The organism is Variovorax sp. P1_H2 (genome assembly GCF_056405295.1).
Window position 1 is genome coordinate 1 of the sequence record NZ_JBFUCJ010000057.1, and the last position, 40,653, is coordinate 40,653.

At 65.8% G+C, this 40,653-nt stretch carries 32 protein-coding genes, 5 pseudogenes and 1 other annotated feature; of the genes and pseudogenes, 20 read left to right on the plus strand and 17 right to left on the minus strand.

The features are described from left to right. The first annotated feature begins 389 nt into the window (after window positions 1-389). Window positions 390-1,412, plus strand: a complete 1,023-nt coding sequence (locus AC1D2E_RS19475; RefSeq protein WP_478198917.1) for a serine hydrolase domain-containing protein — start codon at window positions 390-392, stop codon at window positions 1,410-1,412. Between the two features lie 348 nt (window positions 1,413-1,760). Here the strand turns inward: AC1D2E_RS19475 and AC1D2E_RS19480 are convergent, their stop codons facing one another. The 3 genes from AC1D2E_RS19480 to AC1D2E_RS19490 form a co-directional block, all read right to left on the minus strand. Further along, on the minus strand, window positions 1,761-2,936 hold the full coding sequence (locus AC1D2E_RS19480) for an IS91 family transposase (protein ID WP_478198918.1): 1,176 nt from the start codon (window positions 2,934-2,936) through the stop codon (window positions 1,761-1,763). Between the two features lie 12 nt (window positions 2,937-2,948). Beyond that, complete coding sequence (locus tag AC1D2E_RS19485) at window positions 2,949-3,860, minus strand: tyrosine-type recombinase/integrase (RefSeq protein WP_478198919.1); 912 nt, start codon at window positions 3,858-3,860, stop codon at window positions 2,949-2,951. A 1,054-nt stretch (window positions 3,861-4,914) separates the two neighbouring features. After that, window positions 4,915-5,910: an ABC transporter substrate-binding protein gene (locus AC1D2E_RS19490; RefSeq protein ID WP_478198920.1), complete on the minus strand. Its 996-nt coding sequence runs from the start codon at window positions 5,908-5,910 to the stop codon at window positions 4,915-4,917. A gap of 861 nt (window positions 5,911-6,771) precedes the next feature. Here AC1D2E_RS19490 and AC1D2E_RS19495 point away from each other — a divergent pair. Then, window positions 6,772-7,707: pseudogene (locus tag AC1D2E_RS19495) on the plus strand (ESPR domain-containing protein); the annotation flags it as partial. Window positions 7,708-7,761: 54 nt separating this feature from the next. Next, complete coding sequence (locus AC1D2E_RS19500; protein ID WP_478198948.1) at window positions 7,762-10,995, plus strand: autotransporter outer membrane beta-barrel domain-containing protein; 3,234 nt, start codon at window positions 7,762-7,764, stop codon at window positions 10,993-10,995. Here the strand turns inward: AC1D2E_RS19500 and AC1D2E_RS19505 are convergent. Next, window positions 10,985-11,155: a hypothetical protein gene (locus AC1D2E_RS19505; RefSeq protein ID WP_478198921.1), complete on the minus strand. Its 171-nt coding sequence runs from the start codon at window positions 11,153-11,155 to the stop codon at window positions 10,985-10,987. The genes AC1D2E_RS19500 and AC1D2E_RS19505 overlap by 11 nt on opposite strands. A gap of 169 nt (window positions 11,156-11,324) precedes the next feature. Continuing rightward, window positions 11,325-11,654, minus strand: coding sequence for a hypothetical protein (locus tag AC1D2E_RS19510; protein ID WP_478198922.1), 330 nt, complete (start codon window positions 11,652-11,654; stop codon window positions 11,325-11,327). A 222-nt stretch (window positions 11,655-11,876) separates the two neighbouring features. Between AC1D2E_RS19510 and AC1D2E_RS19515 the strand changes: the two genes are divergently transcribed. After that, window positions 11,877-12,287 (plus strand): hypothetical protein, encoded by a 411-nt coding sequence (locus AC1D2E_RS19515; RefSeq protein WP_478198923.1) that lies wholly within the window; start codon window positions 11,877-11,879, stop codon window positions 12,285-12,287. Here the strand turns inward: AC1D2E_RS19515 and AC1D2E_RS19520 are convergent. Then, window positions 12,262-12,414, minus strand: a pseudogene (locus tag AC1D2E_RS19520) (efflux RND transporter permease subunit); the annotation flags it as partial. The gene AC1D2E_RS19515 and the pseudogene AC1D2E_RS19520 overlap by 26 nt on opposite strands. Before the next feature lie 20 nt (window positions 12,415-12,434). Then, window positions 12,435-13,073: pseudogene (locus tag AC1D2E_RS19525) on the minus strand (efflux RND transporter periplasmic adaptor subunit); the annotation flags it as partial. Between the two features lie 359 nt (window positions 13,074-13,432). Here AC1D2E_RS19525 and AC1D2E_RS19530 point away from each other — a divergent pair. The 6 genes from AC1D2E_RS19530 (at window position 13,433) to oxdA (ending at window position 19,769) form a co-directional block, all read left to right on the plus strand. After that, window positions 13,433-14,368, plus strand: a complete 936-nt coding sequence (locus tag AC1D2E_RS19530; protein WP_478198924.1) for a helix-turn-helix domain-containing protein — start codon at window positions 13,433-13,435, stop codon at window positions 14,366-14,368. A gap of 245 nt (window positions 14,369-14,613) precedes the next feature. Then, complete coding sequence (locus AC1D2E_RS19535) at window positions 14,614-16,014, plus strand: amidase (protein WP_478198925.1); 1,401 nt, start codon at window positions 14,614-14,616, stop codon at window positions 16,012-16,014. Between the two features lie 68 nt (window positions 16,015-16,082). Continuing rightward, window positions 16,083-16,682, plus strand: a complete 600-nt coding sequence (gene nthA, locus AC1D2E_RS19540) for a nitrile hydratase subunit alpha (RefSeq protein WP_478198926.1) — start codon at window positions 16,083-16,085, stop codon at window positions 16,680-16,682. A gap of 48 nt (window positions 16,683-16,730) precedes the next feature. Further along, complete coding sequence (gene nthB, locus AC1D2E_RS19545) at window positions 16,731-17,387, plus strand: nitrile hydratase subunit beta (RefSeq protein WP_478198927.1); 657 nt, start codon at window positions 16,731-16,733, stop codon at window positions 17,385-17,387. Beyond that, entirely contained in the window at window positions 17,384-18,658 is a 1,275-nt protein-coding gene (locus AC1D2E_RS19550; RefSeq protein ID WP_478198928.1) for a GTP-binding protein, read from the plus strand. Before nthB ends, AC1D2E_RS19550 begins: the two co-directional genes overlap by 4 nt. A gap of 31 nt (window positions 18,659-18,689) precedes the next feature. After that, window positions 18,690-19,769: an aliphatic aldoxime dehydratase gene (gene oxdA, locus AC1D2E_RS19555; protein ID WP_478198929.1), complete on the plus strand. Its 1,080-nt coding sequence runs from the start codon at window positions 18,690-18,692 to the stop codon at window positions 19,767-19,769. A gap of 429 nt (window positions 19,770-20,198) precedes the next feature. On the opposite strand, the gene AC1D2E_RS19560 is transcribed toward oxdA, so the two are convergent. Next, on the minus strand, window positions 20,199-20,756 hold the full coding sequence (locus AC1D2E_RS19560) for a transporter (RefSeq protein ID WP_478198930.1): 558 nt from the start codon (window positions 20,754-20,756) through the stop codon (window positions 20,199-20,201). Between the two features lie 205 nt (window positions 20,757-20,961). Between AC1D2E_RS19560 and AC1D2E_RS19565 the strand changes: the two genes are divergently transcribed. From AC1D2E_RS19565 to AC1D2E_RS19600, 8 genes and pseudogenes are all read left to right on the plus strand, one after another. Then, window positions 20,962-22,257 carry an ABC transporter substrate-binding protein gene (locus tag AC1D2E_RS19565; protein WP_478198931.1) on the plus strand — a complete coding sequence of 432 codons (1,296 nt, stop codon included), beginning with the start codon at window positions 20,962-20,964 and terminating at the stop codon, window positions 22,255-22,257. Window positions 22,258-22,291: 34 nt separating this feature from the next. Further along, window positions 22,292-23,158, plus strand: coding sequence for a branched-chain amino acid ABC transporter permease (locus AC1D2E_RS19570; RefSeq protein ID WP_478198932.1), 867 nt, complete (start codon window positions 22,292-22,294; stop codon window positions 23,156-23,158). Next, window positions 23,158-24,228, plus strand: a complete 1,071-nt coding sequence (locus AC1D2E_RS19575; protein ID WP_478198933.1) for a branched-chain amino acid ABC transporter permease — start codon at window positions 23,158-23,160, stop codon at window positions 24,226-24,228. The genes AC1D2E_RS19570 and AC1D2E_RS19575 overlap by 1 nt, the downstream gene beginning before the upstream one ends. Window positions 24,229-24,247: 19 nt before the next feature. Beyond that, the gene (locus tag AC1D2E_RS19580) at window positions 24,248-24,955 is read left to right on the plus strand and encodes an ABC transporter ATP-binding protein (RefSeq protein ID WP_478198934.1); all 708 of its coding nucleotides are present in this window, start codon (window positions 24,248-24,250) and stop codon (window positions 24,953-24,955) included. 2 nt (window positions 24,956-24,957) lie between these two features. After that, window positions 24,958-25,719 carry an ABC transporter ATP-binding protein gene (locus tag AC1D2E_RS19585; protein WP_478198935.1) on the plus strand — a complete coding sequence of 254 codons (762 nt, stop codon included), beginning with the start codon at window positions 24,958-24,960 and terminating at the stop codon, window positions 25,717-25,719. A gap of 73 nt (window positions 25,720-25,792) precedes the next feature. After that, window positions 25,793-26,560: a 3-hydroxyacyl-CoA dehydrogenase gene (locus AC1D2E_RS19590; RefSeq protein ID WP_478198936.1), complete on the plus strand. Its 768-nt coding sequence runs from the start codon at window positions 25,793-25,795 to the stop codon at window positions 26,558-26,560. Window positions 26,561-26,585: 25 nt separating this feature from the next. After that, complete coding sequence (locus AC1D2E_RS19595; RefSeq protein WP_478198937.1) at window positions 26,586-27,698, plus strand: acyl-CoA dehydrogenase family protein; 1,113 nt, start codon at window positions 26,586-26,588, stop codon at window positions 27,696-27,698. A gap of 30 nt (window positions 27,699-27,728) precedes the next feature. Next, a pseudogene (locus AC1D2E_RS19600) lies at window positions 27,729-28,962 on the plus strand (IS3 family transposase). Continuing rightward, window positions 28,007-28,123, plus strand: a sequence feature (AL1L pseudoknot). (Overlaps the previous pseudogene by 117 nt.) Window positions 28,963-30,497: 1,535 nt before the next feature. Here AC1D2E_RS19600 and AC1D2E_RS19605 read toward each other — a convergent pair. From AC1D2E_RS19605 to AC1D2E_RS19615, 3 genes and pseudogenes are all read right to left on the minus strand, one after another. Continuing rightward, window positions 30,498-30,812: a hypothetical protein gene (locus tag AC1D2E_RS19605; protein WP_478198938.1), complete on the minus strand. Its 315-nt coding sequence runs from the start codon at window positions 30,810-30,812 to the stop codon at window positions 30,498-30,500. A gap of 221 nt (window positions 30,813-31,033) precedes the next feature. Next, complete coding sequence (locus AC1D2E_RS19610) at window positions 31,034-32,482, minus strand: IS1182 family transposase (RefSeq protein WP_478198939.1); 1,449 nt, start codon at window positions 32,480-32,482, stop codon at window positions 31,034-31,036. A gap of 618 nt (window positions 32,483-33,100) precedes the next feature. Beyond that, window positions 33,101-33,721 (minus strand): annotated as a pseudogene (locus AC1D2E_RS19615) (tyrosine-type recombinase/integrase). 188 nt (window positions 33,722-33,909) lie between these two features. On the opposite strand from AC1D2E_RS19615, the gene AC1D2E_RS19620 reads away from it, so the two are divergent. Further along, complete coding sequence (locus AC1D2E_RS19620; RefSeq protein ID WP_478198940.1) at window positions 33,910-34,164, plus strand: ParD-like family protein; 255 nt, start codon at window positions 33,910-33,912, stop codon at window positions 34,162-34,164. Then, window positions 34,164-34,955 (plus strand): type I methionyl aminopeptidase, encoded by a 792-nt coding sequence (map, locus tag AC1D2E_RS19625; protein ID WP_478198941.1) that lies wholly within the window; start codon window positions 34,164-34,166, stop codon window positions 34,953-34,955. Before AC1D2E_RS19620 ends, map begins: the two co-directional genes overlap by 1 nt. A 3-nt stretch (window positions 34,956-34,958) precedes the next feature. On the opposite strand, the gene AC1D2E_RS19630 is transcribed toward map, so the two are convergent. The 6 genes from AC1D2E_RS19630 to AC1D2E_RS19655 form a co-directional block, all read right to left on the minus strand. After that, entirely contained in the window at window positions 34,959-35,084 is a 126-nt protein-coding gene (locus AC1D2E_RS19630) for a hypothetical protein (protein ID WP_478198942.1), read from the minus strand. A 16-nt stretch (window positions 35,085-35,100) separates the two neighbouring features. Next, complete coding sequence (locus AC1D2E_RS19635; protein ID WP_478198943.1) at window positions 35,101-35,628, minus strand: hypothetical protein; 528 nt, start codon at window positions 35,626-35,628, stop codon at window positions 35,101-35,103. Between the two features lie 367 nt (window positions 35,629-35,995). Further along, window positions 35,996-36,700, minus strand: a complete 705-nt coding sequence (gene kdpE, locus AC1D2E_RS19640; protein ID WP_478198944.1) for a two-component system response regulator KdpE — start codon at window positions 36,698-36,700, stop codon at window positions 35,996-35,998. Window positions 36,701-36,705: 5 nt separating this feature from the next. Further along, a complete protein-coding gene (locus AC1D2E_RS19645) occupies window positions 36,706-39,462 on the minus strand; it encodes a DUF4118 domain-containing protein (RefSeq protein WP_478198945.1) in 2,757 nt (918 codons plus the stop codon). Between the two features lie 418 nt (window positions 39,463-39,880). After that, entirely contained in the window at window positions 39,881-40,459 is a 579-nt protein-coding gene (gene kdpC, locus AC1D2E_RS19650; protein ID WP_478198946.1) for a potassium-transporting ATPase subunit KdpC, read from the minus strand. A gap of 9 nt (window positions 40,460-40,468) precedes the next feature. After that, window positions 40,469-40,653: hypothetical protein (locus AC1D2E_RS19655; RefSeq protein WP_478198947.1), on the minus strand; the 185-nt coding region annotated here is incomplete at its 5' end.

Consider the following 40,653-nt stretch of genomic DNA (forward strand, 5'->3'; position numbering starts at 1 on the left):
GCACCTTGGCCGTCACCGACGCCGCTTGGCCGCCTTTGACCAGTCGCACCGCCTCCAGCTTGAATTCGAGCGTGTACCTGCCACGCGGTTGCCCGTCTTTTCTCTTGCTCATTTCTCTTCTCTCCAATCACTGAATTTGACCATCAGCTATGGAGTACGTTTTTCGGGGGCAAGATCAACAAGCTTGGCGCAGCCACCTTCACCGCAAAATACGGACGAGCGAGGTAGAAGTCGCKACCTGCGCCAGAATCTGGCTCATTGGTGCTCGCGCTGTCGCGAGAGGCGTTTGTCGATTCGCTCAATCGACGTCCTAGGTAGCTTGGAATTCGATGATGAGTTCTCGACGGAGCTTCGTTCTCGGCGGTACGGCTTCACTTTTGGTGGCGGGGATGGCCGGCAAAATCGCCCGTGCAGCATCGCCCGCAGACCTTCTTGAGTGGCAAACGGCCAACCCGGAGAGCCAAGGAATCTCTGCCTCGGCATTTGAAGCGGCCCTGACTTCAGGCTCGACTGTCGGTGCCCTACGGAGTCTGTTGGTCGTACGAAACGGGGCGCTTATCGGGGAGCGCTACTACGGAGGCGCTACGGCGTCTGACCTGCATGCAGCCAACTCGGCAACGAAGAGCGTCTGCTCGATGCTGGTGGGTAAGGCGCTCCACCAAGGAAAGCTCAAAGGCCTCTCGCAAACGGTCGGCGAGTTGTTGCCCGACCTCGTTCAGAAGTCCCCCAATTCATCAGCGTCCAGCGTGACGTTGGGCCAAATTCTCACCGGCACCACGGGTATCGCCTACGAATTCACGACGCAGCTTCGCGCATTGGTGACCTCGCCCGACCCCGCGCAATACGTGTTGGGCCTACCGAGCGATGGAAGAGCTCCCAATTCCTGGTCGTACAACGACGCAGCCGTTTCGCTGCTCACGCCCATTCTGGAACACGCCCAGGGGATACCCCTTGAAGACCTCGCAAAGCGGGACCTGTTCGCTCCGCTGGGAATCGAGAGGTTCTCGTGGGGGCGAGACAAGGCCGGGCACGCGATGGCCTACATGGGTCTCAAGCTGCGGACGCGTGATTTGGTGAAGTTGGCCTGGTTGATGGCTGATGCGGGCAAATGGAATGGCTCGAGCGTGCTTCCAGGAGAATGGGTTGCGGATAGCTCGCGGGCGCACGTGTCCGGCGCCTGGCGAAATCCTCCCATCGTCGACACCGGCTATGGCTACCTCTGGTTTACAGGCACCCTGAGAGGCAAGTTCGTGGTGTGGGCATGGGGGTACGGTGGCCAGTTCGCCCTGTTCGTGCCTTCACTGAAGCTTGCCATCGCCACAGCAGCAACCGACCCACGCCCCCAGGACTTGCGCGCCCAGACCGCAGCAGTGATGGCGGTCGTCGCTCAGGTGGTGGAAGCTGTTGGCTAAGACTGAGAACGGAGAGCATTTATCTGACGCCGTGCCGACGCTGATSGAGCGCGCTGGTGTTGCGGCGGCAGATAAACGTCGATGGACTGAACCGCCGCTCSGCGRTGGCGWGCGGGGCTGTTGGGGAATGTAAGGWTCAGAYGCGGTGACGGTAGTACGTGCGGGGTGTGGAGGCGTGAGCGTGGGTGCTCAGGCGGCGATTGGGGACGGCCGTTGGGCGGTTGAGGCGCAAGCGATGGGTCGTTCGCGGCATACCGATGGTTCGGCCACACACGTCGGGACGATCCGYACCGCCGTCGCGATGTCGGTGACGGACAAGTTCTTGGACGGTGATGCGCCAGCCGGGTATCACGGCGGACCCCGGCATGCAACGGCTTGCGGTGCAGCGCAGCCGCGCTGTGGTGGCAACACCTGCACGGTACGCCAGTGCCCCAAGCGGCAGYGCGGGCAGCACGAGACTTCGATGCCCGTGACGCGCTGGAGGAACGTGGCGGCGTCCTCTCGAGCCTGGGGATTGGCCGCCGGCATCGACAGCGCCAAGCGGGCCTGCGCSAGCCGCTCGGCCTTGACGGCCGRGCTCAGCAACCCGTAGTGGCGGATGCGCTTGAACCCCGGCGGCAGCACATGCTGCAGGAAGCGAGCGATGAAGGTYGGYCCGTCGATGAGGACCGTTCGCTTGCCGCCATCGTCGGCGCGYACGCGCAGTCGCACCCCGTTGGCATCRWTGCCGACGATGCGCTCGTTGGAGACTGCSACGCGGTGCGTGTAGCGCGACAGGTAGTCCAACACCGTCTCGGGGCCAGTGAGCGGCGTCTTGGCATACACCACCCAGTYGTGACGCTTGAGCTCGGCCAGCCGTGCCTGGCGCATCGCCGGCGTGTTGGCSGGATCGCGGGGCAASTCGCCGSCCTGACTCGCGCGGCGCAGCGCGTCGACGAACTTGCCTCTGAACACGCGTGACAGCGCATGCACCGGGAAYAGGAACGTCGGGCTMCGCTTGGGTGCACACCACAGGCCATCGCCGTCCAACCCACCGCAGGCCATCAGCGCGTGCACATGGATGTGGCGGCGCAGGTCCTGCGTCCAGGTATGCAGCACCAGRGTGAAGGCAGCTGTTGCACCGAGCCAGCGCGGGTTCGCGGCGAACTCGCTGAGCGTGGCCGCTGCGCATTGCATCAGCGTGCSGTASRCCCAGCGCGCATGGAACTGCGCCAGGGCGTTGAGGGCGTGCGGCAGCGTGAAGACCAGGTGACAGTACGGCACCGCAAGCAACTCGGCCAGTCGGGCCTGGCGCCATGCGTTCCGGGCCTCGTTCTGGCACTGCGGACAATGCCGGTTGCGGCAGGAGTGGAACAGCCGCTGCTCCTGGCCGCACYGGTCGCAGCGCTGCAAATGGCCGCCTAGCGCCGGCGTGCGGCAGGCGACGACGGCACGCCAGGCGCGCGCCTGCGGCGTGCTCAGCGAGTGCTCGCGCAGATAGGCCGGCCCGAAGGTTCGCAGCACCTCGGCCAGGGTGGCGCTCATCGCGCAGCGGCTTCAGAGCAGCGGCGGTCGCGGTGGCGTCGGCGGTGACGACGGCGGTGACGACGGCGCCTTTGGCTCGACCTTGGGCAGATGGGCCAGCAGCGCCAGCGCGCTGTCGCCGGCGCTGTGGCCGGGGCGGGCCATTCGAAGGTAGCGGCTGGTGGTGCTGAGCTTGGCGTGGCCGAGCAACTGGCTGATGCTGTTGAGGTCCACGCCGGCTTCCAGCAGATGTGTGGCAAAGCAGTGGCGCAGCGTGTGGATGCCGCCGACCTTGGCGATGCCCGCAGCGTTGCGCGCGGCGTAGAAGTAGCGCCCGGCGCTACGGGTGTCCAGGTGCTSGGAGGGGTTCAGCCGCGCAGGGAACAACCAGTCCTCGGCCTGTGCAGTGCGTCTGCATTGCCGCCAGTACAGTCGCAACTGGTCGAGCAACTCCGGGCTGAGCAGGCTGTAGCGGTCGTGCCCTCCCTTGCCCGCGATGACGTGAATGCACATGCGGTCGGGCGAGGAGTCGATGTCGCAGCCGCGCAGTTGACACAGCTCGCTKACGCGCAGCYCGCTGGCGTAGGCCGTCATCAGAAGCGTGCGCGCCTTCATGGACATCGGCGCAGCCAGCACCGCTGCCACTTCGGCGCGAGACAACACGTYGGGCAGCCGCTGCGGGGTGTGACCCATGGGGATGCGCTGGCGTCKCTCGTTCTGGCCGAGCACCTCGCACACCAGAAACCGCACGGCGCTGGAAGCCTGATTGACRCTGCTTCGCGCCAGATGCCGCTCGCGCACCAGGTGCAGCAGATAGGCCTGGACCTCCTGGTCGGTGATCAGCTCCGGGGTTCGGCGGTAGTGACGGGCCATCTGCGCGACAACCCTCAGGTAGGACTCTTGCGTGCGTGGCCTGAAGCCGCGCAGCACCATCGCATCGATCATGCGTTGACGTAGTGGTGTCATCGTCGTCTCCGAGTTCCGGGGAACATTCCCCGCAACCAAGGTACAACTCAACTCCGCGCAACGCGATCTGCCCCCGTCGCACACATCCACCGCGTCAGCGGTTTAGTCCAACGGCCAACACCGGACATTCCGACATCCCTCCCAACTCACACAACATTGGAGCATCGCCATGGCAGGTCCCGGCATGAGCAAAGAGCGATACGAGGCCATGAAAGGCCCAGCGATGGGTGTACTGGATGCTCATCGTCGCGGTCGGCTGCTTCATCGGGTACATGTGGTTCCTACGCTAGCCCACGGGCAGAATGCGGGCCAGAAGCGGATGCTCGTCGCTACCTCGCAACGACGGCCTTGTGAGCGCGTGCGCACTGACCGAGGTGCGGTCAACAATTGCAATCGAGACCCATCGGAACAAGGAGCCGTCAATCGGTGACAGTACATCGCAACCCCGCCAGGGCTGCACCGGCAGTCACTCTGGCTAGCCTGTTGGCCGCAGCGGCTGGAGCTTGGGCATATGAGTTTCAGGCGACGCCGAGACCGGGTGACTTCGACACCACCTCCGCCCCTTCTGGCACGTTCATACTTGTCGTAGTCGTAGCTGCCGTTGTTGGCGGGCTGGTCTCGTGGCAGAGCTTAAGGAAATTCAGAAGCGAGCATCGGCTTGGACGATTTGGATGCTCCATCGCCTTGTCGCTCACGGGCGCGTCGATTGCATTCACGGTCGTTGCGGTCCCCGCGATATTGTGGGCAATCGTCAAAGCCGACCCAGCGCTGTGGGCCATTCCAATTTTTCTGTTGCTTGCATTCGGCTCGGCAATGTTGCAGACGCTCCTCCCGTCCTTGCCCTATGCGGTGGGCGCAGGGGTAGCCTTCGCCGCTCTGGCCGAGCTTCGAGGCTGGCTGACGGTCCCTCACTGATGTCAGCTCTGGGCCCCATAGCGCTGCTGGCAAATGTGGCTGGATTCGGCCAGGAGCCGACCTTCGCGACAGTCGGCTGCAGGCGAAGAGGCCGGCGGTCAAAGCGCCCCGCAGCCTCTCAACGTACGACCTCGTCGGCGCGCAACAAGAGGCTTCCGGGAACCGCGACGCCGAGCGCCTGGGCGGTCTTCAAGTTGATCAGCAGTTCGAACTTTTGCGGCTGCTGGACTGGGAGGTCGCCGGGCTTGGCGCCCTTGAAGATCCGGTCGACGTAGCCGGCGGCGCGGCGCGCCAGCGCGGCGATGTCCGCCCCGTACGTCAGCAAGGCGCCACCGGCGTGGTGGTAGCGCTCCGTGCCAATGCACGGCAGGCGCGCCTGCGTCGCTGCGGCCACCAGCTCGCCGCTCGAGTAGACATGCCAGCCCGCCGGGAGGATGAACAACGCGTCGGTGCCCGTGCGGGCTAGTGGCGGGATGACAGCCACGATGTCCTCGACACGGTTCAGCTCGACCCGCTGGACGCGGATGCCGAGCCGAGGCGCCACCGCCTCGATCTGCGTCAGCTCCGTCCGGTGCGTGGCCACCAAGGGCATCCAGAGCACCGCGACCTCGCGGGCCTGCGGCAGCAAATCGCGCAGCAACTCGAGCCGCTTGCCGTGCAACTCGTCGTCGACGGCCGACAGGCCGGTGAGGTTGCCCTCGGGGCGCGCCAACGACGAGACCAGGCCGCTCGTGACCGGATCGCTCACCCCCGAGAACACGATCGGAATCGTGCTCGTCGCGCGCTTCGCGGCCATCGCCGCGGCGGTGGTAACACACCAGAACAGGTCAACGCCGTCCGCCGCCAGCGCGACGGCATGCGCGTCGAAGCCCTCCGGCTTGCCCCCGGTGTGCCGCCAGTCCATCACATAGTCGCGGCCCTCCTCGTAACCCTGGTCGCGCATGCCGGCGAAAAAGGCATCGAAGATCGGCACGACGCCGGGGCTTGGCCGCGGAAAAAACGAGATGTAGCCGATGCGCCACGGGCGGTCGGCTGGCCAGACGCCAAGCGCGATGCCGGCTGCCGCACCGAGGACGATGAGCCGGCGTGCAAAGCCGTCCGGACGCGGATTCATGCGCCGAGACTACCTCCGAACCGCCCTCAACGCAAAGCGGGTGCGGGGCGACGGAGCGCTCAGCTGGTCGGGGTGGTCTTCGCAGATCCAGCCGCGGCCTTAGCACAAGGGGCAGCTCGAACGCTAGGCCGTCGTCTCGGAGATGGGTGCTGGCTATGGTGTCGGCTTGCGGGCTGCCGGCAGTTAGCCCATTCGCCGGGCCCTTCCGGCAGGTTGCGCATCTCAAGCGAGCTGACTGTCAGGCTCCGCGCCAGAGAAGCGCTGCTGCGCCTTCTCGCGTGACAGGCGCCTTATGGAATGGGAGCATAGGGCGCATGAAGGTCAAGGAATGCCCGCTACCTTCGCCAATGACGCGGCCCTGAGCTGCTAACTAATGCTTCGTTGGCCTGCGTCCGCTTTGCGGAGTCGAACTAAGGTCGGCGTACGTCTGCTCCGGGCCCGAAGCGGTCATAGATTCGCGCCGATAGCTGACTTTGCGTCCTCGGCGAAGGCGCCCTCCCTGAACGGCCGGCACGGCCTTTGCATTGCGCGGGATTCGATTGTGGTCGGCAGCGCCAGATCTTCCTGTGCTCCCAAAACTTGAGCGTCCTGACTTGCCCACCAGACGTGGTGCGCATGCCACACGCGACTTCTTTTCGCAACGCGCGACCGGTTGCCATCAGTGCTTCATCAATCCGCAACCTATAGTTATCTTGTGTAATTAGTTCGGCGTAGCCAAGGTCTGGTCAGCACCAACGCACGGCCGACGCAGGCGCGTCGAAGTACGCAAGAGGTCTGCGGTGACGCCTTGCCGAGCACACACCCAGCAAGAAGCCGGCGGGTGACATCGCGGGAGAAATGATCGGCTTACATGGGAGGAAGATGAACAAGGTCCACAGAACAGTCTGGAGTGCGAGCACCGGAACCTGGGTCGTCGCTTCCGAGCATGCCGTGGCACGGGGCAAACGCAGCGGCTCGATGGTCCAGCGGGCCGCTGCGGCCATGCTGCTGGCAGGTGCGGTCGGTTCAATGCTGACCCCGCCGGCCGCACGGGCCGCCTCCGTCTGGAACGTTTCCACTGGGGATTGGACGACCACGACCAATTGGTCGGGCGGGGTCCCGGCCGCCGGCGCCCTCACCATCATTGGCAACGGCACCGGCATCGCCACGCTCGGCACATCTTCTTCAGCCGCCGGTGCGACCGGCGCCTTGATCGTCGGACACACGGCGAACGGCCGGTTGATCGTGCTCAACGGGAGCACGCTCACGAGCAACAGCAACGTCCAGATCGGCAACGTGGCAGGCACGACCGGCACCTTCACGGTCGATGGCAGCGGATCCAGATTCGCCAGCAGCGGCACGATCACCGTGGGTGACTCGGGGACCGGAACGCTGTCGGTCACCGCAGGGGGCGCTGTGCGCGGCGCCACCTTCGTCATCGGCAACACCAGCACGGGCAGGGGCACGGTGACCGTGGACGGCTCCGGCTCGAGCTTGATGGGCACTGGCGTATTTGTTGTCGGCAGTGCCGGCACCGGCCTACTCTCCATTGCAAGCGGAGCCCATGTTGCGACCAGCAGCAGCATCGTGGTCGGCAATGTCGCCCGCTCCACCGGGACCGTCACCGTCAATGGCTCCGGTTCGACCTTGACTGGCACCAGCGGCCTCACCGTGGGGGCAGCGGGAACCGGCAGCCTCGCGATCAGCAATAGCGCCGCAATTGTCAGYGGCGGCACCACCACCTTCGGCAGCAGTTCCGGCTCGACGGGTACCGTCACGGTGGCCGGCAGCGGGTCGACGCTGACCAGCAGTGGTTGGATCCTGGTGGGCAATGTCGGGAGCAGCTCGCTCTCGATCACGGATGGCGGCGCAGTGAGCGGCAGCTCGGTGATTCTGGGGGCTTCCGGCAGCGGCAAGGGCACGGTCACCGTGGACGGCGCCGGGTCGAGCCTCAGCGGCACGGGCACCCTGGTGGTGGGCCTCTCTGGTACTGGCAATATCGCGGTRACCCATGGCGCGGAAGTGTCCTTCGGCACCGGTATGCAGATCAGCAACCTGGCCGGCTCGACCGGTGCCGTGACGGTGGACGGAAGCGGCTCGACCTTGGCCATGGGCACCGGGGGACTCTATGTCGGGCACGCGGGACTCGGCACGCTGACGCTCGGCAATGGCGCAGCGCTGACATCCAACGGGACTGACATCGCGTCCAGTTCGGCTTCTGGCGGCGCCAGTGTGGTCGTCCGGAGTGGCGCCACCTGGACCGACAAGGCGGGCATCGCGGTCGGGTCTGACTCGGCTGGTCATGTCGCGATCCTGACCGGCGGCCAAGCCAGCTCCACCAGCCTCACGGCGGGCATCAGGAGCGGCGGTGGCGGCAGCACCGTCACCGTCGACGGCTCGGGCTCCGCGTTGACCATTTCCGGCGGGATGATCATCGGAGCGGGCGGCAACGCCTCGTTGCTCGTGACGGATGGCGCAGCCGCGAAAGCATCCAGCCTTTCAATAGGCAGGGCCGCCACCGGCACGGCGACGGTGAGCGGCGCCAGCACGTTGAGCAGTGGCGACGCGGTGCTCGGCGAGACGAGCACCGGCGCCGGCACACTCACCGTGATGGGATCGGGTTCAAGCTGGAATGCCAACGGCACGATCACTGTCGGCGCGGCCGGCACCGGCAAGCTGACGATCAGCGATGGTGCCAAGGTGAGCAGCACCGGCGGCATCATCGCCAACGCGAGTGGTAGCACCGGCACCGTGCTGGTCACCGGCAGCGGCTCGAGCTGGACCGACAGCGGCACGCTGCTGGTGGGCAACGCCGGCACCGGCACCCTCACCGTCCGGGACAGCGCCACGCTGGCGAGCGGCGCAGCCGTGATCGCCAGCACCAGCACCAGCACCGGTGCGGTCGAGCTGAGCGGTTCGACCTGGACAGCCAACGGCACGATCACTGTCGGCGGGGCCGGCACCGGCAAGCTGACGATCAGCGATGGTGCGGAGGTGAGCAGTACGGGCGGCATCATCGCCAACGCGAGTGGCAGCACCGGCAACGTGCAGGTGACCGGCAGCGGCTCTAGCTGGACCGACAGCGGCACGCTGCTGGTGGGCAACGCCGGCGCCGGCGTTCTCACCATCGATGACGGCGCAAAGGTGATCGCCGCCGGCGGCACGGTGGTGGATGCGCCGACGGGCGTGGGCACGGTCAACATCGGCAACCAGGCGGTGCTGGAGACGCTGGCGCTGACCCGCGGCACCGGCACGGCGCAGGTCAACTTCGACGGCGGCACCCTGCGCGCGATGGGCAACAACGCGAGCTTCATCTCCGGCTTCAATGCCAGCGAGCTCAACATCGAGAGCGGCGGCGCCACCATCGACGACGCCGGCTACACCGTCGCCTCCGACAGTCCCTTCAGCGGCACCGGCGCACTCACCAAGGTCGGCATCGGCACCTTGATCCTGAATGCCGACAGCACCTACACCGGCGGCACCACGGTCACGGCCGGCACGCTGGTGGTGGGCGACGCCTCGCACCCCGGCGCCGCGCTGTCCGGTGGTGGCGCCACCACGGTCGCCGCGGGCGCCACCCTCGGCGGCTACGGCAGCGTCGCCGGCACGGTCACCAACAACGGAACCATCGCGGTGGCGGACGCGCTCGCTGCCGCAGGCACGGCCAAGGGCAACTTCGGCATTGGCACGCTGGTTAACAACAGMCTGGCGCAGGTCGCCGGCACGGGCATCGGCAACACGCTGACGGTGAACAGCTATGCAGGCAACGGCGGCAGCACCCTCGCGCTCAACACCTACCTGGGCGCCGACAGCTCGCCCTCGGACCGTCTGATCGTCAATGGCGGGACAGCCACCGGCAACTCCAGCCTGAAGGTCACCAACATCGGCGGCGGCGGTGCGCTCACCACCGGCAACGGCATCCTCGTCGTGGATGCAACCAACGGCGCCACCACGGCCGCCGGTGCCTTCACCCTGAGCGCCCCCGCCCTGGCAGGCGCCTACGAGTACACCCTCTACCGCGGCAGCGTCGATGGCAGCGATGCGCAGGACTGGTACCTGCGCTCGAGCCTGCCGCTCAGCGCCTCCGGGTCGAGCACGCCCAACTATCGCCAGGAGGTCTCGCTCTACACCGCCGTGCCCTCGATGGTCCAGATCTACGGGCGCATGCTGCTCGACTCGATGCACGAGCGGGTCGGAGAACAGGAGCAGCTGCGCGGCAACGACGCGCTGGATGCGAAGCGCACCCTGGTCAACGGTGCCTGGGGCCGCGTGCTCGGCACGAGCGGCCGGCAGGGCAACGGCTCGATCTACAGCAACGGCCCGCAGTTCGACTATGACATCGCCGCCGCGCAGGTCGGCCTGGAAGTCTTCCGCCAAGCGCGGGAAGACGGCCAGCGGGATCATGCGGGCGTCTACGGCGCGAGCGGCCATCTGTCGGGCGATGTGACGCATGCCAACGGCGCGCGCGCCGGCACCGACAGCTTCGACGCCCACACGCTGGGTGTCTACGGCACCCGCTTCGGTGCCTCGGGCTGGTACGTGGATGGGATCGCCCAGTTCACCTGGTACGAGGACGTGAAGGCGCAGTCCACGCGGGTGGCTGGCCTCGCGACCCCGATCTCACTGTCCACCGAGGGCCGCGGTTGGGCCACCTCGCTCGAAGGCGGCTATCCGATCCAGATCGGCGGCGGCTGGATCGCCGAGCCGCAGGCGCAGCTGACGTACCAGCGCAACAACCTGGACGACTCGGCCGATGTCGCGGCGCTGGTGCGCTTCCAGACCTCCGAGTCGCTGGCCGGGCGGGTGGGTGCGCGCTTCGCCAGGACCTGGGCGCTGGACGAGGGCGACAAGCCGCGGCTCATGACCACCTGGCTGCGCGCCAACCTGTGGCACGAGTTCATGGGCGACAACACGACGGAGTTCTCGTCGGCCACGGGCTTCCTGCCCTTCGGCTCGGACCTGGGTGGCACATGGGTGGAGCTGGCCGCGGGCTTCAGCGCGCAGCTCACGCGCCGCGCCGTGGCGTATGCGCAGGTCGGCTACATGCGCGGCACGAGCGACAGCCATGCTGTCAACGGCCGGCTTGGGATGCGGCTCAATTGGTAGAAGGCAACGAGCGACGATTGAGCAGGCGCTCGGCGGGATTCTTCTCGTCGTAGGCGGCTCCGCGTCGGCCTCGGATGTCGAGTTCCATCAGGCGTTGGGCCATGACATTGACGATCAGCTCAGCGGCTTGGACGTCCGGTTGTGGCCCGATTCTCGTCATGCACATCGAAGCTCAACGATGAGCTTCGACCCGCCTTCGCGTGCTTTGAGCTCTTGCTCAACATAGTCGACTTCAACGGCCGTACCGACGGTAAAGCGGATTGCTGCGATGCCCGCCGACACCATGCACCCATGTCGAGCGGGCGCCGTTCGCTTAGCTCAAACTCTTACTACCGTCTGGCAAACGCCAGCGTGCGCTGGGCGAAGTTGACGAGCGCCTGGTCATTGATGACCTGCGTCGCCCACGCCGGGTTGCTATCGTGGTGAAACAGGTTGGCGTAGTCCAGCAGTGCCCGAAGCTCCGCGATGTCGGCATGCCCCAAGATTTGCGCCGGCGTGTTAACCCGTTGCTCGCAGATGCCGATTAACGGGCCGAGCAGCCCACCTGGCTGAAATGTGGAGGGGTAGGCAACGCGAGCAAACGCCTCGAGGATCTGGCGCAAGGCAGGAGCTACCTGGCGTTCGACAGTCGGATCGGCAGCTTGCAGATAGCCGGTCACGAGCTCGTGACGCCGATCATGCTCTGTGATGCAGTCCTGACGGACATCCCAGGGGGCGAATGTCGAGTCGGCTGCCGCGCGAACAAGTCTGATCGCCGAGCGGTCGGCTGCCGGCGCCCATCGGACCCGAGCACTCCCAACCAGTTCCCACAAATCTGGCCGCTGGGCACGGTGACCCCGATCACGGATGACCCTGACTGGCTTCAACCGGCCCCTGCAGCGATGGAAAAGCTGCGCAGGCATCTTGAGGAAGGCAGCAAGGCAGTTCTCGACGGCTACGCCGTTCTCCGGCTGTGCGCAGAATCGCACGGCCGTCGCGAAATGCCTATGGAGGTGACCGCCTCTGACGTCACGACCAGCGAGCTTGTTCTCAAGCACGAGCCCGACGAAGACGACCCGCACAGCGGATACGAAGTCGCGCGCGGCGACGAATTGACGTGCTGGCATCAGCTCGAGCTTGCGATGCGCAACGATCGCACCGAAGAGAGAGCCGAACTGAAAATCACGGTGCCCGACGAAGGCGTTGGAGCGTGGATCGTTAACGGCATCCGTTACATATGGGTCTTGGAGACCCTCAAGCCCAGCGAATACGTTCCTGGCCGAATCGGCCGGGATAGGTCGCGTACACGGTGACCGCAGGCGGCGCCACCGACGGGTAGCGCGCGATGGGCAGTTGCGGAAGGGCGATCAGGCCCAGCAGGATGATGAATGCGGCCACCCCCCAGGCGAACACGGGCCGCCGGATAAAGAATTGAGGCATCGAAGAGTCTTGGTGGGTGTTCAGTGGACTGCGGCATCCGCCGCCGGCGCCTTCCAAGCCTGCGGCGCGACCTGCGCGCCCGGCTTGAGCCGTTCGGCGCCCTCGACAACCACGCGTTGATCGGGCCGCAGGCCGCCGGCGATGCGGTACTGGTGGCCAACTGCCTCACCCAATTGCACGGTGGTGAGCCGGGCCACATCGCCCTGCTCCACCGTCCATACCTGCGCCTTGCCGTACACGCGCTTCACCGCCTGCTGCGGCACCAGCAAGGCTTCGGCGTACTGGCCTCTCACGACCTTCGCGCGCACGAACATGCCCGGGAACAGCAGGCGCTCGGGGTTGTCCACCCGGATTCGTAGCAGCACGTCGCCCGTGCCCGGGTCCACGTTGATGGCGGAAAAAAGAACCTGGCCGCGCATGGGGCATGGCCTTCCATCGGACCGCAGCAGGGTGACGGGCAGGCTCGCGCCCTGCGCCCTCAGCGCCTCCAGCGCCGCAGCGGGCTGGCGCACGTCTACATAGACCTTGTCGATCTGTTGGATACGGGCCATCGGCGTGGGATCGCTCGCGCCCACCAGCGCGCCTTCGGTGACGAATGCCTGGTCGATACGCCCCGCAATCGGGGCATCGATCCGGGCGAACCGCACGTCCAAGCGTCGGCGCGCGAGGGCTTCCGCGTCCGCGCTTCAGCTCTCCTTCATCCGGCGCGAATTCTGCCGCCTCGCGGCGGTCTCCGGTCAACGCGCCGAGACATCCCGCGGTGCTGCGTCGCCCCCTACTTGCATCCCCTTCGATCAAAGTCAGAACGTGAAACCAGAGGCCTCTCGCGCCGTGGTCGATTGCCGGCGCTTGCCTGTACAGCATCGTACGACGCGCGCGGTCGACGCCGTCCCTCACCGCCAAGTCGCTCCCGGGTAACTTCCGATGCAGCGCAGGCACGTCTTGTGCTTAATTCGCGTCCAGGTTTTGTCGTTGTCGACCTTGGAAAGAGGCCTGCCGATCAGGGGCACGGAGTTGTATGGAACGCTTTCAATATTCAACCAGCGGCGTCGATGTCACTCGGCGATTCGACTACTGGAACGACGTCGTGTGCCGCCACTGCGTGCCCGCGGCCAGCCGCATGATGTCCCAAGGCCCCTTTGACGGCGAGCTGGCCGTGAACCCCATCGGTGCGGTGGATGTCAGCACCATGACGGCGCCCCTGCACCATTGGTCGCGCGACAGTCACCACCTCCGGCGGGGACCGCACGACGACCTGTGGATCGCCTACATGGCTCATGGCAATGGGGTGGTGACGCAGAGCGAGCACCAGATCGGGGTCGGCTCGGGCGACATGGTGCTTTACGACGCGGGGCGTCCCTTCACCTTCTTACTGGAGGCGCAGTGTGTCTACCTGTTGCGCCTGCCACGCCGGTCGTTGTTGCAGCGCTGTCCTGGGGCCGAGCAGTTCACCGCCCTGGGCATCAACGCTTCCAAGCCCGGTGCCAGTCCGTTGCGCTTGCTGATCGAACAGGGGGCAGCCATGGACTTCGACCGCATGCGTCCTGGAGCGGCTTCGCAGTTTGGCAGCACGCTCCTGGACTTGGTGGCCGTGACGCTGGAAGTGCAGATGTGCAGTGACGCACCGCCGCGCGAACACGACCTCTACGCGCGTGTCGTGTCGTACATCGAGCGCCGATTTGAAGACCCCAGCCTCAATTTGGACAGCTTGGCCCAAGCGCACAGCGTGTCGTCGCGCAGCATCACGCGTGCGTTCGCCCGACGCGACCAGACGCCCATGGCCCTGGTGTGGCAGCTTCGGTTGGAGGCAAGCCGCCGCGCGCTGGTCGAAGGGCGTTCGCGCAGCGTAACCGAAGCGGCGTTCGACCATGGTTTCTCCGATGTATCCCATTTCAGCCGCGCCTTTCGCAAGTCATTCGGCTGCACGCCGCACACGCTGTTGATGCGCCACTGACGGCGCGTCTGCGCCTTCCAGACGAGCCGCCTTGCGCCGGATCTTGCTTGGGCTTGGGCTTGTGCGACTGGTACTGATACTGGTACTGGTAGTAGCACTGGCCAGCGTGTGTCTCTCCCGGGCCAACGGTCCGTCCTTCCCAGTCCAGCCGTCAGAGGTCTCCGCCGGTAACTTAGGCTCCGGCTGACACGGCGCAGGCGCCGCGTCCGAGCCCCCTTCCACTGACGAGCAAAGGACTCCGCGACATGGCACACACAGACATCCACTACCTCGAACTTCTGGAGGTCGGCCGACGGATCCAGTCCCGCGCGCTGTCGTCCGAAGAGGTGACGGGCGCGCTGCTGGCACGCATCGGCAGCGTTGACGCCAGGTTGCAGAGCTATGCGACGCTCATGGCCGACCAGGCCATGGTGGATGCCCGCCGAGCCGACGACGAGATTGCAAGCGGCAAGGCCCGCGGACCACTGCACGGCGTGCCGCTCGCGGTCAAGGACTTGCTCTGGACGGCCGGTGTACCCAGCGCGCATGGCATGACCATCTACAAGCACCACAAGCCCGCCGAGGACGCCACGGCCGTGCGCCGGCTACGCGAGGCCGGCGCTGTGCTGCTGGGCAAGCTGCAGCAGACCGAGGGCGCCTTCGCCGATCACCATCCCGAAATCACGCCTCCGGTGAACCCCTGGGGCGATGCATTGTGGTGCGGGGCATCCTCCAGCGGTTCGGGCGTGGCCACGGCGGCCGGTCTATGCTTCGGCGCGCTAGGCACGGACACGGGTGGTTCGATCCGCTTTCCGAGCGCGGCCAACGGCATCACTGGCCTGAAACCGACCTGGGGTCGCGTCAGCCGGTACGGCGCGTTCGAGCTGGCCGCATCGCTGGACCACATCGGTCCTATGGCGCGCAGCGCCGCCGACGCGGGTGCGCTATTGCAGGTGATCGCCGGGCCCGACCCCAAGGACCCGACCGCCAGCCAAGAGCCCATTCCCGACTACCTCGCACAGATGACGCGTGGCCTGGCCGGCCTGCGGGTGGGCATCGATCCGGCTTGGACCCTGGACCGCGCCGATGCACCGACCAAGGCTGTGCTGCAGGCGGTGCTGGCGCAGATCGAGCCACTGGGCGGCAGCGTGCGCGAGGTGCATTTCCCCGACGCCGAGCAGGTGTTGCAGGACTGGGCACCGCTGTGTGCAGTGGAAACTGCCGTGGCACACGAGGCCACCTTCCCGGCACGCCGCGCTGAGTACGGTCCCGGCCTAGCCGGTGTGATCGACGTGGGACGCCAGATGAGCGCCATGGACTACCAGAAGCTCTGGCTGCGCCGCGCCGACTTTCGGGGTCGCGTCAACGCCGTGTTCAATGACGTGGACCTGATTCTTGCGCCCGCCACGGCCATTGCCGGCGCCACCATGGAGCTGATGTCCAAGTTCGGCGTGGATGCCGAACTCTTCGCCGCCATGCTGCGCTACACCTGCCCGTTCGACCTGAGCGGCCACCCGACCATCACGCTGCCCGGCGGTCGTACGCCTGGCGGCGCGCCCGTGGCCTTCCAGTTCATCGCACCACATTTCGGCGAGGCCTTGCTGGTGCGCGCCGGCTGGGCCTACCAGCGCGCGACCGATTGGCACCGACGCCATCCCGCGCTCTGACGAGAGCGTTTGCACTCCGGCCCCGCGCCGTCACCGTTTTCACCCACCCCAGCCCATAGGAGCACACGATGAGCACACCCGCAATCACCACTGGCCAGACGACCCCGGGCCAGAGGGCTTTCGCCCTCAAGGCCGTCCTGCAGAAGAAGGGACTGATCCCCGACGGCTTCATCGAAGGCCTGACGGACCTTTTCGCCAACAAGTTCGGCCCCGACAACGGCGCCCGGGTCGTGGCCCGTGCCTGGAYCGATCCGGACTACCGAGCGCTGCTGTTGCGCGACGGCACCGCCGCCTGCGAGGAATACGGCTACACCGGCGCACAGGGCGAGTACATCGTGGCAGTAGAAGACACGCCCACGATCAAGAACGTCATCGTGTGCAGCCTGTGCTCGTGCACGGCCTGGCCCGTGCTGGGCCTGCCACCCGAGTGGTACAAGGGCTTCGAATTCCGTGCACGCTTGGTGCGCGAGGGTCGCACGGTGCTGGGCGAGTTGGGCACCGAACTGGCCGACGACGTGACCGTGCGGGTGTGGGACACCTCGGCCGAAACGCGCTACATGGTGCTGCCAATGCGCCCACAGGGCAGCGAGAAGATGGACGAGGAAGCCCTGCGCAAGCTCGTCACTAAGGACGTGCTGATTGGCGTGGCCCTGCCGCGCGTGGCCTGAAGCGCGCAGTCCTCTATCACCCCCCACACACACTTCTGGAGAATCAACATGGACGGTTTTCACGACCTCGGCGGCTTTCAAGGCTTCGGCAAGATCCCGCACACCATCAACAGCCTGGACTACAAGAAGGTCTTCAAGGAAGACTGGGAGCACCTGGCCTACTCGCTGCTGTTCCTCGGCGTGGTCGAACTGAAGAAGTTCACGCTGGACGAAGCGCGGCATGCGGTCGAGCGCCTCGACGTGCGCCAGCACGTCGGCACCACCTACTACGAGCGCTACGTGATCGCCACCGCCTCGTTGCTGGTCGAGAAGGGCGTGCTTACGCAGCAGGAGCTGGACGAGGAACTGGGCGCGCACTACAAACTCTCTATCCCGCCCCAGAGCGCAGGCCGCGCCGCCATCACCGGCCGCGCGCCCTTCGAAGTCGGCGACCAGGTGGTCGTGCGCGACGAATACTTCAGTGGCCACATCCGCTGCCCGGCCTACGCGCGCGGCAAGAAGGGCGTGGTGCTGCACCGCACGAAGGTGCAGTGGCCGTTCCCCGACGGCGCCGGCCACGGCGATGACAGCGCTGCGTTGCAGCCGACCTATCACGTGCAGTTCAAGGTACGCGACCTTTGGAGCGATGCGGTCGACGACGGCCTGGTGGTGGTGGACTTGTTCGAGAGCTACCTCGACAAGGCACCGGCCGCGGTGGCGGCATGAGCCGAGGACTGTTGCGCGCCGGCGTCGGCGAGGTGCCCGTGCCCACCCGCCTGCCCGTGACAGTCCTCTCGGGCTTCCTCGGCGCCGGCAAGACCACGCTGCTGCACCATCTGCTGCACAACCGCAGCGGGCTGCGCGTTGCCGTGATTGTCAACGACATGAGCGATGTCAATATCGACGCCGACGACGTGGCCCGCAACGTGTCGCTGCACCGCGGCAGCGACGAGCTGGTGGAGATGAGCAACGGCTGCATCTGCTGCACGCTGCGCGCCGACCTGCTGGAGCAGGTGAGCGCGCTGGCGCGGCAGCAGCGGTTCGACTACCTGCTGATCGAATCCACCGGCATCTCCGAACCCATGCCGGTAGCCGAGACCTTCGCTTTCCTCGACCAGAGCGGCTTCAGCCTGAGCGAACTGGCCCGGTTGGACACCCTGGTCACCGTGGTGGACGGCAGCCGCTTTGCCGACCTGCTGGCCTCGCGCGACCGGCTTGCCGACGATGCGCAGGCGGCGCAGAACGGCACGCCGCGCAGCCTGTCGGACCTGGTGACCGAGCAGGTGGAGTACGCCAACGTGATCCTGGTCAGCCGCTTCGACGTGATCGGCGAGGCCGGCTTCGCAGAATTGAAGGCGGTGCTGGCGGCGCTGAATCCGCATGCACGCATCCTGCCCATGGCGCACGGCCAGGTCGACCTCGCCCAGGTGCTGGACACCGGTCTCTTCGACCTGCCGCAGTTGGTCCAGTCCTCGGGCTGGATGCGGCGCATGGACGAAGACGACACGCGCCCGCCCGAGTCCGAGAACTATGGCATCGCCTCATGGGTGTACCGCGAACGCGCGCCGTTCCATCCGCTGCGGCTGCTGAATTTCCTGCGCCAGCCCTGGTGCAACGGACGCCTGCTGCGCTGCAAGGGCTATTTTTGGACGGCCAACCGCTATGCCGACACCGGCATGCTTGTGCAGACCGGCGGCTCCTTCCGCTGGGGCTACCTCGGCCGCTGGTGGCGCTTCGTGCCGCAGTCCGACTGGCCGCAGGACAGCTACCGGCGCGACGCCATCCTGCGCAAGTGGGAAGAGCCGAGCGGCGATTGCCGTCAGGAAATCGTGTTCATCGGTCAAGGCATGGACCTGACGGCGCTGCGCCAGGCGCTCGATGCCTGCCTGCTGACACCGCTCGAGATTGAGGCCGGGCTGTCGGCCTGGACCGAACTGCCCGGCGCGCTGGCGCTGGACGAGAGCGCGGAGCTGCCACACGAAGCCGCCGCAGAGTAACCCTTTCACTTCACGCACTCCGGAGCCCCTCATGGAATCAGCCATCGACAAGCATCTTCAATGCCCACGCGCGCTGTCGCGCCGCGTGGCCGACGAGTACCAGCCCCCCTTCCCGATGTGGGTAGCACGCGCCACTCCCGCACTGAAGCAGGTCGTGATGGCCTACTTCGGCGTCCAGTACCGGGGTGAGGCGCACAAGCCGCGCGCGCTGGCCGTACTGCGCCAGTGGGTCGAGACCTTCGGTGCGCCCGATGGCCCGCAGCACCACGACCTCACGCACCACGTCGACGCCAGCGGCCACGACAACTTGATGGTCGTCGGCTACTGGCGTGACCCCGCCGCGCACCAACGCTGGATGGAGGCCCCGGCGCAGAGCGACTGGTGGAGCGCCGACGCGCGCCTGCACGAAGGCCTGGGCTACTTCCGCGAGGTGAGCGCGCCGCGCGCCGACCAGTTCGAGACACTCTACGCTTTCAAGGAGGCGCTGCCCGGCGTCGGCGCCGTGATGGACGGAATGAGCGCGGACATCCAGGAACACGGCTACTGGGGTTCCATGCGCGACCGCTTTCCGGCCTCGCAAGTGGACCGCATGCAGCCCGTCGGCAGCCTGCACGTGGTGCACGGTGATCCGGCTCGCGGTGGCCGCGTGGTCGTGCGCGGCCACGACAACATCGCGCTGATCCGCTCGGGGCAGGACTGGGCCGAAGCGTTGGCCGAGGAGCRCCGCCTGTACCTGCAGGACATTGAGCCCACGCTAAGTGCCGGCATGGACTTCCTGCGCGATCACGGCGCGCAGTTGGGCTGCTACAGCAACCGCTACGTGCGCTACATCGACCTGGACGGCAGGCTGCTGGACCAGAGCTACAACATCGGTCACTGGCGCTCGCTGGACCTGCTGGAGCGCTGGGCCGAATCGCACCCTACGCATCTGCGCATCTTCGTCACCTTCTTCCGCGTCGCGGCCAGCCTGTCCAAGCTGCGGCTGTATCACGAGGTGTCGGTCTCCCACGGCCAGGACCAGTACCACGAGTACATCAACTGCCATGCCGCGACGGGCATGATGCGCGATGCCGCGCTGCACGCGCAGCCGGCGCCGGCCTGCGACGCCTGATGACCACGCGAGCGCAACCATAAGCGAAGCGGCCAAGGGCCAGGGCGCGCCCTGCGCCCGGACACTTGTGCCGCCCTCAGACCGTGTTCAAAGTCTCTGCTAGATATGAGAAGAGCGCCATTTCAGATGCACTAAGCCTCCGATGGAATCGGCCATCCATCGATGTCCGTGCCTTGTGGCGAGGCGAACGGTCTGCCGATCGGTGCGATGCTCACCGCGAAGCACTATGAACTATGACGAATTCGCCATCTGCCGCGCGGCCAGTGCCTACAGTGCGCTGGAGCGTTCGTAGCCAAATCATCCCGCAGAACCGCTGACCAGAAGAAGGGGCCCGGCCCCAGCAAGCGTCCGGGCCCTTGTGCCGTCTTCAGAAGATCTGTAGCAGACGCAGGTTGATGCGGGCGTTCTCCCGCAGGCCGTTGTCCACCTTCAGGTCGCGTCCCAGGGACACCGGCAGCTGCGTGGTCGGTTCCATGAGGTGGCTCGCGCCCACGCTGAATAAGCCTGGGCCTGGTACAGCCGGTCCTGCCGCATGGATTGGCCGCCCGCGCCGAAGTCGTCGTTCTTCCCATGGAACATGGCATCGGCCGTCGGGTCCACATGCCAGCGCTCGGTCAGGCCCTCGGAGAAGCCGACCTGCAGGTTGAACTTCCAGCGGTTCTCGCCCAGGTTCAGAGGCCGGTTGCGGTCGTAGCTGCCCGTTGGCAGGATCAGGTACGGCGTGATGCCCAGGTAGATGCGCGACGGCGCATCGTTGATCCCGCCCACGGCGGTGTAGTGCACAAGGCGCAGGATTCCCACGTCCGAGTCCAGCCGCGGGTCCAGGCTTGCCCGCACGCCGCCGGCGTACAGCTGGTTGCGCGTGGCGTGCTGGGCATAGAGCAGGCCGACCGTCGTGCCGGGTGGGGCCGGCACGTAGTCGCCCGGATCCACGTCGATGACCCAGCCGGGCAGCGGCAGCATCAGCGACGCTGCAAGTGCGGCCACCGCAAGAGCGGGCCGCGTGCGATCGAATCGCTCCTTGGGAAATGGATACGGCCCTGGCGCATCGTTTGGCGCTGCCGGAATTGGCGGGCGCCGCTGGGGCCGGGCAAGACGATAGGAGCGGTACCGGTGCGCGACTGTGCTGGCATGGACACGTAGTTGTGTCTCACAGGACAGCTGGCCCATCTGTCTTTCAAGGCACAACGCCGTGTCCTTGCAAGGCCATCCGGATAAGCCGGCAGCCACTAACTTCTCCCCATCACCACCTCAGGAGAAGTCCATGCTTTCCCATCGCCGCAGATTCCTGCGCATCGGCTCGACGCTGCTGGCTACACCGGCCTTCACCCTGCCAGCCTTCGCTGCGCAGGACATCCGGCTCGGCAGCCTGCTCGATCTGTCCGGCAACTTCGACGCCTACGGCAAGCCCATGAACCAGGGCCTGGACCTGGCCATCGAGGAGATCAATCAGGCTGGCGGCCTGCTTGGCCGCAAGGTGGTAAAGATCGGCTACGACACCCAGTCGGATATGGCGCAGTACACCAAGTTCGCGCAGCAGCTGGTGCGCCAGGACAAGGTGGATGTGGTGATCGGCGGCATCCTGTCCGCGTCGCGCGAGGCGATTCGTCCGCTGCTGGGCCGCGCGCGGATGCCCTATTTCTACACGCCGCTGTACGAGGGCGGCGTGTGCGACCGCAATGCGTTCTTGACCGGCACGACGCCCGCTCAGCAGGCCGCTGTGCTTGTGCCGGAAGCCATGAAGGCGTTCAAGGGCAAGCGGGCCTACGTGCTGGCGGCCGATTACAACTACGGCCAGGCCATGGCCCACTCGTTCCAGAAGCTGTTAAAGGACAACGGCGGCGAAGCGGTGGCCGTGGAGTTCTTCCCGCTGGACGTTTCCGACTTCAACTCGACGATCAAGAAGATCCAGGACGCGCGTCCGGATTTCCTGATCTCGGCGCTGGTGGGCGGCGCCCACCTGTCGTTCTACCGGCAGTGGGCGGCCTCCGGCATGAAGGGGCGCATTCCGATCGCATCGACCACGCTGGGTGTCGGCAATGAGCATCTGGTGCTCACGCCAGCGGAAGGCGACGGCATCCTCGTGGCCTACAACTACTCGCGCGGGTTGTCTCTTCCGACGAACCAGGCCTTCGTCGCTGCCTGGGCACGCAAGTACGGCGATGCCAAGCAGATCACAGAGATGGCGGCCTCGCAGTACCAGACGCTCAAGCTCTGGGCTGCCGCGGTGAAGCAGGCGGGCAGCACACGGCGCGAGGCAATCACGAACGTGCTGGAGGGCGACTTCGCGATCGACGCGCCCAGCGGCAGGATCTCCGTGGACAAACGCACGCACCATGCCGTGGTGGATGTGCACGTGATGGAGATCCGCGACCAGCAACTCGTGGTGCGCAAGACCTTCGCGCAGCGCCAGCCGGTGGACACACAAGCGGTGTGCGACCTGCAGCGCAACCCGAACGACAACAAGCAGTATGACGCGCACCCATGAACCCACACGCACGCCACGCGGCAGGAGCGCTGCCGTGAGCCATTCCCTCGTCACCGCCATCGAATTTGCTTACGCGGTCGGCTTCCTGGTGCTGATCTCCCTGGGCCTAGCATTGGTCTTCGGACTGATGCGGGTGATCAACCTCGCGCATGGCGAGTTCCTGGTGCTGGGTGGCTATGCGGCCATCGTCGCGCACCAGGCCGGCCTGCCGATCTGGGTTGCCATCCCGGTGGTGCCGCCGGTACTGGTGGGCCTGTTCGGCATGCTGGTCGAACGGTTGGTGATCCGCCACCTCTACGGCCGCATGGTGGACACCATGCTGGCTACCTGGGGTCTATCGCTGCTGATCAGCGGCGCGCTGGTCACCGTCTTCGGCAACACCACCACGGGCCTGCCCAATCCGCTCGGACCGGTGACCATCGGCGACTACCAGGTCGGGGGCTACGGCCTGTTCATCATCGGCGCCGCGCTGGCGCTGCTGGTGGGCTTGTACCTGGTGCTGCGGCTCACGCGCGCAGGACTGGTGGTGCGCGGTGCCATGCAGTCGGCGCAGGTCGTCTCCGCCATGGGCTATGACCCGCAGCGCATCTACATGCTGACCTTTGGTGCGGGCGCGGCGCTGTCGGGCCTGGCGGGCGCCATCCTCGCGCCGGTGGCGGCGATCACGCCGCTGGCCGGTGGCCAGTTCATCGCCAAATCGTTCATCACCGTGGTCAGCGGCGGCGCCTCGGTGATCGCCGGCACCAGCGCGGCCAGCCTGCTGCTGGGCATCACCGGCAAGGCGGTGGAGGTGCTGCGCACGCCGGTGGCAGGCGAGATCGTGCTGCTGGTGGTCGCCGTCGTGCTGCTGCGCTTGCTGCCGCAGGGCATCACTGGCCGCTACTTCAAGGGAGCGCTGTGATGTCGACGCACGCCGTGTTGCAAGGCCGCACCTGGTGGGTCCAATGGAGCGCCGTGGCGCTGGGCCTGCTGGTGCTGCCGCAGTTTGCATCGGCCTACAACGCCACGCTGCTGCTGGTCTACGCCGTGCTGGCGTTGTCGCTGGGCTTGGTCTGGGGCGTGGGCGGCATCCTGTGCTTCGGGCAGGGCGCTTTCTTCGGTCTGGGAGCGTATGTCTACGCCATCGCAGCCATCAACTTCGAGGCACATGCCTGGGGCACGCCGGTCGCGCTGATGCTGGCCATGGCGGTGCCCGGACTCGTCGCCGCGCTGCTGGGCGCCATGATGTTCTATGGCCGCATCAGCGACGTGTACCTGGGTGTCATCACCCTGGTCTTCACATTGATCCTGTTCAAGTACCTGAACGCCGCCTCGGGGCCGGACGATCGGATGGGCCTCGCGCCGCTCGGCGGCTTCAACGGCATTCCAGGCTTTCCGCTGCCTTCGCTGGGTGACCCAGCCGCGCCATGGGTCGCGTTTTCAGGCGACGCGCTGTACTACCTGTGCGCCGCCGTGCTGCTCGCGGCTTGGCTGGGCGGGCGCTGGTTCATGGGCAGCGATGGAGGCAGGGTGTTGATCGGCATCCGCGAGAACGAACTGCGCGCCCAGATGCTGGGCTACGACGTGCGCGTCTACAAGACCGGTATCTTCGCGGCGGGCGGGGCGCTGGCGGGCCTGGCGGGCATGCTGTACGCGAGCTGGGCCGAGATCGTCACACCGGGCCTGTTCTCTCTCGGGCAATCGGCGGAAATCATTGTCTGGGTCATCGTCGGCGGGCTCGGCACGCTGGCCGGGCCGATCGTGGGCGCGGTGCTGCTGGGCAGCGCCAAGACCTTGCTGGCGAGCCAGATCCTGGTCAACAACCAGCTGGTGTTCGGCGTCATCCTGCTGGCTGCCGTGCTGGCGCTTCCGCGCGGCATGGTGCCGGCCTTCCAGCACGGCTGGGCACGGTGGCTGCAGAAGGCGCAACGCAGCGCACCGGAAGCCGCCATCGGCACGCCAGGGGAGGCACGGCATGGCGCCAGCAACTGAGCCAAACGCACGGGACACCGTGCTGCAGACCCAGGGCCTGTGCATGCGCTTCGGCGGCGTGGTGGCGGTCGACGGCGTCGACTTCACGCTGCGCCGCCGCGAGCTGCGCTGCCTGATCGGGCCCAACGGGGCCGGCAAGTCCACCTTCTTTCGCTGCATCTCCGGCCAGTACGCGCCCAGCGCGGGCGATGTGTGGCTGGACGGGCAACGCGTCACCGGGCAGCCGGTGCATGCCATCGCGCGGGCTGGCGTGGGCATCAAGACCCAGGTGCCTCAGCTGATGGGTGGCCTGACGGTGCATGAGAACCTGTGGCTGGCGGCGAAGTTCTTCCACCCGGCGGGCGTCGCCAGCGACAAGGCCGACGCCATGCTGCGCCAGCTGCAACTCGAAGGCATCGCCCGCCAGCCGACCGGCCTGCTCGCGCATGGCCAGCGACAGCTGGTGGAACTGGGCGTCGTGCTGGTCGCAGAGCCCTGGCTGGTGCTGCTGGACGAGCCGGCCGGCGGCCTGGCGCAACACGAGGTGGAACGCATGGCGCAGGCCGTGCGCATGGCCAACCGGTCGGCCACGGTGGTGGTGGTGGAGCACGACATGCGCTTCATCCGCAGCATTGCCGAATCGGTCACGGTGTTCCACCAGGGGCGGATCCTGGTGGAGGGCCAGGCCGATGCGGTGCTGGCCGACCAGCGCGTTCGCGACGTCTATCTCGGAAAGAAGCCGCAATGACCATGTCTTTACCTCTCTCGCCTCCAGCACCACATCTTCGGGCACCGCTTTTGCGCATCGAGGCGCTGCGGGCGGGCTACGGCGCCATCCCCGTGCTGCACGGCCTCGGCCTTGACGTGATGCCCGGCGAGATCGTCGGTGTGCTGGGCCACAACGGCATGGGAAAGAGCACGCTGCTGATGGCGGCGATGGGGCTGGTGATCCCCAACACCGGTGCCATCTGCTTCCAGGGGCGCGACTTCGCGCGCGCCGCGCCGCACACGCGGGCGCATGCCGGCATCGGCTATGTGCCGCAGGGCCGCGGCATCCTCGCCACGCTAAGCGCCGAGGAGAACCTGCGCCTGGCCTGCATCGGCCGTGGCGGACGCCGCAGAGAAGACGAGGCGCTGGCACGCGTCCTGGCACTTTTCCCGCGCCTGGAGCGCCTGCTGGGGCGCCAGGGCGGCACCTTGTCCGGTGGCGAGCAGCAACTGCTGGCGCTGGCGCGCGCCTTGGTGCCTGCGCCCCGCCTGCTGCTGCTGGACGAGCCGACAGAGGGCATCCAGCCCAACATCGTCCAGGAGATCGCCGCCACGCTGCGTCAACTCCGGCAGGAACACGGGCTGAGCGTGCTTGTGGCGGAACAGAACCTGGACTTCCTGCGCGACTGTGCGGGACGACTGCTGGTGCTGGAGCGCGGCCGCATCGTCGATCAGGCTGCCGGCGATGCACTGCGCGACGACGGGAAATTGGCGGCGTTCATCGAACTGGGTGCGGCGGTGTAAAAGCCGCCATGCGGGTGTGGCGCGACGGCGCAAGCCATTTTTAGTGCGAACTCTTGTTGAATGGAAACTTCTGATGGAGATCAATGACCGAGGCTTCATCGTGACCGGAGGCGGGTCGGGTCTCGGCGCCGCAACGGCGCGCCGACTCGTTGCACAAGGTGTGCATGTCCTGCTGGTGGACCTCCACCGCGAAGCGGTCGAAGCATTGGCTGCCGAGCTGGGCGCGCGGGCCCGCTTCTCTACCGCCGACGTGACGGACGTTGCCGGCGCCGAGGCTGCCTTCGCGGACTTTCGCGCAGACTTTGGCCCGTTGCATGGCCTCGTCAACTGCGCCGGGGTGGCGCCTTCGGAGAAGGTCGTCGGGCGCGAGGGGCCGCACCGTCTGGAGACATTCGCACGCACGGTGCAGATCAACCTGATCGGCAGCTTCAACATGCTGCGGCTGGCAGCCGCGGCCATCGTCGAATCGCCGCCCGACGCCGGCGGCGAGCGCGGCGTGATCGTCAACACGGCTTCCGTCGCGGCGTTCGACGGCCAGATCGGCCAGGCCGGCTATGCGGCATCCAAGGGCGGCGTGGTGGCGATGACGTTGCCCATCGCACGCGAGCTGGCACGCCACGGCATCCGTGTCGTGGCCATCGCGCCCGGCATCATGGAGACGCCCATGATCAAGGCGATGCCCACGGAGGTGCAGGACGCGCTCGGCCGCATGGTGCCGTTCCCGTCAAGGCTGGGCCAGCCGGACGAGTTCGCCCGCCTGGTGATGCACGTCATCGACAACAGCTACCTCAATGGCGAAGTCATCCGCCTCGACGGCGCGATCCGAATGGCCGCCAAGTGACCGACACCCAATACCGGAGATCTGCATGATTCTGACCCCCGAGCAGGAAATGATCCGCGACGCGATGCGCGACTTCGCACGCGAGCGGCTGGCACCGTTCGCCGCCGAATGGGCGCGCGAACACCGCTTCCCGAAAGAGGCGCTGAAAGAACTCGCCGGGCTTGGCGCCATGGGCATGGTCGTGCCCGAGAGCTGGGGCGGCGCCGGACTCGACTACGTCTCGCTGGTGCTGGCCCTCGAGGAGATCGCCGCCGGCGATGGCGCGACCTCAACGATCGTGAGCGTCCAGAACTCGCTCGCCTGCGGCATCACGATGGGCTACGGCAACGAGATGCAGAAGGACCGCTACTTGCGCCGGCTGGCCAGCGGGGAGTGGCCGGGCTGCTTCTGCCTCACCGAGCCGCATGTCGGCTCCGACGCTTCGGCACTGCGCTGCCGGGCCGAGCGCGACGGCGACCACTGGGTGCTCAACGGGGTGAAGCAGTTCATCACGTCGGGCAAGAACGCGCAACTGGCGATCGTGTTCGCGGTGACCGACAAGACGGCCGGCAAGAAGGGTATTTCGGCCTTCCTGGTGCCCACCGACACCCCTGGCTACATCGTGGCGCGCATCGAGGACAAAATGGGCCAGAGCGCTTCGGACACCGCCCAGATCCTGTTCGAAAACTGCCGCGTACCGGCCGACCATCTGCTCGGCCGGGAAGGCGAGGGCTACAAGATCGCGCTGTCGCGTCCCCGAGCCCTACCTCAGCAGCGATTTGCACGAGCCGCGCTAGCGGCTGCCCTTGAGGCTGGCAGCGCCAGGGATTGTCCGTGCTGGAGGGGCATGCAAACTCGCGCGGAGCTCTACGAGAGCATCGCGGCTACCACGCGTTCGAGGACAAACTCGACGGGCTGTTCAGCCGCAGATCCGCCAGTTCCTGACGTCCGTCCCTCCGGGCGGAGGGCGGATTATGAGCACCTGCAGGCCAAGTCCACAAGGAGCACTTCTTGGCTGACAGCACCGCGGCGATCCGGCTCTGGCCGAATTCTGCCCGACGGCAAGCGACGCCAGCGGCATAGATCGTCACCACGCGCCGGAGGCGGGCCGAGCAAGCTTGGTCTTCAAGAACGCGAAGTGAATCGCCCCGGATTTTGAGGAGGCTCAACACTCTGAGAGGATTGAGCCATGAAGAAGTCGAACAAGTTCTCACCCGAGGTCCGTGAGCGGGCGGTGAGGATGGTGCAGGAGCACCGTGGGGAGTACCCGTCGCTGTGGGCGGCAATCGAGTCCATCGCGCCGAAGATTGGCTGCGTGCCGCAGACGCTGCACGAGTGGGTCAAGCGCGTCGAGGTCGACACGGGCGTGCGCGAAGGCGTTACGACCAGCGAGGCCCAGCGGATGAAGGAGCTGGAGCGCGAGGTCAAGGAACTGCGCCGGGCCAACGAGATATTGAAGCTGGCGAGCGCGTTTTTCGCCCAGGCGGAGCTCGACCGCCGGCTCAAGTCCTGAAGGATTTCATCGACAAGCATCGCGATACCTTTGGGGTCGAGCCGGTCTGCAAGGTTTTGCAGGTCGCCCCGTCGGCGTATCGACGACATGCTGCGCTGCTGCGTGAGCCTCACAAACGCTGCGCCCGGGCTCAGCGCGATGATGTGCTGGTCCCGGAGATTCAGCGTGTCTGGCGGGCCAACATGCAGGTCTACGGCGCCGACAAGGTGTGGCGGCAACTGACTCGTGAAGGCGTGACCGTGGCCCGCTGCACGGTCGAGCGATTGATGCGCCGGCTGGGACTGCGAGGCGTGATGCGCGGCAAGGTTGTGCGCACAACCGTCGGTGATGCCAGGGCGCCATGCGCTCTGGACCTGGTCAACCGGCAGTTCCGTGCCGAGCGGCCGAACCAGCTGTGGGTCAGCGACTTCACCTACGTCTCGACCTGGCAGGGCTGGCTCTACGTGGCCTTCGTCGTTGACGTGTTTGCCAGGCGCATCGTGGGCTGGCGGGTGAGCAGTTCAATGCGAACCGACTTCGTGCTCGATGCGCTGGAGCAGGCCCTGTATGCCCGGCAGCCGGAGCGCGACGGAAGCCTGGTCTGTCACTCGGACCGCGGGTCGCCCAATACGTCAGCATTCGGTACACCGAACGGCTGGCAGAAGCCGGTATCGAGCCGTCTGTGGGCAGCAAGGGCGACAGCTATGACAACGCCCTGGCCGAGACCATCAACGGCCTCTACAAGGCCGAGCTCATTCACCGCCGAGCACCATGGAAAACCAAGGAATCCGTGGAACTGGCCACGCTGGAATGGGTGTCATGGTTCAACCACCACCGACTGCTCGAGCCCATCGGCTACATCCCGCCTGCAGAAGCTGAGGCAAACGACTACAGGCAACTCGCCAGTCAGRCCACCACGGTGGCGGCCTGACTTAAACCAACCGGCCTCCACGAAAACCGGGGCGATTCAGCAGGTAGAAATCCGGGGCCTCAAGGTTCTTCTCGCACACGTTCCAAGAAGGCGCCCAAACTTCGGTTCCAAGGAAATTCCATGTCTTTGCGTCGGCGCCGTTAGTAGGTGAACCGTGAGTCCAACTGGCGTGTGACTTTTGGTCCCACCCCATCCGTCCGAACGCCACCGACCGGTGCTGCTTTCCCAGACCCATCGTCTGGCTCGAACGGGCAAATGGCTTTCCCCGAGCAGAGCTCACAAAGGGGGACAGTAGCGGCTCAATCTCGCGCCACACCGACCAACGCCATGGCAACACGCCAGGCGCGCCGAGCACAACATAAACCTCGTATTGCTTGTCGTGGTACGAAATGGCGTGCTCCGAGTACTGCCCTGAATTCTTGCCGCCTTGTCGAATGGCTGGTCATGGCCGTCGGCGGACTTCGGGGCATCCTGGGTACTTGGCAGCTTACGTACGACGGCGGCTCCGACTTGTCGATAGCATCCAGACGGCCAATCCTGCGGCAATCCCCGCCACGGGTACCAGGAGCACGGTCACTGCCAACGCGGCGAATCTGCAAGCGAGGCCTGGCAATGAAAAGTCGCTGGGACACATGAGCTCAGGCAGCGCATGAAGGTGGGTGATGACCACGACAAGCGCGACATAGGTCGCCATCGCGGCCGCCAACATACTTGCCAACAACTTCATATGCCCTCTGCAGAGTTCATTGCATTTCCCGTACCGCGCCATAGGCACGAATCCAACCCGCTGACGAAGGTCGGCCTGTGGCCGACTGCCGAAGTTAGCAGTTCTGACAGCGTATGAATTCACCGGTTGGAAACCGTTCTCGTGCGGTCGTTCGACCCTCTACCTCCGAGTCGACGGCAAACCACCCGCCATCGCGACCGAGCCTGCCTACAGGCTTGTAGGAAGTGCCGTGAGGACGCGGAATGCGCTTGCAGTCGTTGGCGTGCAGAACTGAGGTTCTGTGCTTCTTGTCGATATTGAGCAGCACTGCGGCCTCCAAGTTTGATGACAGGTTCTGCCTGAACGCGGCCCTCAGAGCCACCGCGCCGCCGCGTCAGTCGCATCCATCTCGGAAGGGGCTCGTGATGCCGTCAGCGTAGCCGCGACGTAGAAACCGACGCCTGCCGTCAGAAGTTGAACCATCTGACCGCTGGCGGGGATGAGATGCCACGGCAAGTTGAACGCTACTAACGTCGCGAACGCGACGGACAGTCCACCATAGGAACCTTGGCGATAGAGAGTCAGGGTTTGGCCGAGGAACAACAGGGTGGCCCTGGGCTCGCCTCTAAGGCGTCTGAGCATTGACATCAATCTTTTCCCGGTCGAGCAAAGTCTCGTCGCATCCTGCCACAGCAGCTACCGTGAGCACCAAGGTCGGGCCGGGCCTCGCATTGCTGCGGCTGAAACCTCATCAAAATTGTGGAGGCGGCCGAATTCCGCTGCTGCGCTCAAGGTCGGCTCATTGCCGGTAGCCGCTTTGCGGTTATTTTTACGTTTCGGCCCGTGTTTTCACGGACTCGACAGCTGGCTTCGAATTGTCGATGACGCTGTCGGGCTTCGACGTTTGCGACGGCGTCAGCTGTTCAATGACTCGAATGCGGTGAACAACAAGCTCGTCAATCTCCAGCCGGCGGATTCGAGCGCGGCCCACAAAGAGCCGACCGATAGACAAGGCTCCGATGGCCAGGGCACCGAGGGCCGCGGCGCCCATCAGCATGGAGCCCAACGCGGACGTACCGATGGCGTACGCGCCCGTTGCGGCCGCCGGCAAGGCACGTGCGGACTTTGATGGCATCAAGTTCATCGAAACTCCTGGTGGAACAGTGAGCCTTTGGGGGCGGCAATCATGTGTCCGCTCCTGGCCGAGGCCGTGTGGAAATGCATTTGGCACATCAGTATGCCGAACACGAGGCCACAGGTCCCGTCATCGAGTCTGCTGATGCCATTCAGTGCTCATCGCCGCGCAAACGCGCATTCGTCTTGCTCGTGATGTTTCGGACCACCCTCAGCCGTCTCTGAGAGGGCTCACGCCCCCGCCAACTTCATCGCCTTCATCGTTCTGGTCATGCCCAGGATCGCGATCACCCGCTTCAGGTTGTAGGCCAGCACATGCAGGCTCATCTCGGTGCTGACGTGCTCCAGCGTCTTCGTCAGGAAGTGCGTCCAGCCCATCCAGTGCTTGAGCGTGCCGAACACGTGCTCCACCGTACTTCTTCGCAGCGTCATTGCATCGGGCTTTCGATCAAGCCGCTGCTGAACTCGCTCCAGGACTTCCTCATGCTCCCAGCGACGGATGCGTCGGTACTTGTCGGTCGTGCAATCACCTTTCATCGGGCACTTAGGGCAGGCACCGGTCCAGTAGACGCGCAGCTTGAGGCCGTTCTTCTCGAGTGTGCTGAATCTGTAGATCGCCCGCTCGCCTGCAGGGCAGTTGTATTCGTCGTCTCTCGCGATGTAGATGAAGTCGCTCTTGTCGAAGCGACCCTCGGCCTTGGCGTTCGAGGTCATCGGCTTGGGAACGAACGTCGTGATGCCCGCGTCTTCGCGGGCCTTGAGTTCGGCGCCACTGAAGTACCCGCGATCGGCGAACGCCCTCAGCTTGTCTTTGCCCATGGCCTCGCGCGCAGCCTGCGCCATCTTGCTCAGCTGGGCGCGGTCGTTGCCGACGTTCGTCACCTCGTGGGCAACGATCAGATGGTGCTTGGCATCGACCGCCGCCTGCACGTTGTAGCCCACCAGGCCCGAGCCCTTGGCCTGCGAGTTCATCGAGCGTGCATCGGGATCGGTGGTGGAGCGTTGGCCGTCGGGCTCGTGCTTCAGTTGCTCCTTGGTCTCGTCGAGCTGGCGCATCTGCTCGCGCAGCTTCTCGATCTTGTCCTGCAGCCGCTCGGTCTTGGCCTCGACCTCCGCGGGCTGCGTGCGGTCGGCGGTCTCCAGCGCGTCGAGGTAGCGCTGGATGCTCTGCTCGATCTGCCGCTGGCGCGCATCAATCTTGGCGGGCGTGACATTGCGGTCTCGGCTGTTGACCGCCTTGAACTTGCTGCCATCGATGGCCACGATGGCTTGCGTGAACAGCTTGAGTTCTCGGCACATTTCGACGAAGCGCTTGCAGACGTTGCGGATGCCCGCTCCATTGTCGTGACGGAAGTCTGCAATGGTCTTGAAGTCCGGGGCTAGCCGGCCGGTGAGCCACATCAACTCGACGTTGCGTTGGGCTTCGCGTTCCAGGCGCCGGCTGGACTGGATGCGGTTCAGGTACCCGTAGATGTAGAGCTTGAGCAGCACCGCCGGGTGATACGACGGTCGACCGGTGGAAGCCGGATCAATACCTTTGAAGCCCAGGGTTTGAAGGTCCAGTTCCTCGACAAAGGCGTCGACGACTCGCACCGGGTTGTCTTCGCCGATATAGTCATCTAGGCATTCCGGCAACAACGCGACCTGCTGTCGGTCTTCGCCTTCGATGAATCGCTTCATGCGCCACCTCGCTCTGACGGGTTGGCAGATTTTATTTGGAGTGAGGCGATCAACGAAGTGTTTTCACACAGCCTCGGCCGCATTCTGCCTGTCGGTCTCAAGCGAGACGGCGTCAATCGTCAACGTTTTGGTATTGCTCGATTTGGCACGCATAGGTACCCGGCTGAGTCGAGCAGACCGAATAGTCGTGAGGCGGGGTGCTTGCGCAACCGGCCAGGAACGACAGAAGAATCGCATTCGCCATCTTTTGCACGGACTCTCCTATCAGCGGTCTGACGGCCGGGTTGAGCATCCTGACGGACGATGCCTTACCGGTTGCTTCGAGCATAGCCAACTGGGGTGTCGTCGGGAAGGTTCGGTTGTGGCCGCCAGCCGTCACGGCGCTCTGCGGCGCCTGCGCCAGAGCGATTGGCGATGGAACAAAAGAAGGCCCGTACGAGACGGGCCTTTCACGAAATCCGGTTATTTGGAGGCGAGCCAAGTTGCAGCAAGCAAGGTCAGGCCCCGGTGGACCATCCGGGCTCTTCATTATTGCAACGTCAGGGCGGCTTGGACGACGGGGCTGACCGCGTTCTGCCGAAGCGCCGCCTGGTCCAGCAGGGCCGCGCGGCCGCCGGCTCAAGCGTCGGTTTGCTCTGCCAGCGCCAACGCATCTTCCACTTCGATACCGAGGTAGCGCACCGTGCTTTCAAGCTTGCTGTGGCCGAGAAGAAGCTGCACGGCGCGCAGGTTCTTCGTGCGCCGGTAAATCAACGACGCCTTCGTCCTGCGCATGGAATGGGTGCCGTATGTCGCGCTGTCGAGGCCGATTTCCTCGACCCAGCCATCCACGATGCGGGCGTATTGTCTGGTCCCGATGTGGGGCGATTCATGAACCCGGCTCGGAAACAAGAAATCTCCGGCCTTCAGCTGCGCCGCAGCAATCCACGCCTCAACGGCCTGACGCGTCGGCCCCGTCATCTCGAACTGAACAGGCTGCCCGGTCTTCTGCTGCATCACCTTGGCGCGGGCAGCCACGCGCTCGCCATTTGACACGTCGCAAACGCGAAGCTGTACGAGGTCGCACGCCCGGAGCTTGCTGTCGATACCCAGATTGAAAAGCGCGAGGTCCCGTATCCGACCTTGGAGCTGCAGCCGGACTCAGATGGCCCAGATGTCTTTCAGTCTGAAGGGGGTCTTCTGCCCAACGAGCTTGCCCTTGTTCCACGGTTCGCGGTGACACGTCGATGTTGCTTCCATGATGAGCTCCTGTATGAGGATAGGAGCTTCAGTCTGCGCCGGCGAAGCGCACGACGGGTTGCACTGCCCTCCTTCTGCGGGTGGGGGTCAGAAGCGGTTTTTGAGGCCTCGTCGAGGCCGTCTACTCGGACAACACTGGGCCATACGAAACATATATACTTCGTCTACGTTTCGTATAGAGGTCACTGATGGGAATCGTCAAAATTTCGGACCTGATGCACGAGAACCTGCGAGTGGCGGGGAATGCCCTCAGCAGGTCTATCAATGCACAGGCAGAGCATTGGATGCGAGTCGGCATGCTGACCGAGATGCACCCGGAGTTGGACCACCGAGAAATCTGCCGACTGCTGATACGGGCGGAACTCGCAGGGGGCCTGGACATCGCCGCTGCTGTCACAGCCCAACTTGGCAAGTCCCGCGCATCCTCCACTGGAAAACACTAGTGGCTCGCGGCGTTTCTATCAAGTCCGCCGAGGACATCGGGATGGCGCGGCGGGCCGGCGGGCTTGCAGCAGAGGTTCTCAGCATGGTCGCGCCATACGTCGTGCCGGGGGTGAGCACGGAGACGCTCGACCGAATCTGCCGCGACCACATCGTGAATGTCCAGGGCGCCATTCCAGCCAACGTGGGGTATCTCGGGTATCCGAAGACCATCCTCACCTCCGTTAACCAGGTTGTTTGTCACGGCATCCCCTCGTCCGACAAGATTCTGAAGACGGGCGACATCATCAACATCGATGTTGCCGTCATCAAGGATGGCTGGTTCGGCGACACCAGCCGCATGTACTTCGTCGGAGGCCCCAGCGTGTTGGCTCGGCGCCTGGTGGAGACGACCTACGAAGCCATGCTGGCGGGAATCCAGCAGGTCAAGCCGGGAGCGACTCTCGGCGACATTGGCCACGCCATCCAGTCGGTCGCTCACCGGGAACACTTCAGCGTGGTGCGCGAATACTGCGGGCACGGGATTGGTCAGGTCTACCACGAGGAACTGCAAGTGCTGCACTACGGGCGGCGCGGGGAAGGACTCAGGTTGGAACCGGGGATGGTTTTCACCATCGAACCGATGCTCAACGCAGGCAAACGCGAAACCAAGCAACTGGCCGACGGGTGGACGGTCGTGACGAAGGACAGGTCTCTGTCCGCCCAGTGGGAACACATGGTCGTTGTGACACCCGAGGGGTATGAAGTGCTTACGGCTTGGCCAGGAGGCACAGGAGCCTACGCGCCGGTTTGACGATCAGTCCGGCCGAGGCTTGGCCTTCGACAACGGCATCGATGCGGACAGGTAGTTGATGGTTTCAGGCCTTGCATTGGTGAAGCGGGCGCTATCGAAGGTCTGCTGCTGGCTGGCGCCTTTTGTCAACGCCGATTTCCAGCGGTCAGACGGAACCCGTCCCGATTTCTGGCGCAGTGATTACCCGTGCATGCGCAAGGATGAATTCGCCGATGCCGGCGCCCCATGAAGCTCCGAATTCCAGCGGCTCATTGAACGGCAGGCGTTCGACTGTAATCCCTGCAGCCTCCTCGACCGTGGTCGGGAAGAAGGCACCGCCCGGTTCCGCATGCAGGTAGAAGTCACCGGTGAAGGTGCCGCAGTCGCAATTGTTCACGAAGTAGCTTTCGCCTGCGGTATTGCTGGAGCGCCTGCCGAAGTTCGGATTGCGCTGGACCAGCTCGCCAAAAACTGCCTCGGGCATGTCGTCGACGCTGCTCAAGACAAACATGCCCGATGCATCCGCCGCGTTGCCGACCTGCTGACCATCTTCTTCAAGTGCATGCGCCGCTAGCGCAACGGCCTTCACGGACTTGCCACACTTCCAGCACCTGGTCTGAGCGCTCAGCAGGAGCAGCGGCGGCAGTACACGAAGGGTGGGTTCACCATCGTCGTCGTAGTCATCAGTGTTCATGCGCGAATTCTGGGCTATGGAGCCCAACATTGCCTAGCCGCGCATTCGTGCTGAACGACACGTTCTGGCCGCCTGTAGCCGGTTGCGGGGCAAGAGCGGCCCACCGGAGGACCATCCGCGGATGGTATGAACCAATCCCTTGAGCAGGGGGTCAAGCCAGGTAAGGAATCCGCTTCTATTGAAACAGTGGAATCAAGTTCTATTCAGAAAAGCCAGCCAGCCAGAGCCTGAGTTTGCAACGGACGATCAGGACGACATCGTGCGCGAACGACAGCTCCTGCAAGTCGCGAATAGGAGCTCCGGGCCCACTGCAGATAGTCTCTGGTTCCGCTGGGTTTCCCACGGCCTGCGCGATGAGTCCACGTCTTCAGATTGCCAGGCGGTAGCCGACACCCGTCTCCGTTAGCAGATGCCGTGGCTGCGCGGGATCGGCCTCGAGCTTCTGACGCAGGTGACCCATGTAGATGCGCAGATAGTGGCTCTGCTCATCGCACAAAGGACCCCATACCTCGCGCAGCAACTGGCGATGAGTGATCACTCTGCCGGCGTTGGCCACGAGTACGCCGAGCAGTCGGTATTCGGTGGGCGTGAGGTGCACTTCGACACCCCCGCGTCGCACGAGTCGGGCCGGACGATCGACCTCGATTTCGCCGAAGCGGAATGCCGGTTCAGCTGCGCCATCGCCCTGCGCGCCGCCTCCTGCTGCACGCGGGCGGCGCAGGGCGGCACGCACGCGTGCCAGCAGCTCGCCGGTGCCGAAGGGCTTGGTCAGGTAGTCGTCGGCGCCGGCGTCGAGCGCCGCGATCTTGTCGGCTTCCTCGGTGCGCGCCGAGAGCACGATGATCGGCACCCCCGACCATCCACGTACATCGCCAATCAACGAGATACCGTCGCCATCCGGCAAGCCGAGATCGAGCACCACCAGGTCGGGCTGGCGCGTGCCGACGGCTGCGAGCCCCTCGCGCAGCGTGCCGACCTCATGGACCTGCCAGCCTTCGGCCTCCAGCGCACCTCGCACGAAGCGGCGGATCTGCGGCTCGTCTTCGATCACGATGGCGACAGGGCTGGGCATGGCAGTCAGGACGAAGGATCGATAGCCGCGGGCGGGGTGCGCCTCGGCAGGGTCACGCTGAATTCGGCACCGCCGTCCGGCGCATTCGCCGCGATGATCTCGCCGCCATGGGCGCTGACCACCGCCCTGCAGATCGCCAGGCCCAGGCCGACACCGGGCGTGGCCGATTCCGCCTGGCCGCGCGTGAACTTGTCGAACAGCGTCTGTTCGCGCCCCTTGAGCGCGGCGGGCAGCCCCGGACCATGGTCGCGCACCGTCAACAAGAGCGCGTTGGGCGTCGCACACGCACCGACCTCAATGGGCGGTGCGCCGTACTTCGCAGCATTCTCGAGCAGGTTGACCAGCACGCGCTCGATCAATGCCGCATCGAACTCGACCAACGGCAGGTCTTCTGGCAGCGCCGTCTGCACGACCATGTCGCCGAGCGCGGGCCGCGCCGCGCGGATGGCCGAGCCCACCACCTCTTCCACCGACTGCCATTCGCGCCGAAGGTTGACTGCGCCGCCGGCGATGCCGCTTTCCAGCCGCGCCATGTCGAGCAGATTGTTGACCAGCGCATTCAGCGCCCGAGCCTGGGCGACGATGGCGCGCGCCGCCTCCGCGTGCGACTCCGGCGGCGCCGCCTGCAGTGACTCGGCCAGCGCGATCAGTGCCGTCAGTGGCGTGCGGACATCGTGCGAGATCGCGCCCAGCAGCGCATTGCGTAGGCGCTCGGACTCCATCTCGACCACCGCCTGCTGCGCCACCTCGACGTAGTGCACCCGCTCCAGCGCGATCGCGATCTGCCGCGCCAGCGTGTCGAGCTGTTGGGCCTGCTCCGGAATCAGCAGCCAGCGCAGGTGCAAGGGTTCGAGCGCGAGTACGCCGCGCACCCGCATCGGCGCCTTGAGGGGCACGTAGTGCCATGGTTGCGCCGCGAGCGTGGCCGTGGCCAAGCCAGCCGGCTGCCCATGGCGGAAGGCCCAGTCGGCGACGCTAGGGTCAAAGCCGGGCGGCGGCGCAGCGGGCATCAGCAGCCGGTCGTTGGCGTCCGTCACCAGCACCAGCGCATGGCCGCCGAAATGGCCTTGCACCGCGGCCGCACCGAGCTCGATCACCTGGGGGCTTTCAAGCGCGGCCGAGAGTTCGCGCGTGAGCTCGAACAGCGACTGGGCCCGTCGCTCGCGGCTGTTCGACACGCCGGCGGCGAAGCGTAGCCCTGCGGTGAGCTGCCCGACCAGCAGGCCGACGCAGAGCATGACCGCGAACGTCACCAGGTACTGCACGTCACTGACGGCAAATGAAAGGCGCGGCGGCACAAAGAAAAAGTCGAAGGCAGCGACGTTCATCACAGCCGCAACAGCCGCCGGACCGCGCCCGAAACGTAGCGCAACGCCGACCACGCCGAGCAGAAACAGCATGACGATGTTGACCAACTCCAGCACGCCGGCGAGCGGCATGGCCACCATCGTGACCGCAATGCTGATGGCGCCCGCCCAGGCGTAGGCGGGCCAACGCGCTTGCGAGTGCTCGTCCTCCTTCACCCCGGACTCGTCGCGCGGTCCACCCGGTCGGACCTGCGCGAGGCGGCGCGAACTGTCGGCCCGCGCCACCTCGAGGATGTCGAGCGCGGGTGCGCAGCGCGCCAGTTCGCGCGACAGGTCCGCCGGCGGCCACCAACGGCGCCAGCCTTGAGCGGGTTCGGACCGCCCTACCACCAGCGTGGCGCAGTTGAGCCGCTGCGCCAACGCGGTGAGTTCCTCAGCGATGCGGGCGCCCGTCAGCACGGCTGTGACGGCGCCCAGCTCCTCGGCCAGCTTGAGCACCGCGAGGATGCTGTCGCGCTGCTTGGCGTCGAGACGCTGCAGGCGCGGCGTCTCGACGTAGGCCGCATGCCAGCGCACGTTGAGCTGGCCGGCCAGTCGCGCCGCGGTGCGCACGGTCTGGCTCGCGCCTTCGTGGGGCCCGACGCAGGCGAGCAGCGCGCCCGAGGTGTTCCAGGGCTGCGGCCCGGCATCGCCCTGCGGCCCCGACTGCTCGACCCGCCAGCCGCGCACGTCGTCCTCCACGTGCTCGGCGGTGCGCCGCAGCGCGATCTCGCGCAGCGCGATCAGGTTGCCCTTGCGGAAGAAGTTCTGCGCCGCCCGCTCGGCCTGCTGAGGCAAATAGACCTTGCCGGCGGCGAGGCGGGTCGTGAGTTCGTCAGGCGTGACATCGACCAGCACCACCTCTTCGGCCTCGTCGAGCACGGTGTCGGGCACCGTCTCGTGCACGCGCACGCCGGTGATGGCGCCCACCGTGCCGTTGAGGCTTTCCAGGTGCTGGACGTTGAGTGCCGACCAGACCTCGATGCCTGCCGCCTGCAGCTCCTGCACGTCCTGCCAGCGCTTGGCGTGGCGCGAGCCCGGCGCATTCGTATGCGCGAGTTCGTCGACCAGCAGCACGGCGGGCTTGCGCGCGAGCGCCGCGTCGAGGTCGAACTCGGCCAGCGTGCGGCCGCGGTACGGCACCTCGCGCAAGGGCAGCATTTCGAGGCCGGCCAGCAGTGCCGCGGTCTCACTGCGGCCATGCGTTTCCACCACGCCGATCACTACGTCAAGACCAGCGGCGTGTTCGCGTTGCGCGGCGCTCAGCATCGCCCAGGTCTTGCCGACACCAGCATTGGCACCAAAGTAGATGCGCAGCTTGCCGCGCTGGGCGCGTTCCTCGTCCGCCCGCAACTGGGCGAGCAGCGCGTCGGGGTCGGGGCGGCCCTCTGTGGGTGAATGAGGAAGACTGGACATCGGGTAGCTTCGATTACACGCCCACGAGCCCGCTCCATACCCGTGTCCGACGGATCACTACAGCGTTGGTCGCGACGGCTACAAGCACCATGATCAATCGCCTGACGAGGAACGGGGGCCCTTGTGCGTATCGGACTGCACCCGGCGACGTGGGTGACCGGGCTTCGCGTGGCGCAACGGGTGTAGCTTCGCCGGGGCGCTGCGCCCGGGAGCGTCGCCATGCACATGGCGCCTGGTCGTCCAGCGCACAACCGCCCATGCAAGGCCCATCGGAATGAAAAGAGCCACCAACGCGCACAACGCGTACACGATGTCGGGAATCATCACTGTCTCCTTGGCGCTACGCGCTGCCTCTGTGCGAGGGAACGAGCCTGCTGCAGCGGTCAGGTGGTCGCGCATAGGCCCACGGGCCTCCGGATCAGGGAGAGGGTTGCGCGTCGAGCGCGAGATTGAGCGCCAACACGTTGATGCGCGACTCGCCCAGGAATCCCCACAGCGGCGCCTCGATATGGCGCTCCAGCAGGCCGGCCACCTGGTCCGGCGTCAGCCCGCGAGCGCGAGCCACGCGCGCGACCTGGTAGCGCGCCGCCGCGGGGCTGATGTGGGGATCGAGCCCGCTGGCCGAGGCCGTGACGAGGTCGACCGGCACCGGCTGCGTGTTGCCCGGATCGGCCGCGCGCAAGGCTTCGATGCGGCCCTTGACCGCATCGGCCAGCGCCGGATTCAGCGGCCCCTGGTTGGCGCCGCCCGAGGCGGCCGCGTTGTAGGCCATCGGTGCCGTGGCCGACGGACGGCCCCAGAAGTGCTTCGGGTCGCTGAAGTTCTGGCCGATCAATGCGGAGCCGATTTGCGCACCGTCGCGCGGCAACAGGCTGCCCGCGGCCTGGGCCGGAAACACGGCCTGGGCGACGCCCGTCACGGCGAGCGGATAGACGATGCCCGTGAGCGCGCTCAGCAGCACGAACAGCACGAGGGCGGGACGAAGAATGTCTTTCATGGGAAGTCCTTAAACAAGACGGACCGCGACCAGCAGCCAGTCGATGAGCTTGATGCCGATGAAGGGCACGACCAGGCCGCCGAGCCCGTAGATCGCCAGATTGCGCCGCAGCAGCGCGGCCGCCCCCACCGGCCGGTAGCGCACGCCCTTCAGCGCCAGCGGGATCAGGAACACGATCACCAGCGCATTGAAGA

Coding starts and splice junctions, on each gene's coding strand:
- AC1D2E_RS19475 (WP_478198917.1), top strand. CDS start 390: ATGGCCGGCAAAATCGCCCGTGCAGCATCGCCCGCAGACCTTCTTGAG.
- AC1D2E_RS19585 (WP_478198935.1), top strand. CDS start 24,958: ATGTCTTTACCTCTCTCGCCTCCAGCACCACATCTTCGGGCACCGCTT.
- AC1D2E_RS19605 (WP_478198938.1), bottom strand. CDS start 30,812: ATGAACTTGATGCCATCAAAGTCCGCACGTGCCTTGCCGGCGGCCGCA.
- AC1D2E_RS19635 (WP_478198943.1), bottom strand. CDS start 35,628: ATGAACACTGATGACTACGACGACGATGGTGAACCCACCCTTCGTGTA.
- kdpE (WP_478198944.1), bottom strand. CDS start 36,700: ATGCCCAGCCCTGTCGCCATCGTGATCGAAGACGAGCCGCAGATCCGC.
- AC1D2E_RS19530 (WP_478198924.1), top strand. CDS start 13,433: ATGGAACGCTTTCAATATTCAACCAGCGGCGTCGATGTCACTCGGCGA.
- AC1D2E_RS19575 (WP_478198933.1), top strand. CDS start 23,158: ATGTCGACGCACGCCGTGTTGCAAGGCCGCACCTGGTGGGTCCAATGG.
- AC1D2E_RS19595 (WP_478198937.1), top strand. CDS start 26,586: ATGATTCTGACCCCCGAGCAGGAAATGATCCGCGACGCGATGCGCGAC.
- nthB (WP_478198927.1), top strand. CDS start 16,731: ATGGACGGTTTTCACGACCTCGGCGGCTTTCAAGGCTTCGGCAAGATC.
- AC1D2E_RS19620 (WP_478198940.1), top strand. CDS start 33,910: ATGGGAATCGTCAAAATTTCGGACCTGATGCACGAGAACCTGCGAGTG.
- AC1D2E_RS19515 (WP_478198923.1), top strand. CDS start 11,877: ATGGAAAAGCTGCGCAGGCATCTTGAGGAAGGCAGCAAGGCAGTTCTC.
- AC1D2E_RS19505 (WP_478198921.1), bottom strand. CDS start 11,155: ATGACGAGAATCGGGCCACAACCGGACGTCCAAGCCGCTGAGCTGATC.
- AC1D2E_RS19610 (WP_478198939.1), bottom strand. CDS start 32,482: ATGAAGCGATTCATCGAAGGCGAAGACCGACAGCAGGTCGCGTTGTTG.
- AC1D2E_RS19535 (WP_478198925.1), top strand. CDS start 14,614: ATGGCACACACAGACATCCACTACCTCGAACTTCTGGAGGTCGGCCGA.
- AC1D2E_RS19550 (WP_478198928.1), top strand. CDS start 17,384: ATGAGCCGAGGACTGTTGCGCGCCGGCGTCGGCGAGGTGCCCGTGCCC.
- AC1D2E_RS19645 (WP_478198945.1), bottom strand. CDS start 39,462: ATGTCCAGTCTTCCTCATTCACCCACAGAGGGCCGCCCCGACCCCGAC.
- AC1D2E_RS19590 (WP_478198936.1), top strand. CDS start 25,793: ATGGAGATCAATGACCGAGGCTTCATCGTGACCGGAGGCGGGTCGGGT.
- kdpC (WP_478198946.1), bottom strand. CDS start 40,459: ATGAAAGACATTCTTCGTCCCGCCCTCGTGCTGTTCGTGCTGCTGAGC.
- AC1D2E_RS19490 (WP_478198920.1), bottom strand. CDS start 5,910: ATGAATCCGCGTCCGGACGGCTTTGCACGCCGGCTCATCGTCCTCGGT.